Annotated in this window: 49 protein-coding genes, 1 tRNA gene and 1 pseudogene (1 of these 51 running past the window's edge); 30 read left to right on the plus strand and 21 right to left on the minus strand. The window is 67.7% G+C overall.

Annotated elements, in window-relative coordinates; genetic code table 11:
* Nucleotides 1-430, minus strand: partial view of a DUF222 domain-containing protein gene (locus tag ACWDSI_RS00820; protein ID WP_449755358.1) — the start only. 833 nt of this gene lie to the left of the window's left edge; 430 of the gene's 1,263 nt are visible here — the first part of the coding sequence; it begins with the start codon at nucleotides 428-430; its stop codon lies off the left edge, out of view.
* Between the two features lie 380 nt (nucleotides 431-810).
* Here ACWDSI_RS00820 and ACWDSI_RS00825 point away from each other — a divergent pair, with 380 nt between their 5' ends.
* The 6 genes from ACWDSI_RS00825 to ACWDSI_RS00850 all read left to right on the plus strand — a co-directional run bounded on the left by ACWDSI_RS00825 (nucleotide 811) and on the right by ACWDSI_RS00850 (nucleotide 6,384).
* The gene (locus ACWDSI_RS00825) at nucleotides 811-1,746 is read left to right on the plus strand and encodes a LysR substrate-binding domain-containing protein (RefSeq protein ID WP_449755359.1); all 936 of its coding nucleotides are present in this window, start codon (nucleotides 811-813) and stop codon (nucleotides 1,744-1,746) included.
* Nucleotides 1,743-2,846, plus strand: a complete 1,104-nt coding sequence (locus ACWDSI_RS00830) for a mandelate racemase/muconate lactonizing enzyme family protein (RefSeq protein WP_449755360.1) — start codon at nucleotides 1,743-1,745, stop codon at nucleotides 2,844-2,846. Before ACWDSI_RS00825 ends, ACWDSI_RS00830 begins: the two co-directional genes overlap by 4 nt.
* Nucleotides 2,847-2,864: 18 nt before the next feature.
* Nucleotides 2,865-3,149 carry a muconolactone Delta-isomerase gene (gene catC / locus ACWDSI_RS00835; protein ID WP_449755361.1) on the plus strand — a complete coding sequence of 95 codons (285 nt, stop codon included), beginning with the start codon at nucleotides 2,865-2,867 and terminating at the stop codon, nucleotides 3,147-3,149.
* Between the two features lie 101 nt (nucleotides 3,150-3,250).
* Nucleotides 3,251-4,135, plus strand: a complete 885-nt coding sequence (gene catA / locus ACWDSI_RS00840; RefSeq protein ID WP_449755362.1) for a catechol 1,2-dioxygenase — start codon at nucleotides 3,251-3,253, stop codon at nucleotides 4,133-4,135.
* A gap of 91 nt (nucleotides 4,136-4,226) precedes the next feature.
* On the plus strand, nucleotides 4,227-5,807 hold the full coding sequence (locus ACWDSI_RS00845; RefSeq protein ID WP_449755363.1) for an AAA family ATPase: 1,581 nt from the start codon (nucleotides 4,227-4,229) through the stop codon (nucleotides 5,805-5,807).
* 25 nt (nucleotides 5,808-5,832) lie between these two features.
* Nucleotides 5,833-6,384: a molybdenum cofactor biosysynthesis protein gene (locus ACWDSI_RS00850; RefSeq protein WP_449755364.1), complete on the plus strand. Its 552-nt coding sequence runs from the start codon at nucleotides 5,833-5,835 to the stop codon at nucleotides 6,382-6,384.
* 375 nt (nucleotides 6,385-6,759) lie between these two features.
* Here the strand turns inward: ACWDSI_RS00850 and ACWDSI_RS00855 are convergent, their stop codons facing one another.
* The 8 genes and pseudogenes from ACWDSI_RS00855 to ACWDSI_RS00890 all read right to left on the minus strand — a co-directional run bounded on the left by ACWDSI_RS00855 (nucleotide 6,760) and on the right by ACWDSI_RS00890 (nucleotide 15,356).
* Entirely contained in the window at nucleotides 6,760-7,707 is a 948-nt protein-coding gene (locus tag ACWDSI_RS00855) for a proline dehydrogenase family protein (RefSeq protein WP_449755365.1), read from the minus strand.
* Between the two features lie 10 nt (nucleotides 7,708-7,717).
* Nucleotides 7,718-9,352 (minus strand): L-glutamate gamma-semialdehyde dehydrogenase, encoded by a 1,635-nt coding sequence (gene pruA, locus ACWDSI_RS00860; protein ID WP_449755366.1) that lies wholly within the window; start codon nucleotides 9,350-9,352, stop codon nucleotides 7,718-7,720.
* A gap of 99 nt (nucleotides 9,353-9,451) precedes the next feature.
* Nucleotides 9,452-10,249, minus strand: coding sequence for an ABC transporter permease (locus ACWDSI_RS00865; protein WP_449755367.1), 798 nt, complete (start codon nucleotides 10,247-10,249; stop codon nucleotides 9,452-9,454).
* The gene (locus ACWDSI_RS00870) at nucleotides 10,249-11,088 is read right to left on the minus strand and encodes a 2-aminoethylphosphonate ABC transporter permease subunit (RefSeq protein WP_449755691.1); all 840 of its coding nucleotides are present in this window, start codon (nucleotides 11,086-11,088) and stop codon (nucleotides 10,249-10,251) included. Before ACWDSI_RS00870 ends, ACWDSI_RS00865 begins: the two co-directional genes overlap by 1 nt.
* Nucleotides 11,089-11,141: 53 nt before the next feature.
* Nucleotides 11,142-12,316 (minus strand): annotated as a pseudogene (locus ACWDSI_RS00875) (ABC transporter ATP-binding protein).
* 1 nt (nucleotide 12,317) lies between these two features.
* The gene (locus tag ACWDSI_RS00880; RefSeq protein ID WP_449755368.1) at nucleotides 12,318-13,370 is read right to left on the minus strand and encodes a 2-aminoethylphosphonate ABC transporter substrate-binding protein; all 1,053 of its coding nucleotides are present in this window, start codon (nucleotides 13,368-13,370) and stop codon (nucleotides 12,318-12,320) included.
* 115 nt (nucleotides 13,371-13,485) lie between these two features.
* A complete protein-coding gene (locus ACWDSI_RS00885; protein ID WP_449755369.1) occupies nucleotides 13,486-14,169 on the minus strand; it encodes a phosphonatase-like hydrolase in 684 nt (227 codons plus the stop codon).
* Nucleotides 14,170-14,201: 32 nt separating this feature from the next.
* Nucleotides 14,202-15,356: a TIGR03364 family FAD-dependent oxidoreductase gene (locus tag ACWDSI_RS00890; protein ID WP_449755370.1), complete on the minus strand. Its 1,155-nt coding sequence runs from the start codon at nucleotides 15,354-15,356 to the stop codon at nucleotides 14,202-14,204.
* Nucleotides 15,357-15,454: 98 nt separating this feature from the next.
* Between ACWDSI_RS00890 and ACWDSI_RS00895 the strand changes: the two genes are divergently transcribed.
* From ACWDSI_RS00895 to ACWDSI_RS00905, 3 genes are all read left to right on the plus strand, one after another.
* On the plus strand, nucleotides 15,455-15,994 hold the full coding sequence (locus ACWDSI_RS00895) for an HD family phosphohydrolase (RefSeq protein WP_449755371.1): 540 nt from the start codon (nucleotides 15,455-15,457) through the stop codon (nucleotides 15,992-15,994).
* Nucleotides 15,994-16,698, plus strand: coding sequence for a GntR family transcriptional regulator (locus ACWDSI_RS00900; protein WP_449755372.1), 705 nt, complete (start codon nucleotides 15,994-15,996; stop codon nucleotides 16,696-16,698). Before ACWDSI_RS00895 ends, ACWDSI_RS00900 begins: the two co-directional genes overlap by 1 nt.
* Nucleotides 16,699-16,780: 82 nt before the next feature.
* Nucleotides 16,781-18,409 (plus strand): PucR family transcriptional regulator, encoded by a 1,629-nt coding sequence (locus tag ACWDSI_RS00905; RefSeq protein ID WP_449755373.1) that lies wholly within the window; start codon nucleotides 16,781-16,783, stop codon nucleotides 18,407-18,409.
* 73 nt (nucleotides 18,410-18,482) lie between these two features.
* On the opposite strand, the gene ACWDSI_RS00910 is transcribed toward ACWDSI_RS00905, so the two are convergent.
* Both ACWDSI_RS00910 and ACWDSI_RS00915 read right to left on the minus strand, forming a co-directional pair.
* Nucleotides 18,483-20,651 carry a glutamine synthetase III family protein gene (locus tag ACWDSI_RS00910; protein WP_449755374.1) on the minus strand — a complete coding sequence of 723 codons (2,169 nt, stop codon included), beginning with the start codon at nucleotides 20,649-20,651 and terminating at the stop codon, nucleotides 18,483-18,485.
* 169 nt (nucleotides 20,652-20,820) lie between these two features.
* Complete coding sequence (locus tag ACWDSI_RS00915) at nucleotides 20,821-21,942, minus strand: FUSC family protein (protein ID WP_449755375.1); 1,122 nt, start codon at nucleotides 21,940-21,942, stop codon at nucleotides 20,821-20,823.
* A 61-nt stretch (nucleotides 21,943-22,003) separates the two neighbouring features.
* Here ACWDSI_RS00915 and ACWDSI_RS00920 point away from each other — a divergent pair, with 61 nt between their 5' ends.
* Together ACWDSI_RS00920 and ACWDSI_RS00925 are read left to right on the plus strand one after the other, a co-directional pair.
* Nucleotides 22,004-22,513 carry a MarR family winged helix-turn-helix transcriptional regulator gene (locus ACWDSI_RS00920; protein ID WP_449755376.1) on the plus strand — a complete coding sequence of 170 codons (510 nt, stop codon included), beginning with the start codon at nucleotides 22,004-22,006 and terminating at the stop codon, nucleotides 22,511-22,513.
* Between the two features lie 71 nt (nucleotides 22,514-22,584).
* Nucleotides 22,585-23,016, plus strand: a complete 432-nt coding sequence (locus ACWDSI_RS00925) for an SRPBCC family protein (RefSeq protein ID WP_449745641.1) — start codon at nucleotides 22,585-22,587, stop codon at nucleotides 23,014-23,016.
* Nucleotides 23,017-23,071: 55 nt separating this feature from the next.
* On the opposite strand, the gene ACWDSI_RS00930 is transcribed toward ACWDSI_RS00925, so the two are convergent.
* The gene (locus ACWDSI_RS00930) at nucleotides 23,072-23,929 is read right to left on the minus strand and encodes an SDR family NAD(P)-dependent oxidoreductase (RefSeq protein ID WP_449755377.1); all 858 of its coding nucleotides are present in this window, start codon (nucleotides 23,927-23,929) and stop codon (nucleotides 23,072-23,074) included.
* 107 nt (nucleotides 23,930-24,036) lie between these two features.
* Between ACWDSI_RS00930 and ACWDSI_RS00935 the strand changes: the two genes are divergently transcribed.
* From ACWDSI_RS00935 to cobF, 4 genes are all read left to right on the plus strand, one after another.
* On the plus strand, nucleotides 24,037-25,407 hold the full coding sequence (locus ACWDSI_RS00935) for a DUF2254 domain-containing protein (protein ID WP_449755378.1): 1,371 nt from the start codon (nucleotides 24,037-24,039) through the stop codon (nucleotides 25,405-25,407).
* Between the two features lie 113 nt (nucleotides 25,408-25,520).
* Nucleotides 25,521-25,593: transfer RNA gene (locus tag ACWDSI_RS00940), tRNA-Arg, on the plus strand.
* Between the two features lie 28 nt (nucleotides 25,594-25,621).
* Nucleotides 25,622-26,431, plus strand: coding sequence for an SDR family oxidoreductase (locus ACWDSI_RS00945; protein ID WP_449755692.1), 810 nt, complete (start codon nucleotides 25,622-25,624; stop codon nucleotides 26,429-26,431).
* Nucleotides 26,432-26,434: 3 nt separating this feature from the next.
* Nucleotides 26,435-27,190: a precorrin-6A synthase (deacetylating) gene (gene cobF / locus ACWDSI_RS00950; protein ID WP_449755379.1), complete on the plus strand. Its 756-nt coding sequence runs from the start codon at nucleotides 26,435-26,437 to the stop codon at nucleotides 27,188-27,190.
* 20 nt (nucleotides 27,191-27,210) lie between these two features.
* Here the strand turns inward: cobF and ACWDSI_RS00955 are convergent, their stop codons facing one another.
* Nucleotides 27,211-27,951: a 3'(2'),5'-bisphosphate nucleotidase CysQ gene (locus ACWDSI_RS00955; RefSeq protein WP_449755380.1), complete on the minus strand. Its 741-nt coding sequence runs from the start codon at nucleotides 27,949-27,951 to the stop codon at nucleotides 27,211-27,213.
* A gap of 25 nt (nucleotides 27,952-27,976) precedes the next feature.
* On the opposite strand from ACWDSI_RS00955, the gene ACWDSI_RS00960 reads away from it, so the two are divergent.
* From ACWDSI_RS00960 to ACWDSI_RS00970, 3 genes are all read left to right on the plus strand, one after another.
* Nucleotides 27,977-28,882 carry an Fpg/Nei family DNA glycosylase gene (locus ACWDSI_RS00960; protein WP_449755381.1) on the plus strand — a complete coding sequence of 302 codons (906 nt, stop codon included), beginning with the start codon at nucleotides 27,977-27,979 and terminating at the stop codon, nucleotides 28,880-28,882.
* Complete coding sequence (locus ACWDSI_RS00965; protein ID WP_449755382.1) at nucleotides 28,879-29,673, plus strand: N5-glutamine methyltransferase family protein; 795 nt, start codon at nucleotides 28,879-28,881, stop codon at nucleotides 29,671-29,673. The genes ACWDSI_RS00960 and ACWDSI_RS00965 overlap by 4 nt, the downstream gene beginning before the upstream one ends.
* Before the next feature lie 100 nt (nucleotides 29,674-29,773).
* Complete coding sequence (locus ACWDSI_RS00970) at nucleotides 29,774-30,517, plus strand: SDR family oxidoreductase (protein ID WP_449755383.1); 744 nt, start codon at nucleotides 29,774-29,776, stop codon at nucleotides 30,515-30,517.
* A 10-nt stretch (nucleotides 30,518-30,527) separates the two neighbouring features.
* On the opposite strand, the gene ACWDSI_RS00975 is transcribed toward ACWDSI_RS00970, so the two are convergent.
* The 3 genes from ACWDSI_RS00975 to ACWDSI_RS00985 form a co-directional block, all read right to left on the minus strand.
* Complete coding sequence (locus tag ACWDSI_RS00975; RefSeq protein WP_449755384.1) at nucleotides 30,528-33,206, minus strand: cation-transporting P-type ATPase; 2,679 nt, start codon at nucleotides 33,204-33,206, stop codon at nucleotides 30,528-30,530.
* Nucleotides 33,207-33,259: 53 nt separating this feature from the next.
* A complete protein-coding gene (locus ACWDSI_RS00980) occupies nucleotides 33,260-34,810 on the minus strand; it encodes a Na+/H+ antiporter NhaC family protein (RefSeq protein ID WP_449755385.1) in 1,551 nt (516 codons plus the stop codon).
* A 113-nt stretch (nucleotides 34,811-34,923) separates the two neighbouring features.
* Complete coding sequence (locus tag ACWDSI_RS00985) at nucleotides 34,924-35,586, minus strand: hypothetical protein (protein ID WP_449755386.1); 663 nt, start codon at nucleotides 35,584-35,586, stop codon at nucleotides 34,924-34,926.
* 18 nt (nucleotides 35,587-35,604) lie between these two features.
* Between ACWDSI_RS00985 and ACWDSI_RS00990 the strand changes: the two genes are divergently transcribed.
* Entirely contained in the window at nucleotides 35,605-36,138 is a 534-nt protein-coding gene (locus tag ACWDSI_RS00990; RefSeq protein WP_449755387.1) for a hypothetical protein, read from the plus strand.
* A 14-nt stretch (nucleotides 36,139-36,152) separates the two neighbouring features.
* Here ACWDSI_RS00990 and pgi read toward each other — a convergent pair whose 3' ends face one another.
* Together pgi and ACWDSI_RS01000 are read right to left on the minus strand one after the other, a co-directional pair.
* On the minus strand, nucleotides 36,153-37,829 hold the full coding sequence (pgi, locus tag ACWDSI_RS00995; protein WP_449755388.1) for a glucose-6-phosphate isomerase: 1,677 nt from the start codon (nucleotides 37,827-37,829) through the stop codon (nucleotides 36,153-36,155).
* A gap of 113 nt (nucleotides 37,830-37,942) precedes the next feature.
* Nucleotides 37,943-38,335 carry a chorismate mutase gene (locus ACWDSI_RS01000; RefSeq protein WP_449755389.1) on the minus strand — a complete coding sequence of 131 codons (393 nt, stop codon included), beginning with the start codon at nucleotides 38,333-38,335 and terminating at the stop codon, nucleotides 37,943-37,945.
* 47 nt (nucleotides 38,336-38,382) lie between these two features.
* Between ACWDSI_RS01000 and ACWDSI_RS01005 the strand changes: the two genes are divergently transcribed.
* Nucleotides 38,383-40,425, plus strand: a complete 2,043-nt coding sequence (locus ACWDSI_RS01005) for a hypothetical protein (RefSeq protein WP_449755390.1) — start codon at nucleotides 38,383-38,385, stop codon at nucleotides 40,423-40,425.
* 6 nt (nucleotides 40,426-40,431) lie between these two features.
* Nucleotides 40,432-40,593 carry a hypothetical protein gene (locus ACWDSI_RS01010; protein ID WP_449755391.1) on the plus strand — a complete coding sequence of 54 codons (162 nt, stop codon included), beginning with the start codon at nucleotides 40,432-40,434 and terminating at the stop codon, nucleotides 40,591-40,593.
* Here the strand turns inward: ACWDSI_RS01010 and ACWDSI_RS01015 are convergent.
* Nucleotides 40,590-42,155 (minus strand): hypothetical protein, encoded by a 1,566-nt coding sequence (locus ACWDSI_RS01015; protein ID WP_449745625.1) that lies wholly within the window; start codon nucleotides 42,153-42,155, stop codon nucleotides 40,590-40,592. The genes ACWDSI_RS01010 and ACWDSI_RS01015 overlap by 4 nt on opposite strands.
* 322 nt (nucleotides 42,156-42,477) lie before the next feature.
* Between ACWDSI_RS01015 and ACWDSI_RS01020 the strand changes: the two genes are divergently transcribed.
* Nucleotides 42,478-44,961: a UvrD-helicase domain-containing protein gene (locus ACWDSI_RS01020; protein ID WP_449755392.1), complete on the plus strand. Its 2,484-nt coding sequence runs from the start codon at nucleotides 42,478-42,480 to the stop codon at nucleotides 44,959-44,961.
* A gap of 313 nt (nucleotides 44,962-45,274) precedes the next feature.
* Here ACWDSI_RS01020 and ACWDSI_RS01025 read toward each other — a convergent pair whose 3' ends face one another.
* Entirely contained in the window at nucleotides 45,275-46,441 is a 1,167-nt protein-coding gene (locus ACWDSI_RS01025; protein WP_449745623.1) for a M23 family metallopeptidase, read from the minus strand.
* 476 nt (nucleotides 46,442-46,917) lie between these two features.
* Here ACWDSI_RS01025 and sucC point away from each other — a divergent pair, with 476 nt between their 5' ends.
* The 8 genes from sucC (at nucleotide 46,918) to ACWDSI_RS01065 (ending at nucleotide 53,800) form a co-directional block, all read left to right on the plus strand.
* Nucleotides 46,918-48,081, plus strand: a complete 1,164-nt coding sequence (gene sucC / locus ACWDSI_RS01030) for an ADP-forming succinate--CoA ligase subunit beta (RefSeq protein ID WP_449745622.1) — start codon at nucleotides 46,918-46,920, stop codon at nucleotides 48,079-48,081.
* A gap of 13 nt (nucleotides 48,082-48,094) precedes the next feature.
* The gene (sucD, locus tag ACWDSI_RS01035; RefSeq protein WP_449745621.1) at nucleotides 48,095-48,997 is read left to right on the plus strand and encodes a succinate--CoA ligase subunit alpha; all 903 of its coding nucleotides are present in this window, start codon (nucleotides 48,095-48,097) and stop codon (nucleotides 48,995-48,997) included.
* Nucleotides 48,998-49,224: 227 nt separating this feature from the next.
* Entirely contained in the window at nucleotides 49,225-50,100 is an 876-nt protein-coding gene (locus tag ACWDSI_RS01040; protein WP_449745620.1) for a hypothetical protein, read from the plus strand.
* A 4-nt stretch (nucleotides 50,101-50,104) separates the two neighbouring features.
* On the plus strand, nucleotides 50,105-50,590 hold the full coding sequence (locus ACWDSI_RS01045; protein ID WP_449745923.1) for an RDD family protein: 486 nt from the start codon (nucleotides 50,105-50,107) through the stop codon (nucleotides 50,588-50,590).
* Nucleotides 50,591-50,593: 3 nt separating this feature from the next.
* Nucleotides 50,594-52,030 (plus strand): carboxyl transferase domain-containing protein, encoded by a 1,437-nt coding sequence (locus ACWDSI_RS01050; RefSeq protein ID WP_449755393.1) that lies wholly within the window; start codon nucleotides 50,594-50,596, stop codon nucleotides 52,028-52,030.
* The gene (locus ACWDSI_RS01055) at nucleotides 52,027-52,464 is read left to right on the plus strand and encodes an NUDIX domain-containing protein (RefSeq protein WP_449755394.1); all 438 of its coding nucleotides are present in this window, start codon (nucleotides 52,027-52,029) and stop codon (nucleotides 52,462-52,464) included. The genes ACWDSI_RS01050 and ACWDSI_RS01055 overlap by 4 nt, the downstream gene beginning before the upstream one ends.
* A gap of 1 nt (nucleotide 52,465) precedes the next feature.
* On the plus strand, nucleotides 52,466-53,086 hold the full coding sequence (locus tag ACWDSI_RS01060; RefSeq protein ID WP_449755395.1) for a nitroreductase family protein: 621 nt from the start codon (nucleotides 52,466-52,468) through the stop codon (nucleotides 53,084-53,086).
* Between the two features lie 66 nt (nucleotides 53,087-53,152).
* The gene (locus ACWDSI_RS01065; protein ID WP_449755396.1) at nucleotides 53,153-53,800 is read left to right on the plus strand and encodes a TetR/AcrR family transcriptional regulator; all 648 of its coding nucleotides are present in this window, start codon (nucleotides 53,153-53,155) and stop codon (nucleotides 53,798-53,800) included.
* Nucleotides 53,801-53,889: 89 nt separating this feature from the next.
* On the opposite strand, the gene ACWDSI_RS01070 is transcribed toward ACWDSI_RS01065, so the two are convergent.
* On the minus strand, nucleotides 53,890-57,486 hold the full coding sequence (locus ACWDSI_RS01070; protein WP_449755397.1) for an indolepyruvate ferredoxin oxidoreductase family protein: 3,597 nt from the start codon (nucleotides 57,484-57,486) through the stop codon (nucleotides 53,890-53,892).
* Between the last annotated feature and the right edge of the window lie 185 nt (nucleotides 57,487-57,671).

The raw sequence follows: 57,671 nt of genomic DNA on the forward strand, positions 1-57,671 counted from the left end.
AGGAACGTTGCGCCATCAGGTCGGTGATCACGGACTCGCGGGTGTTGTTGTCGAGGGGCGTGGGGCTGCGACGCTCGACGTGGCTCACGCCACGGACGATCGCATCCATGTGCTCACCAGAAACCACGCCGTCGGCGGCATGCGCAGCCGCCGGGGCCACTGCGTCGAGTGCGGTGGCAATACGGAGGAGGCGTTGAGCCGCCGCGGGCGCGAGGCCCATGATGATGAGGAGCTCACGGGTGCTGCGGCCGTGTTGTCTGGCGACGCCGAGGCGCTCGAGCGCCGCCACGTGCACCGATAGGTGGTGGTCGGTGAGGTTGCGGATCTCGATCAACGTCATCACCCCCTCGTAGATGTCGCGGCCGGTGGCGTGCTCGTCGATGGTCGGTGTGCGTAGCGCGTCGGCGGCTGCCGTCGGAGTGATGGTCACGTGTTCCCCCAAGTCGGTCTTATCACCCATAGTACTCGTACATGTGTTCGAGTCAATACCTATTTTCCTGCTCACGGCGATGAATCACAGGGGTGAACGGGAGTCGACTGTGGTAGACAGCCGTCACACCAGCCTCGACGGGTATTCGGGCACGCTCGACGACCATGCAGCACCGCGACGGCGATCGCATCCGAGCGCCCGTAGCGCTGACCAAGCATCAGGCTGATAAACAGAATCGATTAATAGCCCCAAAACAAGTCCTTGTCTCGTATGTATCGGCGGCCTAGCGTGGTGTTCAACGTGGTGAGGGTCACACACCGCGGGTGAAGTTCCCGATGCCACACGTGGCGTTCGCTCACCGACGACGAAAGGCGCGAGACATGGAGCTCCGGCATCTGCGCTACTTCGCAGCGGTCGCCGACACCTGTCATTTCGGGCAGGCGGCGGCGAGCCTGCATGTGGCTCAGCCGGCCCTCTCGTACGCCATCCGTCAGCTCGAGTCCGAGTTGGGCGCCACCTTGTTCACGCGGACCACCCGCCAGGTCGCGCTGACCCCCGCGGGGGAGTATCTACGCACCGAGGTCGGGCGCATCCTCGCCGAGGTCGATGACGCCGTCGACGGCGTCCGTCGGATCGCCGCCGGCCGCAGCGGCCGGGTGCGACTCGGGCTCACGGGTATCGCCGCGTTCTCCCATCTCCCGCGGATCGCGCGCACGGTGGCGCGTGAACTGCCCGATGTGGATCTTGTCATCGCCACCGACATGCTCACCCCCATGCAATGTGAAGCGTTGCGCAACAAGACAATCGATCTAGGAGTCCTGCGACCGCCGGTGATCGGCGACGGCATCGACGTGCACACCATCGAGGTGGAACCGCTGGTGCTCGCCGTCGCCGCAGGCCATCGGTTGGCGGTGGAGCCGGTGGTGTCGGTGAGCGACCTGCGTGCCGAGCCTTTCGTCATGTACGACAGCAGGCACTCGGCGGTCAACGACGCCGTCACTCGCACCTGTCGCCGGTCGGGTTTCGCGCCGCACCGGGCACACGAGGCGTCGGGCACTCCGGTGCTGCTGGCGCTGGTTGCCGCAGGTCTGGGGGTGTCCATCCTGCCGGCCTCGGTACACAAGGTTCCGGTCGACGGCGTGGTGATCCGCGACCTCGACGACGCGGACGCCATCGAGACCGCGCTTGCGTGGCGCGCCGGAGAAGACAATCCCGTCGTCGAGGCCGTCGCCGGGGTGATCACGTCCGCCTTCGACCTTTCCACCCAGTTGCTGACTACGCCGGGCGTCGGCCCCGGAGAGGACCTCACATCGTGAAAATCACTGAGATCGAGGCGATCCCGTTCGCCATCCCCTATCGCAAGCCGCTTCGGTTCGCCTCCGGCGAGGTGCACGTCGCCGAGCATGTGCTGGTGCGGGTGCACACCGACGACGGCATCGTCGGTGTCGCGGAGGCGCCGCCGCGGCCGTTCACCTACGGCGAGACCCAGCGCGGGATCGTCGCGGTGATCGAGACCGTGTTCGCGCCCGCCCTGACCGGACTCACCCTCCTCGAGCGCGAGGTGATGGTGGGCCGGCTCGGACGCACGGTCGGCAACCCGACCGCGAAAGCGGCACTGGACATGGCGATCTGGGATGCCCTGGGCAAGACCCTGCAACTGCCGGTCACCGAAATGCTCGGCGGATTCGGCGATCACATGCGCGTGAGCCACATGCTCGGCTTCGACGAGCCGTCGACAATGGTCGCCGAGGCGGAGAAGATGCGCGACACCTACGGGATCTCGACCTTCAAGGTCAAGGTCGGTCGGCGCCCGGTTGGGCTCGACACCGCGGTGGTGCGTGCGCTGCGTGAGCGTTTCGGCCGCGAGATCGAACTCTACGTCGACGGCAACCGAGGATGGTCGGCGGCAGAATCGTTGCGTGCCATGCACGAGATGGCCGACCTGGATCTCCTGTTTGCCGAAGAACTCTGTCCCGCAGACGATGTGCTCGGCCGGCGGTGGCTCGTCGAACATCTCGACGTCCCGTTCATCGCCGACGAATCCGTACCGACCGCCGCCGACGTCACCCGCGAGATCCTCGCCAGATCGGCCACCGCGATCAGTATCAAGACCGCGCGCACCGGATTCACGGCGTCGCAACGAGTGCACCACCTCGCCGAAGGACTCGGCGTCGAGGTGGTGATCGGCAACCAGATCGACGGACAGGTCGGCACCGCGTGCGCCCTGGCCTTCGGGTCGGCCTTCGAGCTGACCTCCCGGTACGCGGGGGAGTTGTCGAACTTCCTCGACATGCGCGACGACCTGCTCACCGAGCCGCTCCAGATCCGCGACGGACAACTGCACACCAGCCCCAATGCGGGGGTGGGCATCGAGATCGACGCGGACAAACTCGCCCACTATCGGCTCGATCGCTGACCGAGAGGAGACATGCCGATGCTCTTTCACGTTCGGATGGACGTCACCATCCCCCACGATCTCGACCCCGACATTCGGGCCGACACCGTGGCCCGGGAGAAGGCGTATTCGCAAGAACTGCAACGGTCCGGCAAGTGGCCGCACATCTGGCGGATCGTCGGCGAGTATTCGAACTTCTCGATCTTCGACGTCGCCGACAACGACGAACTACACGACATCTTGTCGGCACTGCCCCTCTTTCCCTATATGACGATCCGGGTGACCCCGCTGGCCACCCACCCATCGGACATCGCTGCGGATTGAGTCTCACCCGCAGCGCAACCCGACCAACACGACAGCCCCACAGCACAACACCCCCCCACAACAGCCCCCCACAACAGTTCGCTCAACAAGGAGTACCCATCATGACCAACACCATCGACAGCAGCTTCGACGCCGAAGTGACCGCGAAGGCAGCCGAATCAGGTGCCAACGCGTCGGCCCAGTTCCGTCAGCGCATGGCCGCCGGCGGACACCGCGACGGCGTGGTCGACACCGCGCGCGTCGACTATCTGGCCACCAAGGTGATCAAGGCGCTCAACGACATCGTCATCGACGATCAGGTGAGTTACACCGAATACAACGCACTCAAGGCATGGCTGATCAAGACCGGCGAGGACGGTGAATGGCCGCTGTTCCTCGACGTGTGGCTCGAGCACTCGGTGGAAGAGGTGGCCAACGCCCACCGCGAGGGCAGCAAGGGCACCATCGAAGGCCCCTACTACATGCCTGATTCGCCCGAATTGGCTTGGAACGGCACCATTCCGATGCGCGACGACGAACCCGGCAACCCCCTCGTGTTCTCCGGGCAGGTGCGTGCGGTGGACGGCACTCCGCTGTCGGGCGCGAAGGTGGAACTCTGGCATGCCGACGATCTCGGTTTCTACTCGCAATTCGCCCCCGGCCTGCCGGAATGGAATCTGCGTGGCACCTGGATTGCGAACGAGGACGGCAACTTCGAGATCCACACGCTGCGTCCGGCGCCCTACATGATCCCCACCGACGGTGCCTGCGGCCAGCTCATCGCCGCAGCCGGCTGGCACGCGTGGCGCCCGGCGCACCTGCACTTCAAGGTGAGCGCCCCCGGCTATCAGCTGATCACGTCGCAGCTGTACTTCCCGGGCGATCCGCACAACGAGGACGACATCGCGTCGGCGGTGAAGCCCGAGCTGATGCTCGACGTCACGCCGAACCCCGACGGTGAGGGCTTCGTCACCGTCTACGATTTCGTGCTCGACCCCGAGGCCTGAGTAGACAATGAAGTCCTGAACAGACAATGAAGTGTCGGGCCGGCGCGGTGGGTGAAGTTGCCGCCGCGCCAACCCGATTCGGAGGATCGTCATGTTGGTAGCACCTACCGGCCTCGTCGCCGCGACCGCGTCCGAGGACCTGGCGGCCGCGCGTCGTCAAGCCCGGTCGTGGCGGTCACCCGAGATCGCCATCGCCGACCGCGATCTCACCGACGCCGCCCTCGACGACCTCGTCGCCACCGCCGAGTCCGTTGCCGACGAGTCGTTTGCTCGCGCGGTGACCGCCGTCCGGGCCGCGCGCGCCGGAAGTTTCCCCACCATCCCGCACATCGACGCGGCGACCGAGATGTTGCGCAGCTTCTTGTGCCACAACCTGATCGACGGGTGGTTGTATGTACGGGAATCCGACGGATACCTCCATCCCTACCTGGTGATGGACATCGTGATGGAGCACGCCGACCGCACTCACGGCCCGCGCATCAAGTTCACGATGGAAGCAGACAATGCCACCGTCAAACGCCCGTCGCGCAAGCCGCGGTTGCTCTACTTCGAGGAGACCGAGGTGGTGGGCAAGACGCCCGCCGACGTGCTGGTCGCCGGGGGCGCCTACAAGGAGACGCCCGATCTCAAGGCCGAATACCAGGCGCGGCGGGAGCGCTATCAACGCATCATCGACGAGGGGTTCGGCAAGCAATTCCGCTTCAGCGGCAAGGTGATTCGCACCGACGACTACCGGTCGCCGAACAAACGGGAGAACCGCAAGGTGGTGCACGACGTCGCGCCGAGCGAGATCGCCGCGCTGCGCACGGTGGCACCGTCGATCCTGTTCTCCGGGGACAGTTACGGTCCGGTTCCGGTGATCACCGCTGTCCGGGTGTTCGATCTCGGTGCGCAGGACTTCCTCGACGTCAACACCGGTGACCTCAGCGAGTATGCCTACGACGAGCACCTTCAAGACAAGCTCGTGCTGCCCGACGACCAGCGCGAGCTGCTCAACATCCTCACCACCGACATCTCGGTGTTCACCGGCGACATCATCGACGGTAAGTCGGCGGGAAACGTGGTGCTGGCGAAGGGCCGGCCGGGTGTGGGTAAGACGCTGACCGCCGAGGTGTACGCGGAGGTCACCGCACGCCCGCTGTACTCGATCCATTCCGGGTCGCTCGGGGTGACCGCGGATCTGGTGCGCAAGAATCTCGAGGTGATCTTCGATCGCGCCAAACGCTGGGATGCGGTGCTGCTCCTCGACGAGGCCGACGTCTTCGTGATGGAACGCGGACTCGACCTCTCGCAGAACGCGATCGTCGCCGAGTTCCTGCGCACCCTCGAGTATTTCGACGGGCTGCTGTTTCTCACCACCAACCGGATCGACGGCGTCGACGAGGCCATCCTGGCCCGATGCGCCGCGGTCATCGAGTATCGGCCGCCGGGGCAGAAGGACGCGCGTCAGGTGTGGCAGATCCTCGCTGCAGGCAACGACGTAATGCTCGGCGAAGACCTCCTCGACGATCTCGTCGGCGGCTTCCCGGATATCACGCCACGAGACATCAAGATGCTGCTGCGGCTCGCCCTGCGGATGGCGCGCCACCGCGGTGTTGAGCCCGACGCGTCGGTCTTCGCCAGCAGTGCGGTGTTTCGTGGGCTGCACTACGTTCCGGCGGAGCAGCGGTGACGCGGGCGCGTTCTACCCTGGTGGAGTGGAGTATCCGTTCGAGATCGTGACGCTGCTGCGGTCACCGTTGCATGCGTACTTCGGGCGCCCGAAGGACGGGCCCGCCGACGACGTCGAAACCGTCACCCCGGATCGCGTGGAGATCGTCGCCGACAAGGGCATCGTGGGCGACCGGTTCTTCGGGGTGCGTGCGCACACCGAGGCGGCGGTGACGTTCTTGGCGATCGAGGCGTGGCGGGCCGCCGCCGGAGGGGTCGATCCCGTGGTGGCGCGACGCAACATCGTCGTCCGTGGTCTGGAACTCGACCCGTTGCGTGGCAGGGAATTCGAGATCGACACCGGCGACGGGTGGATACGTTTCCGGGGAGGCCGACCCGCGCACCCGTGCGCGTGGATGGACACCATGGCCGGCACGGGCACCCGCAAGGCGCTGATCGGCCGGGGAGGACTACGTGCCCAGCCGCTCACCTCGGGGGTGCTGTCGTTGGGTCCGGCGACGATCCGGACCGACGTCGAACTCGACGCCGCCCGGTCCGCCGATCAGGTCAGGCGCGCCCAGCCCCGCCCCGCTGGTTGAGCGCCCCGCCCGCTGGTCGAGCGCCCCTCGCTGGTTGAGCGCCCCCCGCTGGTTGAGCGCCCGCCCCCGCTGGTTGAGTGCCCACCCCCGCTGGTTGAGCGCCCCCGCTGGTTGAGCCTGTCGAAACCACCCCGTCCGCTGGTTGAGCGCCCCCGTCCGCTGGTTGAGCGTGTCGAAACCCCCCCGTCCGCTGGTTGAGCGCCCCCCGCTGGTTGAGCGCCCCCCGCTGGTTGAGCTTGTCGAAACCACCCGCGGGCACGCTCGACAGGGTTCTGGGCACGCTCGACGGGGTTCTGGGCACGCTCGACGGGGATCCGGGCACGCTCGACGGGGTTCTGGGCACGCTCGACGGGGATCTGGGCACGCTCGACCGGGTCAGCTCACCAGCGCCCGCAGGAAGAAGCCGAGGTTGGCGGGCTTCTCGGCGAGACGTCGCACGAAGTAGCCGTACCACTCCTGGCCGTAGGGGATGTACACCCGCACACCGGCGCCGGCGGCGGCGAGGCGTCGCTGCTCGTCGGTGCGGATGCCGTAGAGCATCTGGTGCTCCCAGCTGCCCGGCTCGCGACCGAACTCGGCGGCGATGATCTGCGCGGCCTCGATGATGGTCGGGTCGTGGCTGGCCACCATCGGATAGCCGTTGCCCTTCATCAGGATGCGCAGGCATCGCAGGTACGCCTCGTCGATCTGAGCGCGATCGGGGTAGGCCACGGCGGCCGGCTCGGCATAGGCGCCCTTACACAACCGGATTCGCGCGCCCGACGCCGCGAACTCACGGCAGTCGTCCTCGGTACGCCGCAGGTAGGCCTGCAGCACCGTGCCGAGTTCGGGGAACTCGCCGCGCAGTGACCGTACGATGTCGATCCGTTCGTCGACGGTGGTGTGATCCTCGGCGTCGACGGTGACCAGCACCCCGGCCGACCGTGCGGCCGCGCAGATGGTGTGCGCGTTCTCTTCGGCGATCTTGCGGCCGTGTCGCGGCAGCGACTGCCCGAGCGCAGTGAGCTTGAGCGACACCTCAAGTCGTCCGGGTGCGGCGTCAAGCGTCGACATGTGCTGCAGCAGCGAAAGATACGCCTCCGTGGTGGCGGAGGCCTGCGCCTCGTCGGTGGTGTCCTCGCCGAGGTAGTCGATGGTCACCGACAGCCCGTCGGCCAACGCGGAACCGATCGCGGCGAGCACATCGCCCTCGGTCTCACCGGGAACGAACCGATTGACCACACTCTGGGTGACCGACAGTCGCTGCGACGTCTCCTTGATGCGGTCGCTGCCCGCGGCCTTGGTGATCACCGGGCGCAGTACGGAATCGAAGATCTTGCTCATCTGTGGGTCCTCACTCGGATGCCATGTGGGGGTAGCCGGATTCGGTCGGCGGGACGAATGTTTCCTTGATCGTGCGGGTCGACGTCCAGCGCAACAGGTTGGCCTTCGACCCGGCCTTGTCGTTGGTGCCCGAGGCGCGGCCACCACCGAACGGCTGCTGGCCCACGACGGCGCCGGTCGGCTTGTCGTTGATGTAGAAGTTGCCCGCGGCGTTGCGCAGGGCGTCCGATGCGGTGGCGACCGCACTCAGATCGGTGGCGATGATCGATCCGGTCAGCGCGTAGCGCGCGGTGGAATCGACCATGCGCAGCGTGGCGTCGAAGTCGGCGTCGTCGTACACGTGCACCGACAGGATCGGCCCGAAGTACTCGGTGGAGAACGCCGCGTCGGTGGGATCATCGCCGAGCAAAACCGTCGGCCGGACGAAGAAGCCTTCGGAGTCGTCGCATTGACCGCCCGCGGCCACCGTCATCGACGGCACCGTCTTGGCACGGTCGATCGCGGCGACCTGCTTGTCAAACGACCGGCGATCGATCACGGCACCACCGAAGTTGCCCAGATCACGGACATCGCCGTAGGTCAATTCGTTTGCCTCGGTGAGGAAGTCGTCTCCCATACGCTGCCACACCGACCGGGGGATGTAGGCGCGGGATGCCGCCGAGCACTTCTGGCCCTGGTACTCGAAAGCGCCGCGGATGAGCGCGGTGCGCAGCACGTCGGGATCGGCGGAGGCGTGCGCCACCACGAAATCCTTGCCGCCGGTCTCGCCGACGAGTCGCGGATAGCTGCGGTAGCGATCGATGTGGGTGCCCACCTCGCGCCACAGGTGCTGGAAGGTGGCCGTCGACCCGGTGAAGTGGATGCCCGACAAGTGCTCGTCGGCCAGCGCCACGTCGGAGACGGCGATGCCGTCGCCGTTGACCAGGTTGATCACACCCGCGGGCAGGCCGGCCTCTTCGAGGAGCTTCATGGTGAGGTGGGCGGCGTACGCCTGGGTGGGGGAGGGCTTCCACACGACGGTGTTGCCCATCAGCATCGGTGCGGTGGGCAGGTTGCCCGCGATCGCGGTGAAGTTGAACGGCGTGATGGCGTAGACGAACCCGTCGAGCGGCCGGTGATCGAGCCGGTTCCACACGCCCGGCGACGAGATCGGCTGCTCGGCCAGGATCTCGCGGGCGAACGCCACATTGAAGCGCCAGAAATCGACCAGCTCGCAGGGTGCGTCGATCTCGGCCTGCTGCACCGTTTTCGACTGTCCGAGCATGGTGGCCGCGGCGATCCGTTCGCGCCACGGTCCGCTGAGCAGATCGGCGGCACGCAGTAGCACGGCGGCACGATCATCAAAGCTCGTGTGCGCCCACGCCTCGGCGGCGGCGAGTGCGGCGTCGACCGCCGCCCGCGCATCGTCGTGGGTGGCGTTGGTCAGCGTGCCCAGCACCTCGCGGTGCGCGTGCGGCTGGACGACGTCGATACGCTCGCCGTCGCCGACGGTGGCGGCGCCGCCGATGATGTGCGGCAGTTCGACGGGTTCGGCGGCCGACTGCGCGGCCAGTTGCTCAACGATGCGGCTGCGTTCAGGGGTGCCCGGGGCGTAGGTGTGCACGGGCTCGTTCACGGGGCGTGGGGGTGTGGTGATCGCGTCCATACACCCAGCCAACCAGGACTTACCTCCCAATCCTATGGAGAATTGGCAAAGAGAAGCCGCTCATCATTGTCGAACTGGACAAAGGTGGACGAGAGCGGTTCAGCGCGCCGCAGCCCGGGAGCGGATGCTGCCCAACCCGATCAACGCCACAAGGGTGGTGGCCAGCAACACCGTGGTACACGCCGCCGCGGAGAACACCTGACCGCGGTCGGACAGCCCGAAAATGGTCACCGGCAATGTCTTCCATGTTGCCGGATACACCATCACCGTGGCGCCGAGCTCACCCATCGACAAGGCCACCGCGAGGCCCGCCGCAGCGCCCAATGCCGGCAACAGCAGGGGCAGCGTGACCCGGGTGAGCACCCGCACCGGACCGGCGCCCAGCGACTCCGCCGCCTGCTGGTAGGCGGGGTCGAGCCGTTCCAGGGCCGCCGACACCGAGCTGAACGCGAAAGCCAACACCAGCACGGTGTGCGCGACGATGACGATCCACTTGGTGCCGCCGAGCAGCAGCGGACGTGCGTTGAAGCTGATCAGCAGACCCAGACCGATCGCCACCGACGGCACCGCGATCGGCAGGTGGAAGAGTGCGTCGGTCAGCCGTCGCAGTGATCCGGGGGCCTCCCGGGCGGCCAGCGCCGCCCACGTGCCCAGCACGAGGGCGATCCCACCGGCGATGAACGCGGTCTGCAGGCTCACCGACAGCGAGGCCACATTGTCGCCCGAGAGCGCCTCGCCGAAGTGGACGAGGCCGAGATCCGAGGGCAGCGGTCCGGTCCACGAGCCGGCGAAACCGGCGATCACCACGGTGGCGATGGGCGCGACGAACACCACGAGCACCACCACGGCGAAGACTGTCCAGACGATCGCTCTGCTGGTTCGGGTCCACAACAACATCAGCTGTCCTCCTCACGCACCGACATCAGCCGGGCGAAGATCACCCGGTAGGCGCCGTAGAGCACCAACGACAGCGCCACCTGGACGGTGGCGATCACCGCGGCGCCCGGCAGGTCGAAGGTGACGATGCCGCGGGTGTAGATGAGCACCGGCAGCGTCGTGACGTCCTTGGCGCCGGTGAAGGCGACGATGCCGAACTCGTTGAGTGTCAACAGGAGTACGGCCGCCAGTGCCGGCCATGCCTCGGGCATCACTACCGACCGCAGCACCCGGAACGGAGATGCGCCGAGCGCGGCGGCGACGTCGAGCTGATCGGTGGAGAGCACCGCGAACGACGCCAGCAACGGTCGTACCACGAACGGGGTGAAGAACGTGATCTCGGCGGCGATCACGCCCCAGGGGGTGGCCAGGAAGTTCAGCGGCCGGGTTCCGGTGACATCGGCGATCAGGGCGTTCACCGCGCCGGCCGTGCCGTAGAGAAAGGTGAACGCCAGCGTGATGAGGAAGGACGGCAGCGCCAGCACGGTGTCGATCATGCGGGCGACGATCTGCGAGCCGGGAAAGGGTACGAAGGCGAGGACCACGCTGAGGAAGGTTCCCAGTACCACGCACCCGATGGTGGCCACCACCGCGATCCACGCGGTGGTGCCCAGCGACCGCAGGAAGACCTGGCTGCTCAACACGGCGCCCCAGGTGCTCTGACCGGTGCCCGCGGCGGAATCGGCGAGCATCCGCACCAGCGGATACACCGCGATCACCACCACCACTACCAGCGGCGGAATCACCCACAGCGCCGCGGAGATCCGACGCGGCGCCGGGTTCGGTGGCGGCGCGGGGATCGGGTCGAGACGTTCGGCGAGTGCCGGTGTCGCGGTCACCGCGGTTCTCCCGCCTAATCAACCAGTATCCCCGCGGGATCCGGCAGCCGGATGCCGACGATCTCGTCGACGGGGTGATCGGCGCGCCCGGGTACGTCGGCGTCGATCAGCTGGTCGGGCAGACCTTCCACCGACACCGTCAGCCGGGTGGTGGCCCCGCGCCACACCGACGCGGTCACTCGCGCCCGCAACACCTGATGCGCCGCCGCCGCGGTGACCTCGATCTCGTGCGGCCGGATGCACAGGTGCGCGGCATTCCGGGCGCCCACCGTGCCGTGGGCTCGGGTGCGGCGGCCGACAGCATCCGCTCCCCGACCTCGACGAGTGCGGTGGTACCCGACACGCGACCCACCCGGCACGGCAGCAGGTTGGCGCCGCCGAGGAAGGCTGCGGTGAAACCGCTGGGCGGCCGGTTCCACAGTTCCTCGGCGGTGCCGATGTCGACGAGCATCGCGTCGCGCATCACCCCGATCCGATCGGCCAAGGCGAGGGCCTCGGTCTGATCGTGCGTCACGTAGAGCATCGTGGTGTCGGGCAACGCATCCCGCAGCCGTTGGAGCTCGCCCACCATCGTCTGGCGCAGGGCCGCGTCGAGCGCGGCGAGCGGTTCGTCGAGCAAGAGCACCTCGGGTCGGATCGCCAGGGCCCGCGCGATGGCGACACGCTGTTGTTGTCCGCCGGACAACTCCCGCGGCAGCCGGGAACCGTACTCCGACATGCTGACCATCGTCAGCGCCTCGTCGACGCGCTCGGCGATCTGGCGCCGCGGCATGCGCCGCGACCGCAATCCGAACGCCACGTTGTCGCGTACCCGCATGTGCGGGAACAGTGCGTAGGACTGGACCACGACACCGATGCCGCGGCGGGCCGGTGGCAGATCGGTGATGTCGTTGCCGGACAATCGAACCCGTCCCGCACTGGGCCGGACGAAACCGGCCAGCGCCTTGAGCGCGGTGGACTTGCCCGACCCGCTGGGACCGAGCAGCGCGATGGTCTCGCCGCGGGTCACCCGCAGCGTGAAGTCTCGCAGTGCATCGGTGGACTTCTTGCCCCGACCGTAGGTCACCGACACCCGGTCGAAAGCGATGGCCGGTTGGGCGCGAGCACTGGACTCCGCGGCCGCCGAGGTTGTCGTCGAGTCGATCTCGGTGGTGCTCAGCACACGGCGGCGGGTGGGTTCGGTGGCCATGTCAGCTCCCGGTGGCCTTCTGATACGCGGCGACATCGGCATCGAGGGTGCTCAGCACGCTCTTCCAATCCGGCCGCCAGATGGTCACGCCGGCAATCGTCTGCGTGGGGCTCGGCGATCCGGTCGGGGCGGGGACGTCGGTGCGCACCGACACGCCGAGCGCGTCGGGCCCCACCGTGGTCTGCACGTCCTTGGACAACAGGAAGGTCAGCAGCTTCTTGGCGTCGTCGGCGTGCGGCGCCCCCTTGGTGAGCGCGGCGTAGTACGGCAGCGACACCGTGGTGCGCGAGCCGTCGGGCATGGCCGGGAAGAAGACGTCGAACTTCGAGCCGTCGTCGCGGATGGACGCGAGATTCATCTGCACGTCACCGTTGGCCACCAGCAACTCGCCGTTGCTCACCTTCGGTTGCAGCTTGCCGGTGGAACTCGACGGCCCCACGTTGTTGACCTGGAGTTTGGCCAGGTAGTCGAGGGCCTGCTGATTGCCCATGAGGTGTTGCAGCAGCAGCAGAACCGCGGTGCCGTCGCCGGCCTGGCCGGGCGTGGAGTACTGGATCTTGCCCTTGAATCGGGGTTCGAGCAGGTCGTTCCAGGTGGCGGGCACCGGCTGAGCCGACGGGTTGCGGATGAAGGACAGGTAGTTGTCGACGATGCCGACGTAGGTGCCCTCGGGCGAGAGATTGCCCGGCGCCACGCCCGCGGTGTCGACGCCGCTCGGCGTGAGCAGGCCCTCGGCGTCGGCCTTCTGGATGAACGGCGGCAGGGTCACCAGCAGGTCGGCCTGCGGGTTGGACTGCTCCTTCTGGACCCGCGACACCACCTCGCCGGACCCGGCCTCGACGATGTTGACCGAGATCCCGGTCTGTTCCTTGAATTTGGCGAATTCCGACTTGTACCAGCTGCCGAGACCGTCGGCCGTGTACAGGGTGACGGTGTCGCCGCCGGAATCCGACGATCCGGTGCCGCCGCAGGCGGCGGTGAGCGTGAATGCCGCGACACCGGCGGCCAGCGCCACGGCTCGTAGTGCGCGGCGGGACAGACGTGTAGAGCGCATGAGGAATCCCCCTGGTGGATGTGTGGTGAAGGGTCGGCGTGAACGGGTGGGTTCGGAATGGTAGGGCTCTGTGGTGGTGCGACGTTGCGCCACAACGGTTGTGGTGGAACTGCGGTCAGGCGTCGAGCAGGTCGGGCAGTGCGGTGATGTCGGCGATGATGGCGGTGGCTCCGGCGGCCCGCAGCGTCGCCTCGTCGTGTGCGCCGGTGAGGGTGCCCGCGACGAGGCCGGCTCCGGCGCGTACGCCGCTGAGGATGTCGTTGGCGGTGTCGCCGAGCACGGCGATCTCCCGGACGTCGTCGACCTGCAGCGTGATCAGTGCCTGCAGGATCATGTCCGGGTAGGGCCGTCCACGCAGCGCCGCCGACGGCGCCAGGGCCAGGTCGGCGATGTCGGCCCAGCCGAGCGAGTCAAGCAGCAGACGCTGGGTCGATGCGCTGAAACCGGTGGTCAGTACCACCTTGACGCCCGCGTCGCGCAGCCGGGCGATGGTGTCGGCGGCGCCGTCGATGGGCCGCACCCCGCCGTCGAGAACGGCTGCGTCGTAAGCCTTCTCGAACGCGGTATTGGCCTGCTGTGCGCGGTCCTCGTCGCCGTCGACGAGGTGGCGGAACACGGTGATCTTCGACTGCCCCATGGTGTCGAGGACGTACTGTCGGATACGGGCGTGACCGTCGCCGTCGGTGGGGAGTCCCACCGACGCGGTCGCGGCGTCGAAGGCGTCGAGCACGCTGCCGTCGTCGGCCACCGTGGTGCCTGCCATGTCGAGGGCGGCGAGCCGAATGTGCTTGTCGGACAAGATGGGACCTCCTGGTCTGGATGGGTGGACGGTCACAGACCCATGAGGTCTGCGGTCTGTTCGCCGATGGCCGGTGCCAGCGTCATGCCGCGACCGCCCGGGCCGGTCACCACCCAAACGCCCGATGTCACCTCGCGACGGAAGACGAGGGCGGTGGGGTCGAGGCATTGCGAGTACACGCCGGCCCAACGTCGTTCGATGGGTGGAATCCGTCGTCCCAGAAGGGTTTCGACGACCTCGGTGAGATGCCGGTACGGTTCTTCGGTGACGTCGAAAGCGAAGGTGTCGGCGTCGCTGCCGTCCGGGTTCCGGTCGTAGGCGTGGGTGTCGCCGATGGTCAGGCCACCATGTAGGCGTTGCACGCACAGCAACTGCATGTGATGGTCGGCGGCCACCGGGCGCTGCGGCTGCACGGCGTCGAGCGTGCTGAGGGCATCGCCGGCGAAGGCGGGGTAGTAGCGAAAGCTGTCGCCGTCGGCGATCGCGGTGGTGAGGGGTTCGCCGAGCGGGGCGGTCTGCATCATCTGCAGCCGTACCCGCCGGACCGGCGGTCGGGAGCCCACGAGTTCGCGGGTGAGGCCGCCGTGCGCCGCACCGGGACAGTAGATCACCGTGTCGCCGCGGTGGATCGCCCCGGCGTCATCACCGACCGCAACGCCCGTGCCCGAGCTCTCGATCGACGTCACCTCCCTGCCGGGCACAAAGGTGAACCTGCCGGTGCCGGCGAGATGTGCACGGATCGCGGGCAGTGCGATGCGGGATTCGACGGCCCCGTCGCGACTGCAGTGCAACCCGGCGAGGAAGCTGCCGCGCAACGCCGGGTTGAGTGCGCGGATCTCGTCGGGTTCGATCAGCGCGAAGCCCCGGTCGGCGGCGTCGGGTTTTGCCATCACCTGCTCGGCGACGCCGAGTTCGGAATTGGTGCGGATCAACGTGATCGAGCCGGCCGCCCGGAACCCGATGCCGGGGATGTCGGCGCCGATCTTCTCCCAGAGATCGCGCGCCCGCTGGGCCGCGGCCAACTCGTGGTCGGCGCGACCGGACACCCAGACCAGTCCGAAGTTGCGGACGGTGGCACCGCGGGCCTCACTTTCGCGTTCGATCAGCACCACCTCGTGTCCGCGCTGCACCGCATGCAGGGCATGGGCGGTGCCGAGGACGCCACCTCCGACGACGATCACCTTCATGACGCCTAGTCTGCGCCGTTTGGTCTAGACCAAACAACGGACAGCGCGTAAACGCGTCGTGAACTCTTGGTCTAGACCAGTCTCGGTACCATGGGCCCATGGTGTTGAACGATGCCGACCCGCTCGCCGAACTCTCGGCCGTCCTCGCATCGTTGCGGAACGTGTGGGACGAGGAAGCGGTCGACGAACTCGACCACGCGCTGCAGGCCGGTCACCTCGCCACGGCCGACCACGCCGACGATGAACTCGTGCTGGCCGCGGTGCTCCACGACGTCGCCCACAGCCCGATGATCGGAAGCGACGCACCCCATGACGAGGCGGCACGGCGCTGGTTGACGCCACGATTCGGCGAACGTGTCGGCTGGCTCGCCGGCTCCCACGTCGCGGCCAAGAAATGGCTGGCGGCCACCGACCACGAGTATGCGGCCGGGTTGAGCGCCACCTCGGTGCGGTCGCTGGCGGCCCAGGGGGGTGCACAGTTGGTCGGCCGGCAGTGGACGGAACACCGGTGGTGGCCCGACGCGATCCGGTTGCGGCGCTACGACGACGCCGCCAAGACTCCCGGGGCCGCGGGGCTCGATCCGGCCGAGGTGATGGCCGTGGCCGGCCGGGTCATGGCGGCGGGTGTCGCCGGCTGATGGTCAGTGCCGAGGAGCCCAAGTACTACCGGGTGCGCACCACGCTCGAACGGATCATCGACGACCTCGAGGAAGGCGATGCGGTACCGCCGGAACGTGCGCTCTCCGAACAGTTCTCGGTGTCGCGTGAAACCGTGCGGCAGGCGATGCAGGACCTGATCGTCGAGGGCCGCATCGAGCGGCGGGGGCGCGGCACCGTCGTCTCGGCACCCAAACTGGTGCAACCACTCTCACTGCGGTCCTACACCGAGGGCGCCAAACAGCATGGCCGCGTGCCCGGACGAATCCTGGTGTCGTTCAACGATATCGAAGCCGACGAGGCCGTGTGCGCTGGGCTCGGGCTGGCGCCGGGTACGTCGGTGATGCATCTCGAGCGGGTGCTGCTGGCCGACGGCGTCAGACTCGGCCTGGAGAGCACATATCTCCCGAAACATCGTTTCGGCGGCTTCTACCACTCCTTCGACCCCGGGACGTCGCTCTACGCGGCCATCCGCGCCGAGGGTGTCACCTTCACCAGCGCCGAGGAACGCATCGAAACCGCGCTCCCGAGTCCGCGCGAGGCACGACTGCTGGAGACGACCACGGCAATGCCGCTGCTGCTGCTGCACCGGCGCTCACTCGACGCGCACGATGACCCGATCGAAATGGTGCGGTCGATCTATCGCGGTGACCGCATCGCCTTCCAGGCGACACTGCGCGAGTAACCGGCAGGCGAGTGAACGGCAGGCGAGTGACCGGCAGGCGAGTGACCGGCAGGCCGACGAACAAGCGACGTACACTCTGACGATGTCTGGCGTGGGCCTCGGAAATCTGTTGCTCGCCCTCGACCGGACCGTCGCGACCCTGGTGACCGCACCCCGGGGACTGGACATGCCGATCTCCGACATCGCAATGATCGACACCGATGACGTCGAACTCGGTCTCGGCCGCGCCGCCCGCGGTGCGCACCTGTTCCTGCTCGTGGGACTCGACGAGGATTCCGCGGCCCGCCTGCTCAACGACGTGATCGCGGCACCGCCCGTGGTGGTCCTGGTGAAGAATCCGTCGGAGCGCCTGGTGGCCAAGGCGGAATCGCTGGGTGTGGCGGTGGTGGCCGTCGACCCCTCCGCACGATGGGAACGGATCTACAACCTCGTGACCCGGGTGCTCGACGCCGCCCGTGGTGTGGACAGCGGCGAGACCGCGGAATCGATGCGCGCGGGAAACATCGGCGACCTGTTCGAACTCGCGGCGGAGGTGGCCCGGCGGACCGGCGCCCTGGTGAGCATCGAGGACGAACGCTCGCATGTGCTGGCCTACAGCAGCGCCGGCGACGAGGCCGACGAGCTGCGACGGTTGTCGATCCTGGGTCGCGAGGGCCCACCGGCGATGCTGGCCTGGCTGCGTCAATGGGGGGTGATGGACGCATTGCGCACCTCCACCGATGTGGTCACCGTCGACGAACGAGCCGACCTCGGTCTGCGACCGCGGCTCGCCGTGGCCATCCGTGCGCCGTCCACCACCGGCACGCCCGGTGACTTCCTCGGCACCATGTGGCTGCAGCAGGGCAGCGCACCCATGTCCGACGATGCCGCGCAGGTTCTCGTGGGCGCCGCGGCCGTCGCCGCGCGCGTGATCTCGCGTCGCCGGTCGGTGGGCAGCGCACACGACGAACTGGTGCGGCGACTGCTGGGCACGCGGGGTGAGGCGGTCGACGCCCCGTTCCTGGGCACGCAGCTGGGCATCGCCCCCGACGACCCGGTGATGGTGGTGGCCTTCGGCGGCCTCGACGGGCCGGGGCCGGTTGCGGGTTCTGATGTGCCCACCGGTGTGGTGTCGGCGCTGACGCTGCGTGCGAGTGCGTACAGCCCACTGTCGGTGACCGTCGCCATCGGTGGGCGCGCATACGTGGTGGTCCCCGGCGCCGAAATCGAGCCGACGGTGGCATGGGCGCGAACGGCGGTGTCGGCGACGCGGAATCAGGCCGACACCCGGGCGCGGGCGGTGGTGTCGGGTCCCGCCGACGGCTTGTCGGCGGTGCCGGCGCTGCGTGCGCAGGCCGACCGTGTGCTCGACGCGGCACGGCGCGAAGGCGATCTCATCGACGAGGTCACCACCGTCGCGGCGTCGCAGACCGGTGTGTTGCTCGGGGAGATCGTTGCCCTGCTGGCGGCCAATCCCGAATTGATCGACAGCCGGGTCACCGAACTCGCCGAACGCGATGCGCGCAGCGACGGGGACATGACCGCGTCTCTGCGCGCCTACCTCGACCATTTCGGCGATGTCCGCGCGGCCGCCGCGGCGCTGCATGTGCATCCGAACACGCTGCGGTATCGCATCCGCCGGGTGCGCGAACTGACCGGCATGGATCTCGACGACCCCGCCACCCGGCTCGTCGTCGCGTTGTCGCTGCGTGCCCGGCCGCCCGCCCGGTGAGCCGAGCCGGTGCACACGCAACCGTGCCCGCCGGGACGGATCCCGACGGGCACGATGTGCCGAGTGAGAGGACTCAGATGATGGTGAGCATCTCGTTGTAGGTGGGCAGCGGCCACAGGTCGTCGGCGATGACGGTCTCGAGTCCGTCGGTGACCTCGCGGACCTTGTCCATCCCGGGAATCAACGATTCGAGAGCGTACTTCGATTCGTCCTCGACACCGTCGGCATGGAAGCCTTCGATGGCCGCCTCGAGGGTGTCCATCGCCGAGTTCAGCTCGGTGACCTTTTCGGCCATGGTGGCCAGCACCGGTGTCTCGACGTCGACGCCCGCGGCCTTGAGGCTCCCGGCCGTGCTCGCGAGCTCCCCGAGGTAGCGGGTCGCCGCGGGAAGGATCATCGTCTTGGCGACCTCGAGGGTCTCCTTGGCCTCCACCAACAGTGCCAGCGAGTACTGCTCGAGGATGACGTCCTTGCGGGCCTCGAGTTCGCGCTCGGAGAGGATGCCGTACTTGCTCAGCACCTCCTTGTTCTCCGGCACGTCGTACTGGGCGAGGGCATCGACGGTGGTTCGGAGGTTCAGCAGGCCCCGCGAGGCCGCCTCCTCTTGCCACTCGTCGGAGTACCCGTTTCCGTTGAAGACCACGCGACCGTGCTCGGTGATGATCTCCGCGAGCAACGACTGGACCGCGTCGTTGAGATCGGTGCCGTCGGCGACCTTCTTCTCGAGGTAGGTCGCCACGTAGTCGAGCGAATCGGCCAGCATGGCGTTGATGGCGACCATCGGATCGGCGATGGACTGGTTGGAGCCGGGCGCCCGGAATTCGAATCGGTTGCCGGTGAAGGCGAACGGACTGGTGCGGTTGCGGTCGCCCGCATCGGCTTTGAGCGGCGGCAGGGTGTCGACGCCGAGTTCGATGACGCCGGAGGCCTTGGACTCCTTGGCGCCGCCCTTGGCGATCTGGTCGAAGATGTCGGAGAGCTGGTCACCGAGGAAGATCGAGATGATCGCGGGCGGTGCCTCGTTGGCGCCGAGGCGATGATCGTTCGACGCCGACGCGACCGAGGCGCGCAGCAGGCCGCTGAACTTGTCCACACCGCGGATGATGGCCGCGCAGAACACCAGGAACTGCACGTTCTCGTGCGGGGTGTCGCCGGGGTTGAGCAGGTTGCCCTGGTTGTTGTTGCCCATCGAGAAGTTGACGTGCTTGCCCGATCCGTTGACTCCGGCGAACGGCTTCTCGTGCAGCAGCGCCACCAGGCCGTACCGCTCGGCGACCTTCTTCACGGTGGTCATCATCAACTGCTGATGGTCGGCGGCGAGGTTGGAGCGCTCGAACACCGGCGCCAGCTCGAACTGGCCGGGGGCGACTTCGTTGTGGCGGGTCTTGGCCGGAATCGCCAGTTTGAACAGTTCGCGGTCGAGCTCGCACATGAAGGCGAGCACGCGATCGGGGATGGCGCCGAAGTAGTGGTCGTCGAACTCCTGGCCCTTCGAGGGTTTCGCGCCGAACAGTGTGCGGTTGGCGGTCATCAGGTCGGGCCGGGCGAAGTAGAAGTGACGGTCGATCAGGAAGTACTCCTGCTCGGGTCCGGCGTAGGAGACGACGGTGTCGACGTCGTCGTGGAACAGTCGCAGCACACGCATCGCCTGCTTGCTCATCGCCTGCTGGCTGCGCAGCAACGGGACCTTCTTGTCGAGGGCCTCGCCGGTCCACGAGATGAAGATCGTCGGGATGCACAGCGTGTTGCCGTTGGGATTCTCCAGGATGTAGGCAGGGCTGGTGACGTCCCAACCGGTGTAGCCGCGCGCCTCGAAGGTGCCGCGCAGGCCGCCGTTGGGGAAGCTGGATGCGTCCGGCTCGCCCTGCAGCAGGGTCTTGCCCGTGAACTCTGCCATCGACCCGTCCGCGCCGTCGGGCTCGAGGAACGAGTCGTGCTTCTCCGCGGTGAAGCCGGTCAACGGATAGAACACGTGCGCGTAATGCGAAGCGTTGTGCTCGAGCGCCCAGTCCTTCATGGCGGCGGCGACGTAGTCGGCGAGGGTGGGGTCGAGCGGCACACCCTTGTCGATGGTTGCGGCGACCGCCTTGAAGACGTGCTTGGGAAGGCGGGTCTTCATCACCGACAGGGAGAACACGTTCCGCCCGAACGTGTCTGCCAGGGGCTCCTGGAATCCGGGCGTCTCCATGGAGTAGGTGGTTACGGCTTCGATCGCCTGGCGGCGTGACATGCTGCCACTCATGTATTGCTCCTGTGTTGGCTCCCCGCCTGGCCGGACTCACAGTGTGTCTGGTGGGCCGGGTGGCGAGTTGGACTCTTTGTCTTCAAGCACACCGACGCTATGAGCGACACGTACCGGGATCGTTGCCTTCATGTGACGCCCGTGAAAACACACGTTGTGTTGGCAAAGGTCAGCGCCGGGCGTCGGCGACGGTCGGTGTGTCGGCCGTGCGGATCGTCAGAGCTGCGACGATGATGCCGATCGCGACACCGATGAGGGTGTCGACGATTCGGTCGACCGCGGTGTGCGGGGTCAGGCCCGCGCCGAGTCCGGTGAGGATCAACGCCATCGGTGTGACGGCCAGTGAACACAGTGCGTAGTTGACCGTGGAGAGGATCTCCGCGAGCGTCTGGAAGATGACGATGGCGGCCACCGCACCCCAGTAACCCAACGGGATCGCCAAGAGGGTTGCGGCGATCAGTGCGCCACCGACGTTCCCGATCAAGCGCTGCAGTCCGCGTCGAACGGTGAGGTGGTAGGTCACGCCCTGCATCGCCGCCACCGCGCCCATTGCCGCCCACATCGGGTGGGAGAGCCCGGCCGCGGCGGCGAGGCCTGCCGCTGCGGCGGCAGCGACGACGATCCGTGCCGAATTGAGCAGAAGGTGATGGTGGGCGGTGCCCCGGCCGCCGGCCAGGGTGACCCGGATCGATTCACGACGGGCGTGGGCGCGGTCGGCGGGACGAAAGAGGGTGGCAGCCCACGGGGCCAGCGCGGCGAGCATCCCCACCACGACACCGGCCATTGTGGCCGCCGTGGCGCGGCCGATGTCGGCTGCGTCGTGCGCGAAACCCGCGGCTCCGGTGGCCGCGAACACGAATACCACCGCGCCCGGCCCGACGATGTGCAGCGCGGACACGAGATAGGCTGCCGCGCCGGAAAGTAGTGCGATCACCGTGATCTCGGTGATCGTCGTACTCGCGTAGACGCCCACCGTGGCACCGATGGCGATGGCAGCGGTGATGCCGGCACCGAGCACCGCCAAACGGACCGCGCGCACCGGATACGGGTCTGGCCGGCAAAAGGCCGACACCAGCGCGCCGAGGGCGGCGAATCCCGCCACGTCGCGGTGCCCGAGCAGCCCGCCGACCACCAGGACCGCGCCGACCGCCACCCCGACACGGATCGGTCCGGCCACCCCGGCGTTGCCGAGGTCGACACGCAGGGCGTCGCGGAGCGCGGCGTGGCTGGTCGCGTGGCGTAACGCGAGGCTGCTGCGCTGGACGTGGGCGGTCAAGGAGGGCATCGGCATCCATCAACTTTATCACTGTTTTAGTAGTGAAATATAAGAGGAGGGTGGCTACGATCGGAGCGTGAGCGACGAGACGGATTCGGGGAGCGGCCACGATGTGGTGGACCGGATCGAAGCGGAGTGGACCGCGGCCTACCCGGATCTGGATACCCGCCCGATCGCGATCCTGGGCCGGATTCAGCGCATCGCAACGGTGACCAACCATCGGCTCGAGCGCACACTCGAGGTCCACGGCATCGGCCGGTCGGAGTTCGACGTGCTGGGTGCGTTGGCGCGGGCCACGCGTCCGCTGCGTGCCAGCGAGGTGGTGTCCACCACGATGCTCAGTGGCGCGTCCGTCACCAAGATCACCGAGAATCTCGCTCGTCGGGGCCTGCTGGAGCGACGCCGCTCTGACCGTGACGGCCGGGTGGTGCTGCTCACGCTGACCGGGGACGGTCGGCGTCTGGTCGACACGGAGCTGCCGAGACGGCTCGCCGACGACCGTGCGGTGCTCGCGGCACTCACCGACGACGAACGTATCCAGCTCGCAGCCCTGTTGCGTCGCGTGTCCGGCGCGTTGCCCGACTGAGGTGCCCTAGGGTCGGTGCTGATCCCGCGCTCGACCCGGGCCGGGGACGCCGTGACCGAAGGGGATGTGCAGTGCCTGGAACCCGTCATTCATTCGTCGTCGACGCGTCCCGCGAGGATGCGTTCGCCTACGTCAACGACTACACCAACGTGCCCCACTATCTGTTCGGGGTTTCGGGCTTCGAACCGATCACCGAGCAGACCTTCGGCCTGGGTTCGCAATTCGAAGCGCAACTCAACGTGGGGCCCAAGACCTTGTCGTCGACGCTCGAAACCACCGAGTGGGTGGAGAACGAAGTGCTGAAACTCGAGTCGATCGCAGGCTTCCCGATCACCAACATCTGGCACTTCGCCGATGCCGAGAGCGGTACCTCGATCGATCTGGAGATCGACTACCGGCTGCCCGGCGGCCTCACCGGCCGGGCTCTCAAAGCCATTCTCGAACCGTTCGTCGGCCAGTTGACCAAGCACGTCGAGTCCAAGCTGCGCGAACAGCTCGGATGAGCACGAGCGCGGTTGAAGCTCCGGCTCGGTTGAACCTCGAGGCCCGGTCGACTCGTCAGGTCAGCGCGGCCATCGTGCGGTCGGCGCCCGCGGGACTGAGGTAGTCGATCACCGGGAGCAGGGCGCGCAGCGCAGCGGGTGCGACGTCGGACGGTTGGTGGGTCACCGCCCGCACGATCCAGTCGGCCGCCTCGGCCACGTCGAGAGCATGCAGGTCGTCGTATTCGGTTGTCGGCGAGATCATGTCGGTTCGCACGAGCGGGAAGTAGACGTTGGTGGCGCAGATGTTCGGATGCGGGCGTTCGGCGTTGAGGCTGCGCCCGAAGATCGCCAGAGCGTTCTTCGACGCCGCGTACGCGGAGAAGCGGGGAAAGGTGCCGGGCAGCAGGCCCCAGGTGCAGACGTTGACGAACTGACCGCGACCGCGATCGATCATGCCCGGGAGCAGACCGAGGGTGACTTGCACGGCGGCGAAGTAGTTGAGCGCCATACTGCGCTGGTAGTCGTGCAGACGCATGGTGTCGGGGGTGCCGTCGCCGGCGGCGGCGCGGATCGAGCGTCGGATGGACCGGCCCGCGTTGTTGACCACAACGTCCACGGACAGTGTGTGGAGTTCGTCGAGCAGCGCGCTGATCGCGGTCTCGTCGGCGAGGTCGCAGACGCGGAAGGAGCAGCCGGTCTCGGCGGCCAGCGCGCTCAGCTCCGATTCGCGCCGGGCCACGGCGATCACCCGGGCGCCGCGGGCGGCGAGTTGGGTCGCGGCCGCGCGCCCGATCCCCGACGACGCCCCGGTCACCACGATCGTCAGATCGGTGACCGCGCGTCCGCCGCCGGTCAGTGCCCGTTCGACACGTCCGGGCAACCAGGAGCGTCGCTGCATCACATCCATGATCGTGCCGGGGAAATCAGGCATCGGACTCCTCCCTCGACGGACCGGCATGAGCGTACTCGCCGACGGGGGTCCGTCCCGATCGACCGCCGGTGTCGGCGTGGGTGACGTTAGGGTGTGGAAACCACCGAATGACGACCGACGCCGAGATGAGCGGGGAATTCATGCGCATTCGTCTCGCACAGATGCGTGACGCCTTCTGGTTGGTTCCCCTGTTGCTCGGCTTGGCCGGCATCGTGTTGGCCCAGTTGCTCGTCGCCCTCGACAAGGCGGTCGGGACAACGCGTCCCGGGCTGGGGGTGCTGTTCTATCAGGTCGGGGTCAGCGGCGGCCGCGACATCCTCGGTGCGATCGCCGGGTCGATTCTGGCCGTCGCCGCGACCTCCTTCTCGATCACGATCTCGGTGCTGGCCACCGCGAGCTCCACCTATGGCCCGCGGCTGGTCCGGAACTTCATGAACGACCGGGGAAACCAGTTCGTGCTCGGCATGTTCGGCGCGACGTTCCTCTACTCGCTGATGGTGTTGCGGGCCATCCGCGGCGAGGACGATCTCAAGGGTTCCTTCGTCCCCGACATCGCCATCAACGTCGCGGTGTTGTTGGCCGTCGTGGACGTCATCGTCCTGGTCTACTTCATCAACCACATCGCGAGGTCGATCCAGGTCTCGACGTTGTCGTCGCGGGTGCGTTCCGAACTCGACAGCGTTGTGGGTCTGTTGTATCCGGAGGAGGAGCCCTCCGACGCGGTGGCCGCGCCGACACCGCCGGGTGGGCGGGCGGTGACCTCGGCCCTCTCGGGTTTCATCATCGGCATCGACGAGGAGTCGGTGCTCGACACCGCGTGCAAGCACGACTGCCTGATCGTCGTCGGGGTGCGCCCCGGCGACCACGTCATCGAAGGAGATCCGATCGCCTACGTCCACCCCGCCGTGGACAACGCGCAGGAGGACCGGCGTCCGGCGCGCGATTCCGATGTCGACGTGCCCGACGACAAGGTCCGCGCGCACATCCACGTCGGCGAGACCCGCACGCCCTATCAGGACATCCAGTTCGCGGTGCAGCAGCTCACCGAGATGGCGGTGCGCGCATTGTCGCCGGGCACCAATGACCCGTACACCGCGCACAACGCGCTCAACGAACTCGCCGCGGGCCTGACTCCGATGGCGCAGCGCACCGCGCCGCAACTCGGCCGGGTGGACTCCGACGGCACCCTGCGGCTCATCGTCACCCGGCTGCCGTTGACGGAGTTGATCGACGACGTGTTCGGCGCGGTGCGGACCTACGCGATCGCCCACCCGATCGCGATGACCGCGGCGATCCTGCTGGCGCGGCGACTCGGCACCGCCGCCGTCGACGACGATGTCCGCGATGCGGTGCTCCGACATCTCACCCTGATCTACCACGCGGTCGACCGGATCGACGATCAGGTCGACGCCGACTTCTGTCGCGGCGAGATCGACCTGGCCCGGCAGGCGATCGTCACGGCGGCGCGCACCCGCTGATCGTGGCGGGAGCAGGTCGACGCACCGGTGCCCACGCTGCGCATTCGAGGGTGACGTAGACTCGTCGGCGTCCAATCGGCCCGGGGTCCTCCGGATCGCGGCCGGGCGCTCTCGCTCTCGTAGCTCAGGGGATAGAGCACGGCTCTCCTAAAGCCGGTGTCGCAGGTTCGAATCCTGCCGGGAGCACAGATACGGTGACTGTGTGGCATCGACCATCAGTCCTCAGACAGTTCTCGTCACCGGCGCGACCAGCGGCATCGGCGCCGAGGTCGCCCGTCAGTTCGCGTCGGCCGGGCACCGCGTGTTCGGCACCAGCCGCCACCCCGACACCGTCGCCGATCCGATTCCCGGCGTCACCTATGTGCGCCTCGACAACGCCGACTACGACAGCGCCACCGAGTGCGCCGGGCAGGTCGGCGACGTCGACATCCTGATCAACAACGCCGGCGAGTCGCAGGCCGGGGCGCTCGAGGACACGCCCATGACCGCGATCGAGGACCTGTTCCGGGTGAACGTGTTCGGTCCGATCGCGCTCACCAAGGCCGTACTGCCGGGCATGCGCCGCCGTCGCCGCGGCACCGTCGTGCTGGTGGGGTCGATGCTGTCGAGCTTCCCGGTGGCGTTCCGCTCCAATTACGCGGCCACCAAGTCGGCGCTCAAGGCGTTCGCGTTCGCCACCCGGCGAGAGGTGGCGCCGTACGGAATCCGGATGATCAGCGTCGAACCGGGCACCATCGCCACCGGCATCGGCGACCGGCGCAGCATCTACATCGGCGAGGATTCGGTGTATCGCGCCGAATACGACACGCTGGCCGCGGCAACCCGCCGCAACGAGGACGCCGGTATCACCGCCGCCGACATGGCCCGGGTGATCGTCGATGCCGCGCTCGCCGAACATCCGAAACCGTTCTACGCCAAGGGGAATTCCGCGGCACTCGTTTTCGCGATGCGGCGGTTGCTGCCGCGCCAGTTCATCCTGGACATGACCGCGCGCAAACACGGACTGCCACGCGTGCGGGTGTAGGGGATGCGAATCACGCTGCGCGTCATCGGGATCGGGCCGGGTGACCCGCGTCAGATCACCGTGCAGGCGAGTGAGGCGATGGCCGACGTCGACGTGTTCCTCACCCTCGACAAGGGGCATGCGAAAGACGGATTGCTCCAGGTGCGTCGCACGCTGCTCGACCGCTACGCCCGGCCCGATCACCGCGTGATCGCCATCGCCGACCCGCCCCGCGACCGCCATCCCGCCGACTACGACGCCGAGGTGCGCCGCTGGCACGCCGCCCGCGCCGAGGTCATCGACCTCGCGTTGCGCAGCGAACTCTCCGACGGCGCCGTCGCCGCGTTTCTGGTGTGGGGGGATCCGGCCCTCTACGACAGCACCCTGCGGATCGTCGACGACCTCTCCGCCAGACCCGGGCTCGACGTCGACGTCGAGGTGATCCCGGGTGTCACCAGCGCCAGTGCGCTCACCGCCGCGCACGGCATCGTGGCCCATCGCATCGGTGAACCCGTGCACATCACCACGGGCCGTCGCCTCGCCGACACCCCGCCCGGTGCCGACACCAACCAGATCGTGATGCTCGACGCCGATCTCGCGTTCCGGCACACCGCCGCCGACGACGACCACATCTGGTGGGGCGCCTACCTGGGAACCCCCGACCAGATCCTCGTCAGCGGACGGGTCGGCGACGTCGCCGACGAGATCGCCCGGGTCCGGGCACAGGCGCGTGCCCGCATCGGCTGGATCATGGACATCTACCTGCTGCGCAAGGGGTGACGAGGCGCCTGCGGACGCGCTCACCACACGCGGTCGAGCACACCCATCACGTCGTCACGGATCTCGCTGCGGCAGATGACGAAGTCGGGCATGTAGGGCTGCGGCTGGTTGTAGACGATCGGGGAACCGTCGAGTCGGCTGCAGTGCAGGCCTGCCGCCAGCGCCACCCCCACCGGAGCGCAGTTGTCCCACTCGTACTGGCCGCCGGAATGGATGTAGGCGTCCACGTCACCGCGCACCACCGCCATCGCCTTGGCCCCAGCCGACCCGATTTCGACCGCCGTCAACCCCAGCGCCCGCGCGACGGCCGCCACCTCGTAGGTGCCGCCCCAGCGCGACACCGCGATCCGCCCGGTGAGCGGACCCGTGGTCGCGGGCACGGTGTCGGAGCGGAACATCTCGCCCGTCGCCGGCAGCGACACCGCGGCCGCGGTCACCGCCCCGGCCTCGGTGAGCGCCACGTGCACCGCCCAGTCGGCGGTGCCCGACGCGAACTCGCGGGTCCCGTCGAGCGGGTCGATGATCCACACCCGCCCCGCCGAGCCCCGGTCGCCCACATCGGCGGCCTCCTCGGAGAGCACCGCGTCGCCGCTGCGATGCCGGCGCAACACCGCCGCGATCCACGCCTGCGCCATCGCGTCGCCGACATCGCCGAGCATCCGACCGCCCAGCAACTCGCCGGAACGCACACCGAGCAGGATGTCGCCCGCGCCCTTCGCGATGCGTGCCGACAGCTCGGCATCCGAATGCGCGGAGATCATCTGATTACTAGAGCACACTGGAGTCATGCCCGAGTTGCCTGAGGTGACGGCCATCGCCGACTACGTCGACGGCCGTGCGGCCGGCCTACCGATCCGGCGTGTGGATGTGGCGTCGCTGTCGGTGCTCAAGACCGCCGACCCGCCGTACACGGCGCTGGCCGGACGGATCGTCGAATCCGCCGGCCGCATCGGCAAGTATCTGATCATCCGGACGATCCCGGGCACCGCCGAACAGGCCGCCGACCCGGAGATCAACCTGGTGATCCACCTGTCGCGGGCCGGCTGGCTGCGCTGGAGCGACGACCTCTCGCCGCGGCCGCTGCGTCCCGGCGGAAAGAGTCCGATCGCGCTGCGGGTGCACTGCGGACTGCCCGGTCCCGGCGGCGGGGGAGAGGGATTCGACGTCACCGAGGCGGGCACCCAGAAACGCCTCGCCGTCTGGGTGGTCCGCGACGTCGCCGACGTCGACCGCATCGCCTCGCTCGGACCCGACGTGCTGAGGGTGTCGCGCGACGAGTTCGCCGAGATCGTGCACGGCACCGCCGGACGCATCAAGAACGTACTGACCGATCAGCGGGTGCTGGCCGGCATCGGTAACGCCTACTCCGACGAGATCCTGCACACCGCGAAGCTCTCGCCGTTCGCCTCGGCCAAAACCCTGTCCGATGCACAGATCGACACCCTGTACGGCGCGATGCGGGCGGTGCTGACCGACGCCATCGAGCGGCTCGAAGGCCAGGAGGTGGCGCGGCTGAAGTCGGAGAAACGTACCGGACTGCGGGTGCACGCCCGCACCGGATTGCCGTGCCCGGTCTGCGGCGACACGATCCGCGAGGTCAGCTTCGCCGACCGCTCCTTCCAGTACTGCCCGACGTGCCAGACCGGCGGCAAGGTGCTCGCCGACCGCCGCATGTCGAGACTGCTGAAATGAGCACCCGTCCGGTCACCGTCGACCTTGCGGCACTCGCCGCGCGGTTGCGCGCCGGCGGATGTGTCTTCGCCGAGGAGGAGGCCCGGATCCTCGCCGACGCCGCATCCGACCCCGCCCACCTCGAGACCCTGGTGACCCGACGCCTCGCGGGTGAACCGCTTGAACACCTCGTCGGCGCGGTGCGGTTCGGGGATCTCACGTTGAGTGTGGGACCGGGCGTGTTCATCCCGCGCCAGCGGTCCCTGCTGCTCGCGCAGGCGACCCTCGACGCTGCCCGCGGCTTTGCCGAACCCGTTGTGGTGGAAGCGTTCTGCGGTGTCGCGCCGATCGCCGCGACCGTCCGTCACCGACTCCCGCACGCCGATCTGCACGTCACCGACCTCGATCCACTCGCCCTCGACTACGCGCGCCGCAACCTCGACGGCCAGGCGTCGTACCACGCCGGGCCCGGGCTGCGGGCGCTGCCCGATGTGCTGCGCGGGATGGTGTCGGTGATCGCCGCCGTGCCGCCGTACGTTCCCGACTCCGCGCTCTACCTGCTGCCGCACGAAGCCCATCACGAACCACCCCGCGCCCTGCTCGGCGGCCCCGACGGTCTCGACCACATCCGCGCGCTGATCAGCGAAGCCCCCGAGTTCCTCGCCGGTCGGGGCACGCTGCTCATCGAGATGAACCGCACCCAGGCCGACGCCGTCCTCGGTGGGATCGGGCCGGTCTGGGCGAGTGCCGGGAGGCTGATCGGCGACGACGGGCAGACCGCGGTGCTGCGGCTGGTACGCGGGCCGATATAACCGCGGTGCCACAGCGACGTCGTGACAATAATTGCCGCGACGGCGCCCTGCCGCCGCATCTGTATCGGTATGCCGACATCGAATCGGTACATTGGCTGCCGTGGCGACCCGACAGAAGATCCTGATCACCGGCGCGAGTTCCGGCCTCGGCGAGGGCATGGCCCGTGCATACGCGGCCCAAGGCCGGGCGCTCGGGCTGGCGGCCCGGCGACTCGACCGACTGGAAACCCTCGCCGACGAACTGCGACCGGCCGCCGCGCAGGTGGCCGTCACCGCACTCGACGTGACCGACGTCGACGCCGTCCCGGTCGCCTTCGGCAAACTGCACGACGAACTCGGCGGCCTCGACCGGGTGATCGTCAACGCCGGACTCGGCAAGGGCGCCCCGATCGGTACCGGGAAGGCGCACGCCAACATCGAGACGGTACAGACCAACCTGATCGGGGCGCTGGCGCAGGCGGAGGCCGCCATGGAGATCTTCCGCGCGCAAAACCACGGCCACCTCGTGCTGATCAGCTCGATCAGCGCCGTCCGCGGCCTGCCGAAGGCGCAGACCGCCTATTCGGCGTCCAAGGCCGGGGTGAGTGCGCTCGGCCAGGGTTTGCAGGCCGAACTCGCCGGATCGCCGATTCGCGTGTCGGTCATCCTGCCCGGCTACATCGAGACCGATATCAACCGCGGCGTGAAGACCGCGCTGATGGCCGACACCGATTCCGGCGTGGCCGCGATGGTCAAGGCCATCGACGCCGAGAAGTCCTATGCCCCGGTGCCGCCGTGGCCGTGGGTGCCGATCGCGGCGGCCCTGCGATTTCTGCCGGGTCCCCTCGCCCGGCGACTCACCTAGCGTCGCGTACCTAGCGTCGCGCGACCGCCTTACCGAGTTCGACGACGAAGAACACCACCACCGCCAGTCCGATCGTCACACCCCACCCGATACCGGTCAGCGGCGCCGATCCGAACCAGGTGTGCATGAACGGCGCGTAGATGAACACCAGCTGGAGTACCACGAGCGCCCCGGCCGTCCACCACACCATCGGGTTGCCGCGCAGCGCGCTGGGTCGCAGGCTCGAACTGTTGAGGAAGCGGCAGTTGAACAGGTAGGCCAGCTGTCCCAGTGCCAGCATGTTGACCGCCGCGGTCTGCGCGACGGCCAGCGAGTGCCCACCCGATTTCGCGACGAAGTACACCGCAATGGTCGCCGCCGACACCACGATCGACACGAACCCGATCACCGCCAGATCGCGCGCAGCGATCAACGGTCCCCTCGCGTCACGTGGTGGCCGCGACATGATCCCCGGCTCGGCCGGTTCGAAGACCAGCGCCAACGAGAGCGTCACGCCGGTGATCATGTTGACCCACAGGATCTGCACCGGGGCGAGTGGCAATGCGAAGCCGAACAGGATGGCCACCAGGATGACCAGCGACTGCGCACCATTGGTCGGCAGCATGAACAGGATCGACTTGCGGATGTTGTCGTAGATCCGCCGACCCTCCTCCACCGCTCGTTCGATGGTGGCGAAGTTGTCGTCGGCGAGCACGATCCCCGCGGCCTCCTTGGTGGCCTCGGTTCCCTTGATGCCCATGGCCACACCGATGTCGGCACGGGTGAGTGCGGGCGCGTCGTTGACGCCGTCGCCGGTCATCGCGACGATCTCGCCCTGCGCCTGCAGCGCGGAGACGATCCGCAGCTTGTGCTCCGGGCTCGTGCGCGCATAGATGTCGACATCGCCGGCCGTCTCCCGCAGGCGTGTCTGACTCATCTGCTCGAGCTCGGCGCCGGTCAGCACCGGCGCTTGCGGATCGGTGACCAACCCCATCTCGTTGGCGATCGCCCGCGCCGTGCCCGCATGGTCGCCGGTGATCATCTTCACTCGGATGCCCGCCCCGTGACAGTCGGCGATCGCAGTCACCGCCTCGGGCCGCGGGGGGTCGACGATGCCGGCGAGTCCGAGGAAGGTGAACCCGTCGGCGACGTCGTCGAAGTCCAGGGACTGCGCCGACGGTGCGGGCCGCGCGGCGGCGGCGAGCACCCGTAACCCTTCGCTGCTGAGCGCGTCGATGTCGCGCTCCCACCGCATCCGATCGAGCGGCACCGTGTGCCCGTCCGCGTCGAGTTGGTGCGTACAGCGGTCGAGCACACGGTCGGGGGCGCCCTTCATCAGGATGGTGCGTTCCGAGTCGGGCACGTCGACGAGCACCGCCATGAACTTGTGCGTCGACTCGAACGGAATCTCGCCGAGCCGGTCTGTGTCGGAATCGAATCCGGCCTTGAGTGCCAGGGTGCGCAACGCACCCTCGGTGGGTTCGCCCACCAGTTGCCACAGGCCGTCGGGATTCTGTGCGACGCGCGAATCGTTGCACAGTCCCATGGTCACCACGAACTGCGAGAGGTCGGGGTGGTCGGCGATGACGGCTGGCGAGCCGTCGGCGAGGATCGCGCCGGTGGGGTCGTAGCCGGTGCCCTCGATCGAGTAGTCGCGGGTACCGGTGATCACCGAACGCACGGTCATCTCGTTCTGGGTGAGCGTGCCGGTCTTGTCCGAGCAGATCACGGTGACCGAACCGAGCGCCTCCACCGCGGGCAGTTTGCGGGTGATGGCTCGACGTCGCGCCATCTGCTGCACACCGAGAGCGAGCGTGATGGTCACCACCGCGGGCAGTCCCTCGGGGATGGCGGCAACAGCGAAACCGATTGCTGCCGAAACCAACTCGTCGATGGTGAAGCTGTGGATGAGTTTGCCGATCACCACGATCAGCCCGGCCACTCCCAGGATCACCAGGGACAGCTGCCTACCGAAACGGTCGAGCCGTCGGGTCAACGGGGTTTCGATCACGTCGATGTCGGCGATCATCGACTGGATGCGACCGATCTCGGTGGATGCTCCGGTTGCGGTGACCACACCGACGCCGGTGCCCGCCGACACGATGGTGCCCGAATATGCCATCGACGCTCGGTCGCCGATCCCCGCGTCGACCTCGACGGCGACGGTGTCCTTGGTGGCCGGCACCGATTCGCCGGTCAGCGCCGACTCCTCGATCTGCAGATTGGTGGCCTCCAGCAGCCGCATGTCGGCGGGTACGCGGTCACCGGAGCGGATCGAGACCACATCGCCGGGAACGAGTGTTTCGGCGTCGACGTCGACCCACTGACCATCGCGGCGTGCGCGTGCGTGCGGGGAGAGCATGCCCCGGATGCCGGCGAGAGCGCTCTCGGCCCGACCCTCCTGGACGAAGCCAACCACCGCGTTGATCAACGCCACCGCGATGATGACGCCGAAGTCGATCCACTCGCCCAGGATCGCCTTGAGCACACCCGCGGCGAGCAGGATGAAGATCAACACATTGTTGAAGTGCGCGAGGAAACGCAGCCACGCCGGGCGGGTGGCGGCTTCCTCGAGTTTGTTGGGTCCCAGGGCGTCCAGTCGGTGCGCGGCCTCGGTGCCGCTCAAACCCTCCGACGAGGAGGCGAGGGCGGCCAGGGTGTCGCGGCGGCCGCTGGAGTGGGAATCGATGGCGGACAAGGAGCGGGACATCCCCCTATGCTCCCGCCGACGAAGATCGAACGCATCTCGAGACGCATCGCATCTCAGGTGAACAGCAGACTGATGAGGAACAGCACCACCAGCGCCACGAACAGCGTCACCAGCATCGGCACCATGAAGCGTATGTACTTGCCGTAGTTGACCTTTGCCAGGATCAGGCCGGCCATCAGCAGGGCGTTGGTGGGCGCCAGCAGCAGCACGACGCCGCCGATGCTGTTGTACATGGTGATGATCAGCGGCTCGCCGGTACCCACCGCGCTGCCCAGCGGAGCGAGCACCGGCATCACCAAGGCCATTGCCGCCGAGCCGGAACCGACCAGGAATGCCAGGGGCAACGTCAGGATCGAGAACAGGATGACGAACACCGCCAGATGGGTACCGCTGACCGCCTGCTCCATCCAGTGCAGGATCGTGTCGAGGGTCTTGGTGTTGGTGAGGATCACCGCGATGCCGCGCGCCACCAGGATGAGGATTGCGGGACCGGCGAAGTCCTTCATGCCCTGCACGATGGTGTCGCTGAGTTCGCCTTCGCGCAGGCCGCCCGCGATGCCGATCACCACGGCCATCACGATGAACAGCGCGGCGAGTTCGGGCATCCACCACCCCAGATCCCAGCTGAACACCTTCTGTACCTCGGTGTTGGTGACCGGGTCGATCTCGGTCCGGTCCAGCAGGGCGCTCCACGGCACCAGGGAGAAGACCATCAACGCGAACGTGAAGGTGAGCAGTACCAGCACCAGCTTGTGGCGACCGGTGAGCTTGGGCGGCTCGGTGAGGGCCGCGTCGGCTTCCATGATCGTGCGGTCCTCGTCGGAGAAACCGATCTGTGAGGTTGCGGGGTCCTTGCGAACCTGCTGCCCGTACCGAACCGTGAAGAACGTGACGATCGCCATCGTGACCACGAAGATCACCATGCGAAGCGGGGCGCCGTCGGCGATGTCGACCCCGGCCGCATCCGAGGCGACGCCGATGCGGAACGGGTTGAACACCGATCCGATCGACCCGGCGAAGGGCGCGACGCTGATCACCGCCACCGCCACCAGGCGGTCGTAGCCGAGTGCGATGATCAGCGGCAGGAGCAGCGGATACATGCCGATCGTCTCGTCGCCCCACGACTTCAGCGAGCCGAGGAAGCCGAAGATCCAGATCAGGCCGATGACGAGCACGATGCCGTCCGTGCGGAAACGCAGTGCCGCCCGCTGGATCGCGATGGTGAGGGCGCCGGTTCTGATGACCACGGTCATGAGTGCGCCGATGGCGAGGATGAAGGCGAAAACCTGCGCGCTGCCGAAGATGAAGCCGCTCTCGTACGGGCCGACGAAACCCGTCGTGGCGTCCCGGATTCCGTACAAACCGTTGAGCGGCGCCTTGACCAGCTGAATGAGTCTGCCGACAAAACTGAGGTCGGCGTCGGCGGATTGGTATGTGGTCTTGCCGTCGGCACCTTTGACGTATTCGCCCGCCGGGATGAAGAACGACGCAATCCACAGCAGCACACCGACACTGACCATGATCGTCAGCGCGGTGGGGAACGTGCGTTTCGGCTTGGGTTCTACGGCATCCGAATCGGTTGCATCAGAAGCTATTTCAGACATCGCTAACCCTCCGAGGCGGTGTGCAGATCAGCCGCTTTTGTCGTGACGGCCTGCGCTGAGGTTACTACCGGCTAGCAGGAGGGGCTGGGCAACGCACGATCTCCATTCGGGGGTCAGGCCGGTGGCGACGCCGCTGGTGAGCTGCTGGTCACCTGGTTCGGATTGCGCCAGACCACCGGCGACTGTTTGTAGTCGAGGGACTCGTCGCCGGTGGTGTCGGCCCAGTAGATCACCTGACGGAGTGTGGTTCCCTCGTCGGCGAACGCAATCAGGCAACTCGCATACGAATCCCCGCGTCGCATGGTTTTCGGCGGTGTGGGCGACGGGCAGTCGGACAGCGCCGTCGACGGCGGCAGGGTGAGCGCCGGGGTGTGTCCGTCGCCGGAGCCGGCGAACCCGGTCAGCTCGGGTGCCGGTACGGGCCGCGGCGCCAGCGACGTCACCGTGATGTAGACGAAGTAGGCGGTGCCCCCACGGGTCTGCGCGGCGGGCACACCCTTGCCGGGTGTGATGCCGGTGACGGTGAACAATGCCTGCTGTCCGACAGCGCGGTAGGTGTCGGCGGGCAGCGTGGCGGTCGCCCCGAAATCGAGCGTCGTACCGGGTGGGGTCCGCACCGGCGCGCCCGGGGCGACGGTGACGGCCGCCGAACGCGGCACCGATGTGGGGGTGTCGTCACCTGAAGCGGTGTCCGATCCGCAGGCGCTGACCGCTGTGAGACCCACCGCGCACGCGACCAGCATCAGCAGGCGCCGCGCGGACGTGGACGTTCTCACGTGCGTAAGGTATCCGATGTGGCGTCCAGGCAGGGACAGGTGGTCGGGTACGGCGCGTTCCAGGTATTCGGGGAACGACGCGCCGCGCACGTCAGCGAACTGCTGTCGGAGATCTTCGGGCGCGACGATATCGACGCGGTGGCCGCCGACTGGCGCGGCATCGTCTACTTCACCCTCGCCGACGACGACGGCATCGACGCCGACACCGTGGTCGGATTCGATCCGTCCAGCGGCGCCTCGGGTCCACTCGCCGCCCTCGACGACGTACTCACCGCGGTGCGCGACGGCGACATCGGCGACGCGGTGGACGCGCACAGCTTCGACGCGTGGCGCAGCGCCGTCGGGGTGACCTCGGTCGACATGGGCGACTGCGTCCCGCCCGCCCTGGTAGAGTTCCTCGGCGGGGATCCCGCCGAGAGGTCCACCGAGCCGGAGGATCTCATCACCTACGTGGCCACGTCGGCCGCCCTGATGGGCAGACTCGAGGCGCTCGGCGTGCAGCCCGGTGACGAGATCCCGGCGGAGGTCTTCGACGACACCCGGTGGCAGTAGCGCCAACCGCCGGATCAGACGGTGCGCCCGCGTTGTGCGCGATACCAGGCCACGAGCGCGTCGGTGGATGAATCACCTTGTGCGGCAGGCACTTGCGCCTCGGTGATCACTCCGAGTAGTTCCTTTGCCTGGGTTTTCCCCAACTCCACGCCCCACTGGTCGAAGGGGTTGATGCCCCACACGGTGCCCTCGACGAACACCTGGTGTTCGTAGAGGGCGATCAGCTGTCCGATCACCGACGGGGTGAGCTCGGGCGCCATGATCGAGGTGGACGGCCGATTGCCGGGCATCACCTTGTGCGCCACGATCTCCGGGGCCACGCCCTCGGCCGCGATCTCGTCGGCCGTCTTGCCGAAGGCGAGCACCTTGGTCTGCGCGAAGAAGTTGCTCATCAACAGGTCGTGCATCGAGCCGGTGCCGTCGGCGGTGGGCAGATCGTCGGTGGGATTGGCGAACCCGATGAAATCCGCGGGCACCATCCTCGTACCCTGGTGCAGCAGTTGATAAAACGCGTGCTGACCGTTGGTACCGGGCTCGCCCCAGAAGATCTCGCCGGTGTCGGTGGTGACGTGCTGGCCGTGCGCGGTGACCGACTTGCCGTTGGATTCCATCGTCAGTTGCTGCAGGTACGCCGCGAACCGGGCCATGTCGTTCGAGTACGGCAGCACCACCCGTGATTGCGCGTCCCAGAAGTTGGAGTACCACAATCCGATGAGGCCGAGGATGACCGGTGCGTTGCGTTCGAGCGGCTGGGTGCGGAAGTGTTCGTCGACGATGTGGAAGCCGTCGAGGAACTCGCCGAATCGTTCCTTCCCGATTGCGGCCATCACCGACAGTCCGATCGCCGAGTCCACCGAGTAGCGTCCGCCCACCCAATCCCAGAACCCGAACATGTTGACGGTGTCGATACCGAACTCCGACACCTTCTCGGCGTTGGTGCTGACCGCGACGAAGTGTTTGGCCACCGCGTCGGTCGATGCGTCCAGCTCGTCGAGGAGCCACCGGCGGGCCGCGGCCGCGTTGGTCAGCGTCTCCAGCGTGGTGAACGTCTTCGAGGCGATGATGAACAGGGTGGTCTCGGCGTCGAGGTCGGCCAGCGTGCCCACCATGTCGGCGGGATCGACGTTGGAGACGAAGTGGCAGCGGATGTCGGCGTCGACATAGTGACGCAACGCCTGATACACCATCACCGGCCCCAGGTCGGAGCCGCCGATACCGATGTTGACGACATCGGTGATCGCTTTGCCGGTGTGGCCCTTCCATTCTCCGCTGCGCAGCTTGTCGGTGAAGGTGCCCATCGCGTCGAGTACCTCGTGTACGTCGGCCACCACGTCCTGTCCGTCGACGACGAGTGTCGCGTCGGCGGGCAGGCGCAGCGCGGTGTGCAGCACCGCGCGATCCTCGGAGGTGTTGATGTGGACGCCGGCGAACATCTCGTCGCGGCGCTCTTCGAGGCCCACCTCGCGGGCGAGGCTGAACAACAGTTCCAGCGTCTCGCGCAGCACCCGGTGTTTGGAGTAGTCGATGTGCAGGTCGCCGACGTCGACGGTCAGTTCGTCGCCGCGGTCGGGATCGACGGCGAAAACCTCGCGGAGATGCATTGCGTAGACGTGCGGCTGATGAGCCGCGAGTGCCTGCCAGGACTGGGTCGCCGTGATGTCGTGGTCGCTGCCGGTGACGTCGGTGCTCATTGCTTCACCCTATGTCCTTGTGGGACGCGGCGCGCCGCAGTGCGCTCTCGCCGTCGGCGTGCATCGGCTCGTGTTCGACGCCCCGGTGACGTGAGGATGACGTGCCGGCGAACTCAGCGTCCGAGCGGGCCGCGCCCCAGCCGCAGCAGCAGCATGGCCAAGGTGTGACCCTCCTGCCCGAGGTCGGCGAAGCGTTCGAGGACCTTGACCTCGCGGCTGTGCACGAGTCGGGGGCCGCCCGATGCCATGCGCGCGGCACCGACCTTCTTCGACACCGCCGACCGACGCTTCACCGCGGCCAGGATGATCGCGTCGAGCCGATCGATCTCCGCGCGCAGCACGTCGATCTCGTCGGAGAGGCCACTGACATCAGCGCCGAGCTGGTAGTAGTCCAGATCGATGGTGTCGGCGAACGACGCCGGGGTGCCCTGTTGCCCGTCGCCCGAAGGGGACCCGGCCTCGGGTCCGTCGCTGGGGGTGCCGTCGCTCGTGGTGCCATCGCTCACCGGGGTGATTTTGCCACGCACCTGTGGCGACGGTTCTACTAGATGCCATGCCCAGCAGCCCGACGACGACGTCGACCTACGGCGGCGCGTTACGCACCGTGACCTCCGCCCCGCTGGTGGTGCTCATCCCGACGGTGCTCATCGTGGCGCAGCTGGTGGTTCGCGCGTGGCTGGTGGCCACCGGCAACTTCTACTGGGACGACCTGATCCTGATCGGCCGCGCCTCCACCGAGCCGATCCTGTCGTGGGAGTACCTCGGGCACAGCCACGACGGCCACTTCATGCCCGCGGCGTTCCTGCTGGCGGGTGTGTCGACCGTGATCGCACCGGTCAACTGGGTGCTGCCCGCCGTCACCTTGGTGATTCTGCAGGCGCTCGCGTCGCTGGCCGTGTGGCGGATGATCCGGGTGATCGCCGACACCGTGGGGTCCGACAGTTCACACCGCACCGCCCGCGATCTCGGGGCGCTGGCCGCGTTGGTGTTCTATCTCTTCACTCCGATGACCGTGCCCGCCTTCATCTGGTGGTCGGCGGGCCTCAACTCGTTGCCGATGCAGGCGGCGATGGCATGGATCGTGGCCGACGCGGTGCTGCTGTGCAGCGGGCGGGTGCCGCCGGAGCGCCGACGGATGGTGGTCGTGCGGTCGACGGTGGTGTTCGTCGTCGCGCTGGCGTTCTTCGAGAAGTCCTTGTTCATCGTGCCCGTCGCCTTCGTCGTGGCCGTGCTGGCCGCGCGCTACGCCCGAAGCGAGCCCGATGCGGCGCCCGCGGCCGATGACCTGCCCGAGCCTGATGACCTGCCCGAGCCCGATGACCTGCCCGAGCCTGATGACCTGCTCGGGCCCGACGCGGCGCGGGTGCCGAACAGCCCGGCGATCTCGGTGTTCACGCGGGGGCGGGCGTTGTGGACGGCGTTGGGTGCGGTGTTCGTGGCCTGGGGGGTGCTCTTCTTCGCGGTGTCCGACGCGACCGCCGGCACACACTCGGCCACGCAGACCGCCCAGTTGGTGTGGCGGTCGATCAACAAGGCTCTGGTGCCGTCGCTGGTCGGCGGCCCGTGGGAGTGGGAACGGTGGGTGCCCAGTCCGCCCATGGGATTCGCGCCATTGTGGATGGTGATCGCCGGCTGGCTGATGCTGGCAGCGGTGGTGGTGTGGGCGGTGATGCGCCGGGCGGGCGCACCGGCGGTGCTGGTGGGTACCGCCCTGTATGTGGTGGGCGCGCAGATCCCGGTGATGTGGAACCGGTCGAGCGCCAACACCGCTCTCGAACTCGCCCAGACGATGCGGTATCTGCCCGATTCGGCGCTGGTGATGACCATCGCGATCGCCTTGCTGGCCGCCGCCCCGGCCCGTCGGACGCGGCCGGATCCAGAAGCGACGGTCGGCGGCCGACATGTCGCTGCACCCGCGCCGGGACAGCCGAATCCCGGGCCGGGGCCCCTGAGCATGGTGTCGGTGGTGGTGGGCGCGTTGGTGCTGGCGTCGTCGCTGGTCTCGGTGGCCGGGTACTCGTCGTCATGGCGCGACGATCCCACCGGGCCGTATCTGGCCAACGCCCGCCGCGCTCTCGCCGACAACGCGTCACGCACGATGTTCGACCAGTCGCTGCCGTTGGAGGTGTTGCTCCCGGTGGCCTACCCGCAGAACCAGATCAGCCACACCTTCGGTCGCGTGCGCGACCGCCCACGATTCGGCGACAGCACCGATCAGCTGATCGTGCTCGACAACTCGGGCCGTGCCGTGCCGGGCGCGGTGACACCGGCACGGACCTTCCCGGCGGGCTCGGGCACCTGTGCCCGGCCGGAGATCGACGGCCCGGCCCGCCTCGAGTTCAACGGACCGCTGATCCAGTGGCGGTGGACGATCGCGATGGGCTACTGCGCCACCGCCGACGGCCGGGTCGAGATGTCGCTGGCCGGTGGGGACCCGGTGACGGTATCGCTGACGCAGGGTCTGCACGTGATCTACGTACAGCTCGAGGGTCATGGCACCGACCTCCGGATTCGGCCCCTCACACCGGGTCTCGCCGTGCACACCGGCGACGGACGCGTCGGCGAAGTGGTCGACGCCCGACTCCTCGGGCGCTAGGAACCGATGCCGGGTCCCGTCGAGCGTGCCCACAATCCCGTCGAGCGTGCCCGGAACCCCGTCGAGCGTGCCCACAATCCCGTCGAGCGTGCCCAGATCTCGGTCGAGCGTGCCCAGATCTCGGTCGAGCGTGCCCACAATCCCGTCGAGCGTGCCCGGGTTTACTAGCGCCGATACACGGTGACCTTGTCGCTGTGGCCGGTGGAGGCCACCAGCGTCTGCAGCGCGGCCTCGGTGTCCTTGTCGGCCGCCCAGTAGGAGATGTCGCGTTTGCCTGCGGCCTTCACCTGCTCGTCGAGTTGGGTGGTGATCGTCTTGGTGCCCTCCCAATTCGGGTCGAAGACACCGTTGGTGATGTGATCGGAGTAGCCGCTCGCGAAGGTCACCAGCAGGGTGTCGTTCGGTGCGAGTCCGTCGAACAGGTAGTCGCCCTCCTTGACGGCGTAGCTACTCGGGAGCCCGGTGATCGAGTTCGCGTACGCCGCGGCGCCGGGCTTCTTCAATCCGGTGCGCACCATGGTGACCGATTGCTTGCTGGAGTTCTCGTTGTCGTCGATCAGGTTGTTGAGGAACTCCGCGTCGTTGTCGAGGAACGCGAGGTACTTGGTGATCGTGGGGTTGGACCGGATCGATCCGCCTCCACTGGGCAGATTTGTTGCCACGCAGCGGGTTTGGCTGGTCTTGCCGAAGTCGACCCGCACCACCGGGTTGCACGAGCCGCCGACCTGGCCCGGCGGACTGTTGTTGACGGCGAAGTTGACGGTCAGCGCGTAGTTCACGTGACCTCCGAGCGAGTCATCGGAATCCGGGTTGGCGCCGAGCGTGATGTCGTAGCCGCAGCCCGAAGGGTCACAGGGTCCGGTCTGCTTCGACGAGACGAGCGGGTTGCGCATGGTCAGGCCGGGCGCCGGTGCCGAGGTGATCTCGGGGACGATCGATCGCGCATTGGCGAACACCTTCTGGACGGCGTCGCTGTTGAGTGCGGTCACGTCGGCGTCGACGGTGTACACGGCGGTGCTGCCCTCGGAATACTCGCCCTTGACGTGGGTGATGCCCTTCGAGCCCGCGTCGTAGGAGACCTCCCACTTGCCCGAACGCACCTTGCCCTCGCCCAGGGACGTGATCGGCGGGTCGGAGGTGGGCCAGAACCGGGCATCGGGCAGCCCCTTGGACGGAGCGGGCAGTTCGGCACCGAGGGTGGGCGGATCGACGAGTTCGGTGTTGGCGAAGCGCCCGGCAAGCAGGCTGGGCGAGAGGATTCCGCCGATGTAGGGGAGCGTGGTGAACCGCGCGCTGGACCACTTGTTGTCGGTGGGGGCGAGATCGAGGTTTTCCTTCTGGGTGTCGCTGAGGAGCGCGGTCCAGAAACTCTCCGGGCCACTGACGAACTGGTTGTTGCCGATCTGGCGGTACTGCGCCTGGTTGCCGTTGACGGTGATCGCACCTTCGGCGTTGTTCGACGAGGTCACCGTCAGGTTGGTGAAATCCACTGTCGAGGGCGTCGCGCCCTTCTCGTAGGCGTAGGTGAGCTTGCCCGTGTAGCGGGCGCCGGCGCTGGTGCCGAACTTGAACGCGACGTCGTCGAGGCTGTGCTGTGCGCGGAAGGCCGCGGTCGGCTGGGCCGAACCGTCGGTTCCGAACGGGATGAATGCCAGCACCAATGCGACGATCACTGCGAGGCCGCCGACCCCCAGGATCACCGCAGGGATCGTGTTCGAGGACTGCTTCATCGTTCGGTTTCCTCGCTCTTCGCGTTCCGTGGACACCCCGGGACTGCGCGGCACAGGCGGCTGAAGTACACAGCCCTGCGCGAACGTGACGAAACCCCGGCGCGCACATCCTATCGGCCCGGGTTCTCGGCCGCGTCGGTTGCCACCGTGCCTGCAGTGGTGAATCAGGAATAGCACGGAATCGGACATGGGCATACCGACTGTGTGGTCACCGAATGACGGGCCGCGCCGAATACCCCCGGTTGTGTCGGCGGCTCTCGGCGGTGTGCGGGGCGGGACGTCGGCGGGGGATGTCGGGGTCGGCGGGTAGCCTTGTTCCTCGATGACCAGTACCACCCGTGACTCCTCACCCGGCGGTCGAGCACCGTCCGGTGACGATCGTTCCGCGGCCCTGCTCGAAGGCCTCAATCCGCAACAGCGCGCTGCGGTCCTGCACACCGGCCCGCCGCTGCTGATCGTCGCCGGCGCCGGGTCGGGAAAGACCGCGGTGCTCACCCGGCGAATCGCCTACCTGCTGGCCGAGCGCGACGTCACGCCCGGTCAGGTGCTCGCGATCACCTTCACCAACAAGGCCGCCGCCGAGATGCGGGAACGGGTGATCGGCCTGGTGGGTCCGCGCGCCGCCTACATGTGGATCTCCACCTTCCACTCCACCTGTGTGCGCATCCTGCGCGCGCAGTCGGCGTTGTTGGAACACCGGAACTCCAACTTTTCGATCTACGACGCCGACGACTCGCGGCGGCTGCTGGGGATGATCGTGCGCGATCTCGACCTCGACCCCAAGAAGTTCAGTCCGCGCGGTGTCGGCGTGGTGATCTCCAACTACAAGAACGAACTCGTCGATCCCGAAGCCGCATTGGCGGCCACCGCGGAGGCCGAGCCCGCCGAACGCAACATCGCGCTGATCTACGACGAGTACCAGCGGCGGCTACGTGGGGCGAACGCCTTCGACTTCGACGATCTGATCGGCGAGACGGTGGCATTGCTTCAGCGTCATCCGGAGGTCGCCGAGTACTACCGCCGCAGGTTCCGGCACGTCCTGGTCGACGAGTATCAGGACACCAACCACGCGCAGTACGTCCTGGTGCGTGAGCTGGTGGTGGGCAGCGGCGATGCGCACGAGTCGGCGGTGGCACCGTCGGAATTGTGCGTGGTCGGCGACGCCGACCAGTCGATCTATGCGTTCCGCGGTGCCACGATCCGCAACATCGAGGAGTTCGAACGCGACTTCCCGAACGCGGAAACCATTCTGCTGGAACAGAATTATCGGTCCACCCAGACGATCTTGTCGGCGGCGAACGCGGTGATCGCGCGCAATCCCAACCGTCGCGACAAGAGGCTGTGGACCGATTCGGGCGATGGTGAGCTGATCGTCGGATACGTCGCCGATTCCGACCGCGACGAGTCGATGTTCATCGCCACCGAGATCGAGCGGCTCACCGACTACACGATCGGCGGGTCCTCGGAGACCTTCAAGTACTCCGACATCGCCGTGTTCTATCGCACCAACACCGGCTCGCGTGCGCTCGAAGAAGTGTTCGTGCGGCACGGAATCCCCTACAAGGTGGTCGGCGGAACGCGGTTCTACGAGCGCAAGGAGGTCCGCGATGTGGTGGCCTACCTGCGAGTGGTCGCCAACCCCGACGACGCGGTGAGTCTGCGTCGCATCCTCAACACACCGCGCCGGGGCATCGGCGACCGCGCCGAGGCGTGCGTGGCGGTGCACGCCGAGAACACCGGCGTGAGTTTCTATCAGGCATTGCTCGACGGCGCCGAGGGCAAGGTCGCGTTGCTCAACACCCGTGCGGTCAAGCAGATCGGCGGCTTCGTCGACCTGATCGAGGGACTGCGCCGCGACTTCCTGACAACTTTCGGCGCTGCCGGATCGGGTGACGCGGACGTTGCCGTGGTCGACGCCACCGAGGAGGGCGCCGACCTCGGTGAGCTCGTCGCCGCCATCGTCGACCGCAGCGGCTACCGCGCCGAACTCGAGGCCTCCAACGATCCGCAGGACGGTGCGCGACTCGACAACCTCAACGAATTGATCGCCGTCGCAGCAGAATTCAGTGCCGAGGCAGCGGCAGCCGAGTCGGCCGACGATCTCGAGGAGATCGACGAGGCGCTCGGCGGTAGCGACGGGGAACCGGAGCCCGGGTCACTGGCGGCGTTCCTGGAGAAGGTGTCGCTGGTTGCCGACGCCGACCAGGTGCCCGACGAGGGCGACGGGGTGGTCACGCTGATGACCCTGCACACCGCCAAGGGTCTCGAATTCCCTGTCGTGTTCGTAACCGGTTGGGAGGACGGACATTTCCCGCACCTGCGGGCGCTGGGTGATCCGGCCGAACTCAGCGAGGAACGACGGCTGGCCTACGTCGGGATCACACGCGCCAAACAGCGGCTGTACCTCACCCGCTCGCTGACCCGCGCGTCGTGGGGCCAGCCGGTTTCGAACCCGGAATCGCGCTTCCTGCAAGAGATTCCGCAACACCTGCTGGATTGGCGGCGCACCGAGCCCAAGCGGACGAGCGCTCGCCACCTCGGCTCCAGTGGCGGGGTGTTCGGACGTGGCGACGGGTCGACGGGACGGTTGGGCCGATCGTCGTACTCGTCGGACCCGATGCGTGGCCGCAACAAGCAGGTGCACTACGACATCGGCGACCGGATGAATCACCCCAAGTACGGTCTCGGTAAAGCCGTGGCCCGCGAGGGCAGCGGTCCCACCGAACGCATCACGTTCGATTTCGGTGGCGGCGTCGGCCGGATGACCTTCATGACCCTCGGCGGCCTTCCCGGCGAGAAACTCTGATCCCGTCGAGCGTGCCCACAATCCGGTTGAGCGTGCCCACAATTTCGTCGAGCGTGCCCAACTAGGAGCAGATGGGCCACGGTCGACGGAGATGTGGGCACGCTCGACTCGCAAGTGGGCACGCTCGACTCGGATGTGGGCACGGTCGACTCTGGTTTGGGCACGCTCGACTCGGATGTGGGCACGGTCGACTCGGATGTGGGCACGGCCGACCCTGGTTTGGGCACGGTCGACGGAGATGTGGGCACGGTCAACAGTGATGTGGGCACGCTCGACTCGGAAGTGGGCACGCTCGACGGCCCGCGGGGAAGCCCTATCCGGTGTAGGCGGAGAGGCGGACGCCGTGCTCGGCGAGCCAGGGCGCCGGGTCGATCTTCATGGTGCCGTTCTTCCACACCTCGAAGTGGCAGTGCGGGCCGGTGGAGAAGCCTTCGCTGCCGACCAGGGCGATGACGTCGCCCGCGGTCACGTGCTGGCCCTTCTGGACCAGTACACCCGACGACGCCATGTGGCCGTACATCGTGACGGTGCCGTCGTTCGCGCGGATCTGCACCCAGTTGCCATACCCCGACGCGGGGCCGGCCTCGATCACCACACCGTCGGTGGCGGCGTGGATGGGGGTGCCCAGCGGTGCGGCGAAGTCGATGCCACCGTGGAAGCTGCCCCAGCGCATCGCGAATCCCGACGTGAACTGGTAGCTGCCCAGCGGGAGCGGTGAGACGAACATGGGACGGCTGGCCAGCGCCTCGCGCTGGGCCTCCGCGGCGGCCATCTGCTTGCCGACCGCGAGTTGGTCGGTGAACGTGCTCAGATCCTGCGACGTGGGGTCGGAGGCGGCGATACCCGGTCCGAGATCGGGAACGGCGCCCGCGGCGGGGTCGACGTTGGCAGCGTTGGCCGGCGTGGCGACCGTGGGTGCGTCGTCGGTGTTGCTCACGTGGGCGACAGCCGCGACCGCGGCTCCGGCCGCCATGGCCACCAGTGCCGCGCGTCCACCGCGCAAGGCGTTCGGCGGTGCCGCGATGCGATGCTTGCCGCGGGTGCGGACTCGCTCGGGATCGGGGATGCGGCGGAAAGAGGTATCCGCGATGTCGCCGAGAGCCAGCTCGCCGCTGTGGGTGGTCCCCAGGCCCGCCTCGTCGGTGAACGAATCCAGCCGCGCACCGTTCGCGTCGAACGGATCGGCATCGTCGGCGTGCAGGCCGTAGGCCTCGAACTCGCCCTCGGGGATGAGGATGTCCTGGGTGATCTCCGAGCGGGTGGGCCGGTAATACGGTTCCCACGTGGCCGGCGACCACGAGTTCTCGACGGCGGCGGCACCCTCGGAGGCGGGATCGTAGGACTCGAGTTCGTCGATGGGGATGATCGTCGTCATCTCGGTGTCGTCGAATTCGCCAACTGAGGCGTTGTGGCGTCGGACGGCTTCGCGTGCGGTCAGCACCTGCCCGCCGACATTTCCACGTCCCGCCAACTCGCCCACCTCAATCTCGTGACTTCGTGATCGCTCCGGGGCCGCAACGATCTGTGACCCTTTTGTGATCCGACTGCTCGACTGACGGTAACGAAACGATTGCGGCAAGTCCAACGGACGGCCGGAATTTCCCCGGCATTTGTGAACTGTGTCACAAATCCCGCCCGCGTTCACGCTGTGCTGAACACTCCGTTGGCGATGTCAAATACCGCCCGTTGCACGCGATTTCGCGTGCCCGACTCGTCTCCGACGTCGACGCAGCAGTGTATCCGACCACGGCTGCCGATCCGATTGGGGGCCGTCGTGGGCCATCGGTGAGGCCTTGCCGGCCGCGGCTCCGAGTAGTTGCGCATCACGACTGAGTGAGTGATCTGTCGCACAAGGTACAGAGGTCCTCTCTGAGCCGTTACCCGGCGGGTTTAGAGTCCGATATGGCCCGCGTTACACCCAACACGAGCGGGCGAACCGACGAAATGGTGAGCTGAATGGATCTCTTCGAATACCAGGCGAAGGAACTGTTCGCCAAGCATGGGGTTCCCACCACACCCGGGCGGGTGACCGACACTGCCGCCGATGCGCGGGCTATCGCCGAGGAAATCGGCAAGCCGGTGATGATCAAGGCACAGGTCAAGACCGGCGGACGTGGCAAGGCAGGCGGCGTGAAGTTCGCCGCGACCCCTGACGACGCGCAGTCCCACGCGGACAACATTCTCGGCCTCGACATCAAGGGCCACATCGTCAAGAAACTGCTCGTCGCGGAGGCGAGTGACATCGCGGAGGAGTATTACATCTCCTTCCTGCTCGACCGCGCCAACCGCACCTACCTCGCGATGTGCTCGGTCGAGGGCGGCGTGGAGATCGAAGAGGTGGCGGCCACCAAGCCCGAACGCCTCGCCAAGGTGCCCGTGGACGCCGTCAAGGGCGTCGACGTGGCCACCGCGCGCTCGATCGCCGAGCAGGGCCACCTGCCCGCGGAGGTTCTCGACGCCGCCGCGGTGACCATCGCCAAGCTGTGGGAGGTCTTCGTCGGCGAGGACGCCACCCTGGTGGAGGTCAACCCGCTGGTCCGCACGCCCGACGACCAGATCCTGGCCCTCGACGGCAAGGTGACCCTCGACGAGAACGCCGACTTCCGGCACCCCGACCACGAGGAGTTCGAGGATCGCGACGCCACCGATCCGCTCGAGCTCAAGGCCAAGGAGAACGACCTCAACTACGTCAAGCTCGACGGGCAGGTCGGCATCATCGGCAACGGTGCGGGCCTGGTCATGTCGACCCTCGACGTGGTGGCCTACGCCGGTGAGGATCACGGCGGCGTGAAGCCGGCCAACTTCCTCGACATCGGTGGTGGCGCCTCGGCAGAGGTGATGGCCGCCGGCCTCGACGTCATCCTGGGCGACGAGCAGGTCAAGAGCGTATTCGTGAATGTGTTCGGCGGCATCACCTCGTGCGACGCCGTTGCCAACGGCATCGTCGGCGCGCTGAACAAGCTGGGCGACGAGGCGAACAAGCCGCTCGTCGTGCGTCTGGACGGCAACAAGGTCGAAGAAGGCCGCAAGATCCTGGCCGACGCGAATCACCCGCTGGTGACGCTCGCCGAAACGATGGACTCGGGCGCCGACAAGGCCGCCGAGCTGGCGAGCAAGTAAGGGGCCGCAACCAATGTCGATCTTTCTCAACAAAGACAGCAAAGTCATCGTCCAGGGCATCACCGGCGGCGAGGGCACCAAGCACACCGCGCTGATGCTCAAGGCGGGCACCAACGTGGTCGGCGGCGTCAACGCACGCAAGGCAGGCACCACGGTCAGCCACACGGCCAAGGACGGGTCCGACGTCGAGCTGCCGGTGTTCGGCACCGTCGCCGAGGCCATCAAGGAGACCGGGGCCGACGTCTCGATCGCCTTCGTGCCGCCGAAGTTCGCCAAGGACGCCATCATCGAGGCCATCGACGCGGAGATCCCGCTGCTCGTGGTCATCACCGAGGGCATCCCGGTGCAGGACACCGCCTACGCATGGGCCTACAACGTGGATAAGGGCAACAAGACCCGCATCATCGGGCCGAACTGTCCCGGCATCATCACCCCGGAGGAGTCGCTGGTGGGCATCACCCCGGCGAACATCACCGGAAAGGGTCCGATCGGCCTGGTCTCCAAGTCGGGCACGCTGACCTATCAGATGATGTACGAGCTGCGCGACCTGGGCTTTTCCACCGCCATCGGCATCGGCGGCGACCCGGTGATCGGCACCACCCACATCGACGCCATCGAGGCGTTCGAGAAGGACCCCGAGACCAAGGTCATCGTGATGATCGGTGAGATCGGCGGCGACGCCGAGGAACGTGCCGCCGACTACGTGAAGGCCAACGTCTCCAAGCCGGTTGTCGGCTACGTCGCGGGCTTCACCGCCCCGGAGGGCAAGACGATGGGCCACGCGGGTGCGATCGTGTCCGGTAGCTCCGGCACCGCGCAGGCCAAGAAGGAAGCGCTCGAGGCCGCCGGTGTGAAGGTCGGCAAAACGCCGAGTGAGACCGCCGCACTGGCCCGGGAGCTCTACGAGAACCTGTGATGATTCCCGGGTGACCGCTCCCGCGGGCCCGGGGAAGCACGCGAACACCGAACGGGGTGTCGCCGACGATCGTCGGCGACACCCCGTTCGTATGTCGTGCCGCCTGTATGTCGTGCCGCCTGTATGTCGTGCCGCCTGTATGTCGTGCCGCCCGTGTGTTGTGCCTCGTTCGCGTGACCGCACTGTTCGGCCACCGTGAGGCCGGTGGTGCGTGAGATACTCAGGTGGTGAGCGAGGACGCCGACCCGGGGTCGATCGAGCGCCGGGAATCGACCCGTCGCTCGCTACTGGGTCTGCCGTTGCGGGCGGCATCGGCGCTGGCCGACACCGCCGAGCACATCCCGGTCGCCGGGAGTGCCGTGCACGCAGCGCGCCGGACCGCGCACGACGTGGTCGGCACAGCGGGCGCGATGGCCGTCGCGGGCACGCAGTCGGGGCTCGGCGCCCTGGTGCGTGAGGTGGTCGATGCCTTCACCAGCGAAGTGGATCTCACCGCACTCGTCGTCGACAACGTGGACATCGACGCGATCGTCGCGACCGTCGACCTCGACGCCATCGTGGCACGCCTGGATCTCGACGCGATCGTCGCGAGTGTCGACCTGGATGCGATCATCGCGCGCGTGGATCTCGACGCCGCAGTCGCGCGGGTCGACCTCGACGCCATCATCGACCGCATCGACGTCGATCGCGTTCTCGACAAGGTGGATCTCGACGCGGTGGTGGCGCGGGTGGATCTCGACGGTGCGATCGAGCGAGTCGACGTCGACGCGGTGATCAACCGGGTCGACCTGATCGGCCTCGCCGACGTGGTGATCGACGGCGTCGACCTGCCCGGCATCATCCGTGAGGCCAGCACCTCGGTCACCGCCGACGTGATGACCGATGTGCGTTCCAGCAGCGAACGCGCCGACGACGCCGTCGCGGACCTGGTGGGGCGGATACTGCGCAGACGGGCGCGCCGTGGGCGCGACGGAACCCCACCCACCGAACCTGACTCCGCCGAACCTGACTCCGCCGAACCTGACTCCACCGGGCCGGTTGGGCCGATCGTCACCGACGTGACCCTGGTGACCGAGATCGACGAGGACCCCGGCCGTGACTGAGCCGATCGACCGACCTGCACGTCCGCGGCGTCGGACTCAGCGCGTGATCGTCGATGCGCATGCGGTACGCGACCGGGAGAAGACCGCGGGCATCGTCAGTCGGGGCGCCGCGGCGCTGCTGGACCTCATGGCGGTGCTGGCGATCCTGGGCGGCATCTACGTCAGTCTGCTGCTGGCGCGACTGCTCTACAACGTGCACCATTTCTCGGCGCCGGATGTCAGCGGTCTGTTCACGTTTACGGTGTTCATGGCGGTGTCGGTGGCCTACCTCGCGTCGTGCTGGGCGGTGTCCGGTCGCAGCCTGGGCTGTGTGGTGATGGGGTTGCGGGTGGTGACCCGCAAGGGCAATCGGCTTAGGCCGTCGGTGGCACTGGTCCGGGCGCTGATTTGTACGTTCTTCGCGATCGGGCTCCTGTGGGTCGTCGTCGACCGCAAACGCCGATCGGTGGCCGACATCTTCCTGTTCACCCGCGTCGTCTACTCACGGTGACACGTGGCCACCCGACCTTCTGCTGCGCAGGTGCTCGAGGCAGTCATCGACGCCGCGAGTTGGCAGTCGTGGGACGTGCCCGCCGATCAGGGTCCGGTCTCCGACGACTACGCCGCCGACCTGCGGCGCGCCGAAGCGGCGACCGGCGTCGACGAGTCGGTGATCACCGGCAGCGGTGTGGTGGGCGGCGTGCGAGTGGCGTTGGTGGTCAGCGAGTTCGGGTTCCTCGGTGGCTCGATCGGCCGCGTGGCCGGCGAGCGAGTGGTGCGGGCGATCCGTCGCGCCACCGAGCAACGCCTCGCAGTGCTGGCATTGCCCGCCTCGGGGGGTACGCGGATGCAGGAGGGCACCTTGGCGTTCCTGCAGATGGTCGGGATCACCGGCGCGGTCAAATCGCATCGCGACGCGGGGCTGCCGTTTCTGGTGTACCTGCGGCATCCGACCACGGGCGGGGTGTTCGCATCGTGGGGTTCGATGGGCCACATCACCTGGGCCGAACCCGGTGCCCTGATCGGCTTCCTGGGTCCCCGGGTCTATGAAGGGTTGTCCGGCAATCCTTTTCCCGAAGGGGTGCAGCGGGCGGAAAATCTGGTGGCCCGCGGACTCTTCGATGCCGTGGTACCGCTGTCGGGTCTGGCCGCGCTCACCGGACGGGTGGTCGAGTTGCTGATGGCACCGCCGGACGACGCGGTGTCACTCGTCGTCGACGATCCGGTGGCCCACACATCGCTGTCTGCATGGGAAATGGTACTTGCCGCCCGCGATCCCGCCCGTCCCGGCCTGCGGGAACTGCTCACCGCGCAGGCGTCGGTGGTGATCGGCCGCCAAGGCCCGATCTGGTTGGCGCTCAGCAGGATCGGCGGACATCCGGTGGTGGTGATCGGTCAGGACCGGTACACACAGCGCCACGGTCAGCTCATCGGACCCGCCGATCTGCGGGTGGCTCGACGCGGTCTGACACTGGCGCGGGAGTTGCAGCGCCCCGTCGTGACGGTGATCGACACTCCCGGCGCCGAACTGTCGGCGACCGCGGAGGAGGCGGGTCTGGCCCGCGAGATCGCGCGCTGCCTCGCCGATCTGATCGACGTGCCCACGCCGTCGGTCTCCGTCCTTCTCGGCGAGGGCGCGGGCGGGGCTGCGCTGGCCTTGTTCCCGGCCGACGTGCGGATCGCCGCACCCGATGCGTGGCTGTCGCCGCTGCCGCCCGAAGGTGCCAGCGTAATAGTCCACCGCGACACCGACCATGCCGCAGAACTGGTTGGCCGCCAACGGATTCGCGCCGTCGATCTGCTCGCCGACGGGCAGGTTGACGGGCTCGCGGCGTGGGCCGACGGGTCCGGACCGGGACCGATGCGCCGCGCGATCGCCGGCGCCCTCGACGGTTTGGTGCCGAGCCGGGACCGTCGCATCAGGTCGTCGCTGGAGAGCGGGCAGACGTGACCCGTCGCATCCTCGGGGTGGGCGCGGTGGTGCACGACGAGGCGAGACGTCTGCTGCTGGTGCGGCGCGCACGCGAGCCGCAGGCCGGGCGATGGTCGGTGCCCGGCGGCAAGGTGGAGGCGGGAGAGTCGTTGCACGATGCGGTGATCCGTGAGGTCTTGGAGGAGACCGGCATCGAGATCGAGGTCGGCGCGCAGGTGTGGGTGGTCGACATCCCGGACGGGCGGGGCGGTGTGTTCGAGGTGCACGACTTCGTCGGGTATGCGGTGGGCGGTAGGCTCGCGGCGGGAGACGACGCCGCCGACGCCGGCTGGTTCGACGTCGAGACGATGCGGGCACTTCCGCTCACCGACGGCCTGATAGAACACCTGGCGGCCGCAGGTCTCCTGGCGGGTGATGTGGGTCCGCGTCACCGCATTCGACACGAGGAATGACATGACCGAACTGCTACCGCTCGACCCCGACCAACTGCTCACCACGACGAGGTCGGTGCGCAAACGTCTCGACCTGGACCGTCCGGTCCCGATCGAGGTGGTCAAGGAGGCCCTCGAGGTGGCGTTGCAGGCGCCGACCGGCGGCAACAGCCAGACGTGGCACTGGATCGTGCTCACCGATCCCGAGATCAAGGAAAAGGTGGCGGCGTATTACGCGCGCTCGTTCGCCGCCTACGCCGCGCAGCGTGACGCCACCACCGACACCGCGCGTCGCGTCGCGTCGAGTTCGACGTATCTGGCCGAGGTGATGGGCCGGGTGCCCGTGCTGGTGATCGGGGCCATCTACACCGGAGGTGAGCTGCCGGAGGGTAACCAGGCCGGGGTGTGGGGATCGCTGCTGCCCGGCGCGTGGAGTCTGGCCCTGGCGCTACGCGCCCGCGGGTTGGGGTCGGCGTGGACCACCTTGCACCTCACCTACGAGCGCGAGGTGGCCGAGTTGCTCGGTATCCCGCCGACCGTGCATCAGGGTGTGTTGCTGCCGGTCGCCTACACGAAGGGCACCGACTTCAAACCGGCAGGCCGACGGCCGCTCGACGAGGTGCTGCACATCGACGGGTGGTGACCGCGCCCCGGCGCCTGGCCCGTTCTGCCGGGAACGCGTGTCGGCGACGGTAGATTCGTGGTCACCATGACCAGCCGCGATCAACCGGTCGACGCCGTGTCGACCACACCCCGTACCCGCCGCGGAGAAGCCAAGGCCGCGCGCCGGGTCGAAATGCTGGCCGCAGCGGCCAGGCAGATGGCCGACCGTGGGTTCGCCGGGGTGCGACTCGAGGACATCGGCGGGGCCGTCGGCGTCAGTGGTCCCGCGATGTACCGGCATTTCGCGTCGAAGACCGATCTGCTCGACCAGATGCTCATCGACATCAGCGTGCGGCTGCGCGACGGCGGCGACGAGGTGGTGGGCCGGGGGCTGCCGCCCGCCCAGACACTCGAGGCGCTCATCCACTTCCACATCGACATGCTGGTCACCAAACCCGATCTCATCGTGGTGCAGGACCGCGACCTGCACTCGTTGACGCCCGCGGCCAATCACGAGGTGCGGTCGCTGCAGCGCCGCTATGTCGAACAGTGGGTGGACGTGTTGCTGCAGTGGGCGGCGGAGACGGGGTGGACGGGCCTGACCCGTGCGGAGGCGAGGGTCCGCGTCCACGCCACGTTCGGTCTGCTGAACTCCTCGCCCAGGCTGCCCGACATCGACGAGGTGCGGTTACGCACCCTGTTGACCGCGATGGCCACCGCGGCGCTGCAGTGCCGGACCCCGCAGGATGGGTGACTGAAGGCTGCTACGGGAGCGGCGCCAGCGACCTGTCGAGCCGACTATTGTTGTCGCGGGTCGCTGACACCGCATTTGTAGCAGCGAGATCAGATGCCCAACTCCACCCGCCGCCGCACCAGTTCCTCCCGGTAGCGCGCCACATTGCCCATCTTGATCTGCTCGTAGCCGCGGACCATGTCCGGTAGCGCGGCGAGGCCGACCAGTGCGGGCAACTGAGCGGGCCCGATCCGGTCCGCCGACCATGCGGCCAGCGCCGAATCGATCAGACCCCGGTACTCGACGATCAGTTCGCGCTCCGTGCGTCGGATCTCGGTGTGGCCGAACGGGTCCAGCCGCGTTCCCCGCAGCCGCTTCATCCGGGCCAGCCCCGACAGCAGTGGCGCGGTCTTCGCGCCGAACGCCATCTTGCTGGTGCGACCCATCGCCCGCAGCAGCGGCGGATGCAGGCGCACCGCCACCCGCGCATCATCACCGTAGGCCGAGGCGATCTGCGCGGCGAACGCCGGGTCGGCGGTCAGGCGGGCCACCTCGTACTCGTCCTTGTAGGCCATCAGCTTGTACAGGTTGCGCGCCACGGCTTCGGTGAGCTCGATCGAGCGCGTGGTCTGCTGTACGTCGGCCACCACGTCCAGGAAGCTGCGGGCATAGTCCTCGTCGGAGTGGGCGACGAGTTCGTCGTAGCGCAGTGCCACCGGCCCTGCGATGGCGTCGTCGACGCCCCGCGCCGCCACCGCTCGAACCGCATGCGCACTGATCGAAGGGGCGGTCAGCGCCTCGCTTCCCGACACCTCCGCGCTTCCCGATACCGCCGCGCTTCCCGACACCGTGTCCGCGAGCGCACCGGGATCGGCGATCGCCTGCCGACCCCGACGAAAGGCGGCGATGTTCGCCGCCACGGCCACACCGTTGAGTTCCACGGCCTTCTCGATCGACGCGGCCGAGATCGGTAGCGCACCGGTCTGATACGCCGCACCGACCATGAGCATGTTGGCGAATTGCTCGTCGCCGAACAATTCGGTGCTCAGCGCGCCCGCGTCGAGGTAGGCCGCCCGTGCCACCTGAGTGTCGATCCGTTCGTGGATGCGGGAGTCGGCCGGAAATCCCGCCGCGGTGTCGATGACCATCGCTCCGGTCGGGATCTGCGTGGTCGACACGATCGCCGTGGTGCGATCGGCGGCGGCGACCTTGAGGTGCATCGGGTCGGTGCCGACGATCGAGTCGCACGCCAGATAGAGATCGCAGCTGTCGGAGGCAGCCTTGGCCGCCTGTTCGGTGGGTGCCGCGGTCACCTTGAGGTCGCTGACCACCGCCCCGCCCTTCTGGGCGAGCCCGGTCATGTCGACGGTCCGTGCGGCGTGGCCGTCGAGGAAGGCGGCGGTGGCCAGCACCTGTGACACCGTGACCACCCCGGTGCCACCGATTCCGGTGATCCGCATCGTGAAATCAGTGTTCCGCGTGAAGGTCTCGGTACCGTGCGGGTCCGGCAGAGCCTCGGCCGGCAGGTCGACGGACCGCCGTGCCTGCGGCACCGCACCCGGGGTGACGGTGACGAACGACGGGCAATCACCGGCGAGACAGGAGAAGTCGAGGTTGCACGAACTCTGGTCGATGCGGGTCTTGCGGCCGAACTCGGTGGCCACCGGATGCACCGACAGACAGTTCGACTTCTCGCCGCAGTCGCCGCATCCCTCGCAGATCCGTTCGTTGATCATCACCCGCTGCGTCGGCGTCGGCATCTGTCCCCGCTTGCGCTTGCGGCGTTTTTCGGCTGCGCAGTGCTGATCGTGGATGAGAACGGTCACGCCGGGGATCTGCGCGAGTTCGGTTTGGACGTCCAGCATGTCGTCGCGGTGGCGCACCGTGACACCCCGGGCCAGCGTGTGGGTACGGGTGCGGTCGGGATCGTCGGAGGTCACCACGATGCGTGCGACCCCCTCGGCCAGCAGCAGTTCGGTGAGACGTGTCAGGCCGAATTCGCCCACCGCGTCCTGGCCACCGGTCATCGCCACGGTGCCGTTGTAGAGCAGCTTGTAGGTGATGTTCTCGCCCGAGGCCACTGCCGCTCGCAGTGCGAGCGAACCCGAATGTGTGAAGGTGCCGTCACCGATGTTCTGTACGAAGTGGCGCGCGGGGACGAACGGTGCCATACCCAGCCACTGGGCGCCCTCACCGCCCATCTGGGTGACCCCGGCGATATCACCCACCTGGTGCGGGTCCATCAGCAACACCATTGCGTGACAACCGATACCGCCGCCGACGAGAGTGTCGGGGGCGACCTTGGTGGAACTGTTGTGCGGGCACCCCGAGCAGAAGTACGGGGTGCGTACCGCCAAGGGGAGATCGATGCGGGTGGGTGTGTGGCGGGCGGCGCGACGGTCGAGCCAGGCCTGCGCTGCCTCGACGTGATGGTGCCGGGCGAGGCGCGTGGCAAGACCGAGCGTCACCGCGTCGACGTCGAGTTCACCGAAACGAGAGAACAACGTCGACCCGTCCTCGTGGACCTTGCCGACGATCCGCGGCGCGCGCGGATGCCGATAGAGCATGTCGCGCATCATGGTTTCGATGAAGTCGCGCTTCTCCTCGATCACGATCACCTCGTCGATCTCCCCTGACGCGGTGTCGGTGATGAAGCGCTCCACCATCTCGCGGTCGAGCGGGTACACCATCCCGAGCTTGAGGATGCGGATACCGAGACGATGTAGCTCGGCATCGTCGATTCCCATGAGGTGCAGCGCATTACGCATGTCGAGGTAGGTCTTTCCGGCAGCCACGATGCCGATCCGGTCGTCGGAGCTCGACACGGTGATGCGATTGATGCCGTTGAGGCGGGCATAGGCCAGCGCCCGCGGCATCCGGATGGTGAGCTGATTCTGTTCGAGTTCCATCAGATCGGCACCGAGAAGCCGGCCGCTCGGCAAGTGTGGACTGCGGCCGAGGTCGCCGTGGACGGGGTGAACCCGGCCGAGGTCGGCGGTCGACGAACCGTCGGCCACGTGCGCCGAGATCTTCAGCGACGTCCACAGTCCGCTGACCCGGCTCATCATGGCCGCGTGCACACCCAGCTCGAGGATGTCCTGCGAGTCGGCCGGGTAGAGGGTCGGAATGTACAGGTCGGCCAGCGCCATCTCCGAGGTGCACGGCACGGTGGAACTCTTCGCGCCGGGATCGTCGCCCACCAGGGCCACGGCACCACCGTCGGGGTGTGTGCCGATGAGGTTGGCGTGGCGCAGGGCGTCGGAGGCCCGGTCGAGTCCGGGTGCCTTGCCGTACCAGTAGCCGACGATGCCGTCGCGCGGCGCGCCGCTCGGCTCGGCGGCCAACTCGCTCACCGTGGGCGCCAGCTGTGTGCCCATCACGGACGTCGCGGCGATCTCCTCGTTGAGTCCGGGCCGGTGCACCACGTCGAAGGGTTCGAGGATGTGGTGGCGTCGCGCGAGTTCGAGATCGAAGCCGGCCAGCGGTGAGCCCTCGTAACCCGACACGAACGACGCGGTGCGCAGATTCCGGCGGCGATCGATGCGCGTGCGGTCGGCGATCATGCGCACGAGCGCCGCGATACCTGGGAGTGGGACCGTGCCCGTTTCCCGTGTGTAGCGGTCGGCGAGGGTGAAGTCGCTGGTCGGGAGGTGGGTCGTGCCGGGCCGGCGCGGGCGGTGGTCGGCTCGATCGTCTGCGAGGGTCATGGGTTCACCTGGCCTTCTTCTGCTGTTCCGCGTCGGCGAGGGGTGGTGCCGACGCGCATGTGTGGCGGGTCCAAGGGTGGTGGACCCACTTCACACACTACGAAAGATAGTGATCGCCGTCACTCATGGGCGAGAATGAATCGAAGGCGTGACACGGCGTCGGCGATGGGTTAGTGTCGCGTTCA

The sequence above is a fragment of the Gordonia sp. NPDC003429 genome, assembly GCF_053588575.1.

Excerpts from the sequence above, each read along its gene's own strand:
- pruA (WP_449755366.1), bottom strand. The coding sequence starts at position 9,352 with ATGGACGCGATCACCACACCCCCACGCCCCGTGAACGAGCCCGTGCAC.
- ACWDSI_RS00895 (WP_449755371.1), top strand. The coding sequence starts at position 15,455 with ATGGTGTTGAACGATGCCGACCCGCTCGCCGAACTCTCGGCCGTCCTC.
- ACWDSI_RS00905 (WP_449755373.1), top strand. The coding sequence starts at position 16,781 with ATGTCTGGCGTGGGCCTCGGAAATCTGTTGCTCGCCCTCGACCGGACC.
- ACWDSI_RS01060 (WP_449755395.1), top strand. The coding sequence starts at position 52,466 with ATGACCGAACTGCTACCGCTCGACCCCGACCAACTGCTCACCACGACG.
- ACWDSI_RS01005 (WP_449755390.1), top strand. The coding sequence starts at position 38,383 with ATGCCCAGCAGCCCGACGACGACGTCGACCTACGGCGGCGCGTTACGC.
- ACWDSI_RS00910 (WP_449755374.1), bottom strand. The coding sequence starts at position 20,651 with ATGAGTGGCAGCATGTCACGCCGCCAGGCGATCGAAGCCGTAACCACC.
- ACWDSI_RS00855 (WP_449755365.1), bottom strand. The coding sequence starts at position 7,707 with ATGAGCAAGATCTTCGATTCCGTACTGCGCCCGGTGATCACCAAGGCC.
- ACWDSI_RS00865 (WP_449755367.1), bottom strand. The coding sequence starts at position 10,249 with ATGTTGTTGTGGACCCGAACCAGCAGAGCGATCGTCTGGACAGTCTTC.
- ACWDSI_RS00900 (WP_449755372.1), top strand. The coding sequence starts at position 15,994 with ATGGTCAGTGCCGAGGAGCCCAAGTACTACCGGGTGCGCACCACGCTC.
- ACWDSI_RS01070 (WP_449755397.1), bottom strand. The coding sequence starts at position 57,486 with ATGACCCTCGCAGACGATCGAGCCGACCACCGCCCGCGCCGGCCCGGC.
- ACWDSI_RS00825 (WP_449755359.1), top strand. The coding sequence starts at position 811 with ATGGAGCTCCGGCATCTGCGCTACTTCGCAGCGGTCGCCGACACCTGT.
- sucD (WP_449745621.1), top strand. The coding sequence starts at position 48,095 with ATGTCGATCTTTCTCAACAAAGACAGCAAAGTCATCGTCCAGGGCATC.
- sucC (WP_449745622.1), top strand. The coding sequence starts at position 46,918 with ATGGATCTCTTCGAATACCAGGCGAAGGAACTGTTCGCCAAGCATGGG.
- ACWDSI_RS00965 (WP_449755382.1), top strand. The coding sequence starts at position 28,879 with ATGAGCACCCGTCCGGTCACCGTCGACCTTGCGGCACTCGCCGCGCGG.
- ACWDSI_RS00845 (WP_449755363.1), top strand. The coding sequence starts at position 4,227 with ATGTTGGTAGCACCTACCGGCCTCGTCGCCGCGACCGCGTCCGAGGAC.
- ACWDSI_RS00930 (WP_449755377.1), bottom strand. The coding sequence starts at position 23,929 with ATGCCTGATTTCCCCGGCACGATCATGGATGTGATGCAGCGACGCTCC.
- ACWDSI_RS00935 (WP_449755378.1), top strand. The coding sequence starts at position 24,037 with ATGACGACCGACGCCGAGATGAGCGGGGAATTCATGCGCATTCGTCTC.
- catC (WP_449755361.1), top strand. The coding sequence starts at position 2,865 with ATGCTCTTTCACGTTCGGATGGACGTCACCATCCCCCACGATCTCGAC.
- ACWDSI_RS00955 (WP_449755380.1), bottom strand. The coding sequence starts at position 27,951 with ATGATCTCCGCGCATTCGGATGCCGAGCTGTCGGCACGCATCGCGAAG.
- ACWDSI_RS00915 (WP_449755375.1), bottom strand. The coding sequence starts at position 21,942 with ATGCCGATGCCCTCCTTGACCGCCCACGTCCAGCGCAGCAGCCTCGCG.
- ACWDSI_RS00960 (WP_449755381.1), top strand. The coding sequence starts at position 27,977 with ATGCCCGAGTTGCCTGAGGTGACGGCCATCGCCGACTACGTCGACGGC.
- ACWDSI_RS01020 (WP_449755392.1), top strand. The coding sequence starts at position 42,478 with ATGACCAGTACCACCCGTGACTCCTCACCCGGCGGTCGAGCACCGTCC.
- pgi (WP_449755388.1), bottom strand. The coding sequence starts at position 37,829 with ATGAGCACCGACGTCACCGGCAGCGACCACGACATCACGGCGACCCAG.
- ACWDSI_RS00880 (WP_449755368.1), bottom strand. The coding sequence starts at position 13,370 with ATGCGCTCTACACGTCTGTCCCGCCGCGCACTACGAGCCGTGGCGCTG.
- ACWDSI_RS00890 (WP_449755370.1), bottom strand. The coding sequence starts at position 15,356 with ATGAAGGTGATCGTCGTCGGAGGTGGCGTCCTCGGCACCGCCCATGCC.
- ACWDSI_RS01010 (WP_449755391.1), top strand. The coding sequence starts at position 40,432 with ATGCCGGGTCCCGTCGAGCGTGCCCACAATCCCGTCGAGCGTGCCCGG.
- cobF (WP_449755379.1), top strand. The coding sequence starts at position 26,435 with ATGCGAATCACGCTGCGCGTCATCGGGATCGGGCCGGGTGACCCGCGT.
- ACWDSI_RS01065 (WP_449755396.1), top strand. The coding sequence starts at position 53,153 with ATGACCAGCCGCGATCAACCGGTCGACGCCGTGTCGACCACACCCCGT.
- ACWDSI_RS00980 (WP_449755385.1), bottom strand. The coding sequence starts at position 34,810 with ATGTCTGAAATAGCTTCTGATGCAACCGATTCGGATGCCGTAGAACCC.
- ACWDSI_RS00975 (WP_449755384.1), bottom strand. The coding sequence starts at position 33,206 with ATGTCCCGCTCCTTGTCCGCCATCGATTCCCACTCCAGCGGCCGCCGC.
- catA (WP_449755362.1), top strand. The coding sequence starts at position 3,251 with ATGACCAACACCATCGACAGCAGCTTCGACGCCGAAGTGACCGCGAAG.
- ACWDSI_RS01015 (WP_449745625.1), bottom strand. The coding sequence starts at position 42,155 with ATGAAGCAGTCCTCGAACACGATCCCTGCGGTGATCCTGGGGGTCGGC.